At 61.7% G+C, this 42,259-nt stretch carries 37 protein-coding genes and 3 pseudogenes; 16 read left to right on the top strand and 24 right to left on the bottom strand.

The features are described 5' to 3' along the window. Positions 1-918: 918 nt before the first annotated feature. Positions 919-1,992 carry a CNNM domain-containing protein gene (locus LDH66_RS22535; RefSeq protein WP_226483322.1) on the bottom strand — a complete coding sequence of 358 codons (1,074 nt, stop codon included), beginning with the start codon at positions 1,990-1,992 and terminating at the stop codon, positions 919-921. Positions 1,993-2,261: 269 nt separating this feature from the next. On the opposite strand from LDH66_RS22535, the gene LDH66_RS22530 reads away from it, so the two are divergent. Further along, positions 2,262-3,158, top strand: coding sequence for a universal stress protein (locus LDH66_RS22530; RefSeq protein WP_226483321.1), 897 nt, complete (start codon positions 2,262-2,264; stop codon positions 3,156-3,158). Positions 3,159-3,203: 45 nt separating this feature from the next. On the opposite strand, the gene LDH66_RS22525 is transcribed toward LDH66_RS22530, so the two are convergent. Then, entirely contained in the window at positions 3,204-3,938 is a 735-nt protein-coding gene (locus tag LDH66_RS22525) for a helix-turn-helix domain-containing protein (protein ID WP_226483320.1), read from the bottom strand. 86 nt (positions 3,939-4,024) lie between these two features. On the opposite strand from LDH66_RS22525, the gene LDH66_RS22520 reads away from it, so the two are divergent. Beyond that, positions 4,025-5,146 carry an MBL fold metallo-hydrolase gene (locus tag LDH66_RS22520; protein ID WP_226483319.1) on the top strand — a complete coding sequence of 374 codons (1,122 nt, stop codon included), beginning with the start codon at positions 4,025-4,027 and terminating at the stop codon, positions 5,144-5,146. Between the two features lie 3 nt (positions 5,147-5,149). After that, the gene (locus tag LDH66_RS22515) at positions 5,150-6,439 is read left to right on the top strand and encodes an MFS transporter (RefSeq protein WP_226483318.1); all 1,290 of its coding nucleotides are present in this window, start codon (positions 5,150-5,152) and stop codon (positions 6,437-6,439) included. 374 nt (positions 6,440-6,813) lie between these two features. Here LDH66_RS22515 and LDH66_RS22510 read toward each other — a convergent pair whose 3' ends face one another. Both LDH66_RS22510 and LDH66_RS22505 read right to left on the bottom strand, forming a co-directional pair. Then, positions 6,814-7,230: a universal stress protein gene (locus LDH66_RS22510; protein WP_226483317.1), complete on the bottom strand. Its 417-nt coding sequence runs from the start codon at positions 7,228-7,230 to the stop codon at positions 6,814-6,816. 151 nt (positions 7,231-7,381) lie between these two features. Next, positions 7,382-8,299 (bottom strand): annotated as a pseudogene (locus LDH66_RS22505) (ABC1 kinase family protein); the annotation flags it as partial. Positions 8,300-9,069: 770 nt separating this feature from the next. On the opposite strand from LDH66_RS22505, the gene LDH66_RS22500 reads away from it, so the two are divergent. Both LDH66_RS22500 and LDH66_RS22495 read left to right on the top strand, forming a co-directional pair. Further along, a complete protein-coding gene (locus LDH66_RS22500) occupies positions 9,070-9,630 on the top strand; it encodes a DUF2238 domain-containing protein (RefSeq protein WP_226483316.1) in 561 nt (186 codons plus the stop codon). A gap of 47 nt (positions 9,631-9,677) precedes the next feature. Beyond that, positions 9,678-10,196 carry a pyridoxamine 5'-phosphate oxidase family protein gene (locus LDH66_RS22495; RefSeq protein ID WP_226483315.1) on the top strand — a complete coding sequence of 173 codons (519 nt, stop codon included), beginning with the start codon at positions 9,678-9,680 and terminating at the stop codon, positions 10,194-10,196. A gap of 94 nt (positions 10,197-10,290) precedes the next feature. On the opposite strand, the gene hemA is transcribed toward LDH66_RS22495, so the two are convergent. From hemA to LDH66_RS22470, 5 genes are read right to left on the bottom strand one after another with little or no spacing between them, the layout of a single operon-like run. Further along, positions 10,291-11,592 carry a glutamyl-tRNA reductase gene (gene hemA, locus LDH66_RS22490; protein ID WP_226483314.1) on the bottom strand — a complete coding sequence of 434 codons (1,302 nt, stop codon included), beginning with the start codon at positions 11,590-11,592 and terminating at the stop codon, positions 10,291-10,293. 4 nt (positions 11,593-11,596) lie between these two features. Next, positions 11,597-12,817 (bottom strand): radical SAM/SPASM domain-containing protein, encoded by a 1,221-nt coding sequence (locus LDH66_RS22485; protein WP_226483313.1) that lies wholly within the window; start codon positions 12,815-12,817, stop codon positions 11,597-11,599. Beyond that, positions 12,814-13,950 (bottom strand): YncE family protein, encoded by a 1,137-nt coding sequence (locus LDH66_RS22480; protein WP_226483312.1) that lies wholly within the window; start codon positions 13,948-13,950, stop codon positions 12,814-12,816. Before LDH66_RS22480 ends, LDH66_RS22485 begins: the two co-directional genes overlap by 4 nt. Beyond that, entirely contained in the window at positions 13,947-15,089 is a 1,143-nt protein-coding gene (locus tag LDH66_RS22475; RefSeq protein WP_226483311.1) for a beta-propeller fold lactonase family protein, read from the bottom strand. The genes LDH66_RS22480 and LDH66_RS22475 overlap by 4 nt, the downstream gene beginning before the upstream one ends. A 26-nt stretch (positions 15,090-15,115) precedes the next feature. Further along, on the bottom strand, positions 15,116-16,951 hold the full coding sequence (locus LDH66_RS22470; protein ID WP_226483310.1) for a cytochrome D1 domain-containing protein: 1,836 nt from the start codon (positions 16,949-16,951) through the stop codon (positions 15,116-15,118). A gap of 254 nt (positions 16,952-17,205) precedes the next feature. Here LDH66_RS22470 and LDH66_RS22465 point away from each other — a divergent pair, with 254 nt between their 5' ends. Continuing rightward, a complete protein-coding gene (locus LDH66_RS22465; protein WP_226483309.1) occupies positions 17,206-17,646 on the top strand; it encodes a hypothetical protein in 441 nt (146 codons plus the stop codon). A 171-nt stretch (positions 17,647-17,817) separates the two neighbouring features. Here LDH66_RS22465 and LDH66_RS22460 read toward each other — a convergent pair whose 3' ends face one another. Beyond that, the gene (locus LDH66_RS22460; RefSeq protein WP_226483308.1) at positions 17,818-18,183 is read right to left on the bottom strand and encodes a helix-turn-helix domain-containing protein; all 366 of its coding nucleotides are present in this window, start codon (positions 18,181-18,183) and stop codon (positions 17,818-17,820) included. Between the two features lie 293 nt (positions 18,184-18,476). Between LDH66_RS22460 and LDH66_RS22455 the strand changes: the two genes are divergently transcribed. Next, positions 18,477-18,908, top strand: coding sequence for a DUF3054 domain-containing protein (locus LDH66_RS22455; protein WP_226483307.1), 432 nt, complete (start codon positions 18,477-18,479; stop codon positions 18,906-18,908). Between the two features lie 81 nt (positions 18,909-18,989). Continuing rightward, a complete protein-coding gene (locus LDH66_RS22450; protein WP_226483306.1) occupies positions 18,990-21,482 on the top strand; it encodes a heavy metal translocating P-type ATPase in 2,493 nt (830 codons plus the stop codon). 319 nt (positions 21,483-21,801) lie between these two features. On the opposite strand, the gene LDH66_RS22445 is transcribed toward LDH66_RS22450, so the two are convergent. The 9 genes from LDH66_RS22445 to LDH66_RS22405 form a co-directional block, all read right to left on the bottom strand. After that, a complete protein-coding gene (locus LDH66_RS22445; RefSeq protein WP_226483305.1) occupies positions 21,802-22,545 on the bottom strand; it encodes an aldo-keto reductase family protein in 744 nt (247 codons plus the stop codon). A 28-nt stretch (positions 22,546-22,573) separates the two neighbouring features. Then, entirely contained in the window at positions 22,574-24,319 is a 1,746-nt protein-coding gene (locus LDH66_RS22440) for a cytochrome c oxidase subunit I (protein WP_226483304.1), read from the bottom strand. Between the two features lie 2 nt (positions 24,320-24,321). After that, on the bottom strand, positions 24,322-24,864 hold the full coding sequence (locus tag LDH66_RS22435) for a cupredoxin domain-containing protein (RefSeq protein ID WP_226483303.1): 543 nt from the start codon (positions 24,862-24,864) through the stop codon (positions 24,322-24,324). 4 nt (positions 24,865-24,868) lie between these two features. Further along, entirely contained in the window at positions 24,869-25,126 is a 258-nt protein-coding gene (locus LDH66_RS22430; RefSeq protein WP_226483302.1) for a hypothetical protein, read from the bottom strand. A 94-nt stretch (positions 25,127-25,220) separates the two neighbouring features. After that, positions 25,221-25,763: a cytochrome C biogenesis protein gene (locus LDH66_RS22425; RefSeq protein WP_226483301.1), complete on the bottom strand. Its 543-nt coding sequence runs from the start codon at positions 25,761-25,763 to the stop codon at positions 25,221-25,223. 111 nt (positions 25,764-25,874) lie between these two features. Continuing rightward, the gene (locus LDH66_RS22420) at positions 25,875-26,411 is read right to left on the bottom strand and encodes a TlpA family protein disulfide reductase (protein ID WP_226483300.1); all 537 of its coding nucleotides are present in this window, start codon (positions 26,409-26,411) and stop codon (positions 25,875-25,877) included. A 96-nt stretch (positions 26,412-26,507) separates the two neighbouring features. Beyond that, entirely contained in the window at positions 26,508-27,596 is a 1,089-nt protein-coding gene (nirK, locus tag LDH66_RS22415) for a copper-containing nitrite reductase (RefSeq protein ID WP_226483299.1), read from the bottom strand. 158 nt (positions 27,597-27,754) lie between these two features. Continuing rightward, a complete protein-coding gene (gene cyoE / locus LDH66_RS22410) occupies positions 27,755-29,188 on the bottom strand; it encodes a heme o synthase (RefSeq protein WP_226483298.1) in 1,434 nt (477 codons plus the stop codon). 94 nt (positions 29,189-29,282) lie between these two features. Next, positions 29,283-29,549, bottom strand: coding sequence for a DUF2249 domain-containing protein (locus tag LDH66_RS22405; RefSeq protein ID WP_226483297.1), 267 nt, complete (start codon positions 29,547-29,549; stop codon positions 29,283-29,285). Between the two features lie 175 nt (positions 29,550-29,724). On the opposite strand from LDH66_RS22405, the pseudogene LDH66_RS22400 reads away from it, so the two are divergent. Further along, a pseudogene (locus LDH66_RS22400) lies at positions 29,725-30,321 on the top strand (transposase domain-containing protein); the annotation flags it as partial. Positions 30,322-30,686: 365 nt separating this feature from the next. Here the strand turns inward: LDH66_RS22400 and LDH66_RS22395 are convergent. Next, positions 30,687-31,340 (bottom strand): ribonuclease HI family protein, encoded by a 654-nt coding sequence (locus LDH66_RS22395; RefSeq protein WP_226483296.1) that lies wholly within the window; start codon positions 31,338-31,340, stop codon positions 30,687-30,689. A 508-nt stretch (positions 31,341-31,848) separates the two neighbouring features. Between LDH66_RS22395 and LDH66_RS22390 the strand changes: the two genes are divergently transcribed. Together LDH66_RS22390 and LDH66_RS22385 are read left to right on the top strand one after the other, a co-directional pair. Next, complete coding sequence (locus LDH66_RS22390) at positions 31,849-32,322, top strand: Lrp/AsnC family transcriptional regulator (protein ID WP_226483295.1); 474 nt, start codon at positions 31,849-31,851, stop codon at positions 32,320-32,322. A gap of 310 nt (positions 32,323-32,632) precedes the next feature. Continuing rightward, positions 32,633-34,840 carry an amino acid permease gene (locus LDH66_RS22385; protein ID WP_226483294.1) on the top strand — a complete coding sequence of 736 codons (2,208 nt, stop codon included), beginning with the start codon at positions 32,633-32,635 and terminating at the stop codon, positions 34,838-34,840. Positions 34,841-34,979: 139 nt separating this feature from the next. Here LDH66_RS22385 and LDH66_RS22380 read toward each other — a convergent pair whose 3' ends face one another. Continuing rightward, positions 34,980-35,354: a winged helix-turn-helix transcriptional regulator gene (locus LDH66_RS22380; RefSeq protein ID WP_226483293.1), complete on the bottom strand. Its 375-nt coding sequence runs from the start codon at positions 35,352-35,354 to the stop codon at positions 34,980-34,982. 181 nt (positions 35,355-35,535) lie between these two features. Between LDH66_RS22380 and LDH66_RS23360 the strand changes: the two genes are divergently transcribed. Continuing rightward, entirely contained in the window at positions 35,536-35,634 is a 99-nt protein-coding gene (locus LDH66_RS23360; RefSeq protein WP_425492998.1) for a C2H2-type zinc finger protein, read from the top strand. A 202-nt stretch (positions 35,635-35,836) separates the two neighbouring features. Here the strand turns inward: LDH66_RS23360 and LDH66_RS22375 are convergent, their stop codons facing one another. Further along, positions 35,837-36,268: a DCC1-like thiol-disulfide oxidoreductase family protein gene (locus LDH66_RS22375; protein WP_226483292.1), complete on the bottom strand. Its 432-nt coding sequence runs from the start codon at positions 36,266-36,268 to the stop codon at positions 35,837-35,839. Between the two features lie 195 nt (positions 36,269-36,463). On the opposite strand from LDH66_RS22375, the gene LDH66_RS22370 reads away from it, so the two are divergent. Further along, positions 36,464-38,326 carry a glycoside hydrolase family 15 protein gene (locus LDH66_RS22370; RefSeq protein ID WP_226483291.1) on the top strand — a complete coding sequence of 621 codons (1,863 nt, stop codon included), beginning with the start codon at positions 36,464-36,466 and terminating at the stop codon, positions 38,324-38,326. A gap of 48 nt (positions 38,327-38,374) precedes the next feature. Here the strand turns inward: LDH66_RS22370 and LDH66_RS22365 are convergent. Continuing rightward, positions 38,375-38,503, bottom strand: a pseudogene (locus LDH66_RS22365) (zinc ribbon domain-containing protein); the annotation flags it as partial. A 137-nt stretch (positions 38,504-38,640) separates the two neighbouring features. Between LDH66_RS22365 and tnpA the strand changes: the two are divergent. From tnpA to LDH66_RS22350, 3 genes are all read left to right on the top strand, one after another. Next, the gene (tnpA, locus tag LDH66_RS22360; RefSeq protein ID WP_226483290.1) at positions 38,641-39,030 is read left to right on the top strand and encodes an IS200/IS605 family transposase; all 390 of its coding nucleotides are present in this window, start codon (positions 38,641-38,643) and stop codon (positions 39,028-39,030) included. Positions 39,031-39,032: 2 nt separating this feature from the next. Further along, the gene (locus LDH66_RS22355; RefSeq protein ID WP_226483289.1) at positions 39,033-40,187 is read left to right on the top strand and encodes an RNA-guided endonuclease InsQ/TnpB family protein; all 1,155 of its coding nucleotides are present in this window, start codon (positions 39,033-39,035) and stop codon (positions 40,185-40,187) included. 467 nt (positions 40,188-40,654) lie between these two features. Continuing rightward, positions 40,655-41,452 (top strand): GNAT family N-acetyltransferase, encoded by a 798-nt coding sequence (locus LDH66_RS22350; RefSeq protein WP_226483288.1) that lies wholly within the window; start codon positions 40,655-40,657, stop codon positions 41,450-41,452. A gap of 90 nt (positions 41,453-41,542) precedes the next feature. On the opposite strand, the gene LDH66_RS22345 is transcribed toward LDH66_RS22350, so the two are convergent. Beyond that, positions 41,543-42,259 (bottom strand): aldehyde dehydrogenase family protein (locus tag LDH66_RS22345; RefSeq protein ID WP_226483287.1); only part of this gene is annotated, 717 nt, incomplete at its 5' end.

The raw sequence follows: 42,259 nt of genomic DNA, 5'->3' as shown, positions 1-42,259 counted from the left end.
ATCCTAAACACCGGGTGAAGCTATCGCTCTCCGCGTCGCTTGGCGAACTATCGGCTGTCATACGTTCTCGATAAATTGTTTCTATCATACAATACATAAATATTCGTGATTATACCGACGTGGCTCCCGTTTAAGTCGATCCTATCTGGTTTAATCGAACCGATACCACACGAGTTTATGCGATTGAATATCCGTCATCACCTGGCTTAGATACCAATTTTAAATACTGTTACTTTCATATATGGGATTGGTATTAATTGGCACGATCAACCGTCCACAAGTGGGTACAGAAAGTCGACTTACAGCCGATAGACGAGAAACAGCCGGATCACCTCGTGCTCAACGAACCCGCGATCCAACTCGACGATCAGCGCTACTGGCTGTACGCTGCTGTGGTTCTGAGACGAACGAACCTCCCCATATCAAGCTCTATTTACCACGAACAACGGCACTCTCGTCGATGTTTTTCACTGCACTTCGAGAGACACTCGACGTCTCCGATGCCGTGTTTCTCGTCGATTCAGCACCGTGACTCAAAGCTGCACCCACAATCATAGGCTTCGATTTCGCGATAAAATACAGAGGAATCGGAACGCTGTCGAACGTTTCGTTTAAGATATACAATATCATATATCTCATATCGAAGACTGTTTTAGAAACGCCGAACTAGAGACTGGTAAAACATGATAGTAGAGTCACTCATACTGCTGGAGTCAGCTACTCCGGACAATAATCCAACGATACAATCATATAATTTGATAATTTGATGGGAATATGGAGTCACATTCCTGACCCTTTCATGGATACTGTGAATTCATACTACTATCTTCGTTCCGAGTACGAAGTCGGGCTGCGACAGCTCAAAAATCGGCAGCGCTGCTCTCCGAGTCGGCTCGTACCGTCCGCCGAGGCCGATACTCATCGGGTCTGATTAGGGACGAAGTCCACCGTATCGAGCGGATCGTCGAACGCGCCGACCAACTCCTCGAGGGCGTCCGTGGCCGTGAGCAACCCGACGATCTCGCCGTCGTCTTCGACGAGTGCGAGTTCCTGGTGGGCCGCCTGGAATTCGTCGATAGCGTCGCTAACCAGCATGTCTGCGGGGAGCATGTTCGGTGGCGTTGCGAGGTCCTCGAACGTCACTTCTCCGTTTCGAAGCTCGTCTATGTGATCGACGACCGTCGGGACGTAGACGATACCGACGAACTCAGCGGGCGTATCCTCAATCAACGGAAATCGCGTGTGGGGGGTCGAGCCGATACGGTCGAGGTTTTCCTCGACTGACGCGTTCGTCGAGAGAAAGACGGCATCCTCGATGCCGGTCATCGCGTCTTCGACCGGTCGTTCGCCGACGGTAAACGCGTTGATGATCTCCGCTCGCCGTTCGTCCGGGAGGTCCCCTTGCTCGAGGACGGACGTGAGCCGATTCCGGAGGTCGGCTCGCGTCTCGATGATTTCCGTTTCGGTCTCGAGCCAGGCACCGGTCATCTCGATCCCGAACCGTCGGAGGGTCCATTTCGCGACGCCGTCGCCGAGCCAGATCACGGGCGAGAGCAGTCGCGCGAACCAGTACAGCGGCGCCGCTCCGTATCTCGCGACGAACTTCGTTCGCTCGACGCCGAGGTAGGTCGGTGTTTGTTCGCCGTGCGTGAGGTGGAGGAGATTGATGATCACGAACGCGAGGACGGCGCCGGCTCCCGCAGACGCGAGTGCAGTATTTGCAAAAAGCGGGCCGACGACCGTCGCGAGTGCTGGCTCGGCAACGATCCCGACAGCGATGCTCGTTGCACTAATCCCGACCTGACAACTGGTGAGGTAGATCTCGAGATCGTCCGTCATCTCCCACGCGCGCCGAAGCCCTGGCTCGTCGAACGCCGATTCGGGATACTGGCGGACGCGCGTGAGGGCGAACTCGACCGCGACGAAGAAGGCGTTCGCGAGGATCAGGCCGATACCGGCGATCAACCGGAGTCCGATTTCGACGGAGTCCATTCGATCGGCGTTTCGCCGCCCTGTCGTATCAAGGTATCTTCGTTTCCCGGTTATAGAATTTTCTCACTCACACGGGTCGTCGACCGTCGGTGACAGGCGTCCGGAGATCCGCTCGCAAGCTAACACAGCAAACGAATCCGGAGAATCATTCGACCGCACTACGACCCCGACGGACCACCCGATCGGGCGACGGGCGTTCGTACAGATCGAGTAGATGGTCGCGAAATAGTGACTAACAATGAAGGTTTCGCACGTCGAATCCCGATACGATGTACGATCACATCTTGCTCGCCGTCGACGGGAGTGACGAAGCCAAGCAGGCGGCGAAACGCGGTCTCGAGTTCGCCCGGGACTTCGATGCAACTGTCGACGTTCTCCACGTCGTCGAGAAGAAGGCTCTCCGGCTCACGAAGACGGCTGATGAGGCGGACCGGCTTCGAGAGCGGGGCGAAACGATACTCGAGGACATCCAGTCGATCGCCTCGGACGTTGGTCACTCGGTAACGATGGAGTTGACCGAGGGGGAGCCCGCGAGACGGATCGCCGAGTACGCCGCGGATCGGGGCGCGACGCTGATCGTCGTCGGCCGACAAGGTGTGACCAGTCTCGGAAAACGCCTCCTCGGCGGTGTCACGGAGGGACTCCTTCGTCGAAGTGACGTCCCTGTACTCGTCGTCCCGGAGGAAGACCGAACGACCGGGGAAGCGTTCGATTATTCCCGGCTCCTCCTTCCGACCGACGGGAGCGAGAACGCCGACACTGCGATCGACCACGGCGTGGCCGTGGCGCGGCAGTACGGATCGATCATCCACGTGCTGAACGTCATCGATCTCCAGGCTTCGGGCGGCGTGTTTGACGTAGGCGGCCTCGAGAAAGAACTCGTCGAACGGCTTGAGGCGAACGGAGCAGCGATAGTCGACGAAGTTGCGGCCGAAATCGACGACGTGGCGTCCGACGTGACCGTGGAAACCGCCGTCGAGCGAACGACGTCGTTCGACGGGGTCGCTGCCGGTATTAGCGAGTACGTCACGGACAACGATATCGATCTCATCGCCATGGGAGCGCGTGGCCGGTCGAACCTCGGAAGACACCTGCTCGGCAGCGTGGCCTCGAACGTGTTACGGACGGTCGATGTTCCGGTACTGATCGTCACGCGGTCGCCGTGACCGAGTCCGCGAGCCACCGGAGGGAGCGTTCTGACGAGCGAGAGATCAGTCAGCGCTCTGTTCGGACGTTCCCGACCGACCCGCTTGCAGCGGGTTCGCTGCCGACCCCGACGTCACCAACCGCAGATACGTGCCGGCGTTCGTCAGGAGCTTGTTCTCCGCCTTCCGGAGGTGTTCCTCGAAGGTCGAGCGGGCCACCGACGTCTGCGAGGCCAGTCCTCGTAGCGATGTCTGTCGCGGCTGTTCGTAGTAGCCGTTCTCCAGTGCCAACTGTAACGCTGCCAGTTGGCGATCGGTGAGATCCTCGAAGAGCTGATCGACCGGCGCCAACATGCTATGCGGGATCTGTTGCTCCGTGATAGCGGTCTTGGAGAGCAGTTCGATATCTCGATCCGCCTCGAGGTCCTGAACCAGCGCCCGAACGTCGTCCTCGTCGAAGGCGATTACCGTGTAATGCTCCCAGCCCTGACGGTGAATCGTCGGCGGCTGGTAGAGGCAATTGTGCGCCTCGAACCGTTCCAGGATAGATCCCTCGAGCGAACAGAGGCAGGATTGGGTGACGACGTGGAGTCCCGAATCATCGATCGACCGGTGGAGGACCGTTCCGATCCCGTTGATCTCCTCGAGCAGGTCGTCGGTCGGTGCCTCCGCGGAGGTGATTTCGAGCACCTGACAGTCGCTCAGATACCACTCTCGAATAGTGAGGTCCGGATAGCGTTCCGAGATCTCTCGGTACGGACACTCGTGTTTCAACCGAAATGAGGCCTCGAAGAGACTCATACACCATCGTTCGGTCTCGAGATGATTAACGGTGCCGGTCATGTCCCGCACCACCTCTATTCCGGTACCGTTCGTACGAATAATCGATGACGGAAATCAGCCCGACGGAACTCAGTGATCGGTTGCGGGACGGCGAAGACGAGAGTGGGGACGTCCTCGTCCTCGATATTCGCCACCGAGACGAGTACGAGGAGTGGCACGTTCCGGACAGCGTCAACGTCGATGTCTACGACGAACTGATCGACGATCCGGAGACGGCGAAAGACGATCTCGAGGATCTCCCGGACGACCGCGAGATCGTCACCGTCTGCACCGCAGGGGTCGTCTCACGGACCGCAGCGGAGGTCCTGCGAGAGATGGGATACGACGCCAGAACGCTCGCCGACGGCATGAACGGGTGGAGTCGCGTTCACCGGAGCGCACCCGTCCCGGCCGATCTCGACGGAACGCTCGTCCAGGTCGCCCGTCCGGGGAAGGGATGCCTCTCTCACGTCCTTCTTTCGGACGGTGAAGCCGCCGTGTTCGACCCCTCCCACTACCTCGAGGAGTACGACGAAATTATCGACGCCCACGGCGCCGAACTCGTCGGTGTCTTCGATACACACGCCCACGCCGACCACGTCTCCGGCGGTGCGGAACTCGCCGAGCAACGCGACGTTCCGTACTACCTCCATCCGACGGACGCGCTCGCTATCGACGCGACTCCGATCGAAGACGGAGATTCGATCGCGATCGGATCGATCGACGTCGAGGTCATCCACACGCCCGGACACAGCGAGGGCAGCGTCTCGTTCGATCTCGAGGGCGAGGCCCTGCTCACGGGCGATACGCTCTTCCACGAGAGCGTCGGCCGCGTCGAGCTCGGCGTCGAAGCCGGTATCGAAGATTCCGACGTCGAGGGGAACGCCGCGACGCTCTACGAGAGCCTCCAGCGTCTTCTGGATCGGTCGGACGATACAGTCGTCCTCCCGGCACACGATCCCGGATCGCCCGAGCCGCCGGTGACCGCGACGTTAAGCGAGCTTCGAGAACGGAACGCGGACCTCGAACGCGACCGCGAGGAGTTCGTCGAGACGCTCGCCTCGGACATTCCGGACCATCCGCCGAACTTCGAGCGCGTCAAGCGCACGAACGTCGGGAAGGAGGATGTCCCCGACGAGGAACTGTCCGAACTCGAACTGGGCCCCAACCGCTGTGCTGCCGAATAACCGATGAGTGAGCGATCGACACTGAAACAGGGAATTCGCGAACACCTCGGACAGTTCTCGCTACACGTCTTGCTGGTGTTCGCGACCGGTCTGACGATCGGGTCCGAGCGGACCGTCGTGCCCATCTTAGGTGAGGACGTACTCGGCGTCGAGTCGTTCTTGGTCATCGGTTCGTTCGTCGTTTCGTTCGGCTTCGTCAAGGCGCTACTCAACCTCTACGCCGGGAAATGGGGCGAAGAGTACGGGCGCAAGCCGGTACTCGTTCTCGGTTGGGTGACCGCGCTGCCGATCCCGATTATCCTCATCTACGCCCCGAGCTGGAGCTGGATTACCGTCGGGAACGTTCTGCTCGGGATCAATCAAGCGCTGACCTGGAGCATGGCGATCAACGCCAAGATCGATCTCGCGGGGCCCGAGCAGCGCGGGCTCGCGGTCGGTATCGACGAGGCGTTCGGCTACACCGGTGTCGCCGTCGGCGCGTGGATCACGGGTGTCATCGCCGGCCAGACGAGCCTTCGGCCTGAACCGTTCTTCTTCCTCGCAGCGGTCGTCGTGCTCGCATTTCTCATCTCGGTCTTCCTCATCAAGGAGACCGTCCAACTCGCACAGATGGAGGGCGACGACGATCACCGAGACGCGAACCTCCCGTTTATCGACGTTCTCAAGCGGGCGACCTACGGTGATAGGACGCTCTTCGCCGCGGCCCAGGCCGGCCACATCGAGAACTTCGTGGACACGCTGTTCTGGATCGCGGTGCCGCTCTATCTCACGAGTCAGGGGCTCGCGATCGAAGCCGTCGGCGTCGTCGTCGGCGTCCACAGCGCCATGTACTTCCTCCAGATCGGAACCGGGGGCCTTGCCGACCGCATCGGCCGCCGTCCCCCCGTCGTTGCGGGAATGTTCCTCGCCGGAGCGGGCGTTCTCGGGATGGTGTTCGTCGAGAGCTATCTCCCGTGGGTGATCCTGTCCGGGCTCTCCGGGCTTGGAATGGCACTGCTCTATCCCAATCTGATGACTGTCCCCAGCGACGCTGCCCATCCGACGTGGCGGTCGGCCGGCATGGGCGTCTACCGAATGTGGCGTGACTCCGGATATGGGGTCGGTGCGATCCTGATCGGCCTTTCGATGGAGTTCGTGAACGCCGAAGCCGCGTTCTACATGACCGCGGTCTTGATGTTCCTCTCCGGTGCCGTCGTCTACGTGTGGATGGAGGAAACGCATCCCGAGTTCGGTACTCACGAGCCACCGGCACCAGCACCGGACTCCCCTCACAGTGCGGCTCTCGAGGGCTGAGACACACAGTTTCTCGACCGCCGATTCGAGACGTGCCGCCGGGTGGCACGACCGCAGTCCGATCCCGTCGGCACTCGCCGAGCGACCGCGGGTCGCTCGGCTACGTCGTTTCGAGCCTCAACATTCCTCTTTATCGGGTTCGGTCCCGTAACAGAGCGTGAAAGGATAAGTACGATCACCGCATGCTCGAGAATCGAGGGAGAACTTCCGACGAGGCGGCCGAAAGCGACACGCGGCGCGAGGCGAACCGATGGGCGAAGTCGAGGTCTCAGCTCCAGCGACCACGATCACCACTGACCGAGCCGGGAACGGAGGAGAAAAACATAGCCGCGTTCTGCGCGGCCCCGTTGCGGCCGGCGTTATCCATCGTTGGATTACCGGACGACCGTCACCGGAACCGGTGCGCGACGCACGACCTTTTCCGCGACGCTGCCCAGCAGCACGCGTGAGACGCCGGATCGACCGTGACTGCCGAGGACGATCTGATCGACATCGTTTTCGGCCGCGAACTCGACGATGCTGCGGGACGGCTGGCCGATGACCGTCTCGGTCTCGATCGACGCACCGTGCTCATCGGCGATCTCTCGTGCGGTCTCGAACAGCGACTCGGATCGGTCTTCCTCGAGATCGATGAGCCGTTCGTAGTCGTACGACATCTCGCCGTGATACATCGTGAGTGACGGATTGATCACGTGTAACACCGTTATAGTGGCGTCTGGATGCGTCGTGACGGCGTGTTCGAGTGCCGTTCGCGCCGGGTCGGAGTCGTCGATCGGGACGAGTACTCGCATACATGCCGTTCGACGGATGAGAATATATGCACTCGGTGAAATCCCACCGACTTGGAATCGCAACCGCATACAACCGACTGGCTGCCACTCGCATCGTTCTTCACGAACACCGTCCATGAGGTGTCGTGATCACATCTCGGTTGCGGGCCCCTCAGATTGTCCGCCGCCGGCGAACGTACAGCCCGAGAAACACGAGTGCGAGAAGCACACTGACCACGTCGAGGGGCAGTTCGTGAAACGTCAGTACGGCGGCTGTGACGAACAGGGACCCGGAGACGATGGCGTAACCGACCGCCGGATCCCCTCCGCTCGGCGCGTCGATCGGCTCGGTTCTGACGACGAGTTCACCGCGCTCGAGTTGACCGAAGACGGTATCGAATCGCGCTGGCGCTCGTGCGAGTACCGGTGCCGATTCCCGGATATCGTTCCGGATATCCTCGAGTATTGCGTCAATCTCGCTCTCGATAAATCCGTAATCGACGAGAAACGACCGCGTGACGGCGATGAAGTCGAACCCCGGATCGAGCGTTCGACAGACGCCTTCGCCGACCGTTCCGACCCGGACGAGCAACATCACGTTCGGCGGGACGCGAAACGGGAAGTCATGAAGCCTCGAGAACAGCTCGGTGATGATCGAGCGCCAGGTGATGTCGGCGCGTCCCTCGAGGTTCTCGATCAGTAGTTCGAGGACCTGCCGAACCGCGACCCGATCGACCGTCGGGTCGAGGACTTCGAGCGCGATGAGCGTGTTCAGCAGGCCGTCGACGTCGCGACGGACGAGGGTGCGGTAGAGACTCGTGATATCGTCCTGTTCTTGCGGACTCAGTCGTTTGCTCATTCCGTAGTCGTAAATGACCAGTCGTCCCTCATCGGTCACCGCGAGGTTTCCGGGATGGGGATCGGCGTGGAACACACCGTCGACCAGTCCCATTTTCAGATACGTGCGGGCGATCACCGTCGCCATCTCGGTGGGTTCGACGCCGACATCCGCCAGAGCCTGATCGTCCGTGATCTTGTCACCGGTGATGTACTCCATCACGATGAGTCGTTCCGAACACAACTCGGGATACACCGTGATCGAGTAGGAGTAGTGAGTAGTCGGAGTAGCGTCCGTCATTCCGTTTATACCGTTCTAAATTGCCATATACTGGCTCGGTACAACGGGTAATACGGTATTTTTGCCCTGGTTCCCGTTACACACATAGGTTTGTAATAAAAGCTATAAACGGCCGACATATAGCGGATACGTTCTCGAAACAACCAGCGAAACGGTCGTAACGGTTCGGACGGAGAGAACGTCTCTCGCGGGATGAGAAGCCGAAGACGAGAAGAGATACCGAGCCGTTATCACGACCGCTGGAGCCGTCCCCGCCGCTTGGTCTGCTACGACGTCGTTTCCGACGACCTCGCGCTTTTGACTTCCTCCCGCGGCTAAAGCCGTGGGCTTCCGCTAGCTAACTGTCATCACGTCTTCGGCTATCTGTTCGGACGATAGCAAAACAGCGCGAGAGTAATCCGATCCGTCGCTCTATTGGTTGACGGCTCGAGTCGCACATCCTCCGATGGGATCGATGAGCGTCAGAGGGGGTTCCCGTCGCGTATCTGTGGCCAGTTCGTGCCTCTCCGCGGTCGAACGGTGGTGTTGATCGGCGCTAACGGAATACGTTCGTAATCGGATCCCGCTACTGATCCGTCTCGGAGAGCGAAATCCGTTGGCCGTGTCTCGATCGAAAACGGAGTTCCGTCGTCACTTCAGCAGATACCAGTCGAACCGGTCACTGCTGTCGACGTGGGATTCGATACGCCATCTTTATCGGACCGACGCCTGTACCGGGTTACATGCGACCGTCGGTCGTTCGGAAGGGAGAACGCGGTGTTCGGTACGGAATCCTGGCGGTACTCGCAATCGGCGTTCGCCGACGCGATCCCAGTGCAGTCGCAAACGCTATCCTCGGACTCATCGGGACGTTTCTTCCGCTCGTTTCCGAACGACGGTACGATGTCGAATTCCGACCGTGGCAGCGCGTCTATCTCGAGACCGCTATGCTCACACACGCCGTCGGTATGCTCGGTCCCTACGACGACGTCTGGTGGTGGGACCACCTGACACACACCCATTCGGCAACGATTCTCGGCGGATTCACCTTCGTAGCGGTTCGTCGCCGCGGGCGCGATCCTCGTCCCCTCGTGATTGCTGTCGTCGTCTGCGCCGGGATCCTCTGGGAACTCGTCGAGTACACGATCCATGCCACGGCCGACCGGATCGGTCTCGAACCGGTACTCGTCACCTACGGAAAGACCGACACGCTCTTCGATCTCGTTTTTAATCTCGTCGGCGCTGCTATCGTCCTTCTACTCGGCGACCACGCCCTCCACAATTTCGCCAGATCGGATCGATAGTGGAAAATTAAACTACGATGAGTGCAATGTAATATAATTGACTGGTAGTGATCCTAGCTGGTCAGCACAGGCTTTTTGCCCCCATTGTGGTACTCGCCGGTATGTCACCGGATATCGGTGTGGAGTTAGACGCGGAAGAAATCGAAACATTTCTGCGAGAACAGGGGCTCGGAGTGCTTGGCTTGGCGAAGGGAAGCGAAGCATACACGATCCCGATCGCCTTCGCCTACGACGGTGGTTCGAATCGATGCTTCTTCCGGTTTATCATGGACGAAGGCGGTATGAAGCGGGCGTTCGTTTCGGAAACGGACCTCGCGAGCCTCACCGTCTACGAGTGGGCCACGAAAAACCAGTGGAAGAGCGTCGTCCTCCGAGGCCATATCCGACAGGTATCCGACTCCGACTTGGCCGAAGCGGCGACGCTATTCTCCGATGTAGGCGAAGAGGCAGCGCTCGAGGTGTTTAACGCCCCGATCTCCGAGTACGAGACGGTGTGGTACGAGTTAGAGATCACCGAAATCACCGGTCGTGGTCAGTTCGTCGGATCGAGAGATAGTGTCGTTTGATATACGGGATCGTGCAACCCTCGCGGGACTAATCGAATAACAGCGGGAAGTAAACTAACTCGGACGTCTCGGACGCCTGCGGAGAGTCGCCGACTCACGACGACTCCTCGAGGACGGCGTCGAGATCGAACAGCCGGTGTGTGGCCTCGATAATCGCATCGTCACCGTCACGTGCGGCCGTTCGAAGGCGTTCGGTCGGCGTCCCGAGGAGCGATCCGGTCAGCGCGCTGGCGAACTCCTCCAGAATGACCTCGGGGTCGTCCCCGTTCTCGAGGCGGGCCCGCGCCTGCTCGAGTTCGTTCTCACGGATCGCTGCCGCCGTTCGGTGGAGCGCGCGGAGCGTATCCTCGGCGCGGTTCTCGCGTTCTCGATCGACGAACGACGCGATCGCGTCTGCGATCGCGTCCTCGACCGTTGGGACCGCCTCACGCCGGTCCGCGACGACCACCTCGATCTGGCGTTGGATCTCGTCGAGAGTCACGACCGTTCCGGGCGATTCCCGGACCGCGTCGGCGACGTCGGGCGGGTTCGCCAGGTCAACGACGAGCGTATCCTCCGCGACGGCATCCGCCGTCTCGTCGGTCAACACCGGCTCCGACGCGCCGGTCGCCGTCACGACCGCATCGGCATCCGTCAGCGCCGACTCGAGGAACTCGAGCGGCCAGTACCGTCCGTCATCGGTGGGTAGCTTCGGTGCGCTCGATCGGTTGACGACGTCGACGCGACTGTCCCATCGATGGCTGGCCGCCCTTACGACCGAGGTCGCCATCTCACCTGCGCCGACGACGACGAGGCGGTTCGGCGTGCAGCCGCATGCCTCGAGTCGGTCGCAGGTCGCGCTCCCGTAGCTGACGTGGCCCTCATTGATGTCGGTCTCGTCGCGACAGGCCCGTCCCACTGAGACGGCCGCGTCCGCGGTTCGCGTCACCACGCCGCCGGTGAGTCCCGCCTCGAGTGCCGTTTCGAACGTTCGACGGACCTGTCCGAGGACGTGATCCTCGCCGATCACGGTACTGTCGAGACCGCAAGCGACGCGGAACAGGTGTTCGACGACGTCGATCCCCGTTTCGGTCCGGAGGCCGTCGGGATCGGCGAGCGCGTCGCACGCCACGCGAAGCGCTGCGTCGCGGTCCGCCGGTGTGCGGGTGCTGAGATACACTTCCACTCGGTTGCACGTCGACAGGACGACCGACTCGGTGACGCGGTCGTGTTGCGCGATCCGACGAGCGACTTCGAGCGGTTCGTCCGGTGTGACCGCACCGAGCTCGTCCGTCGAGTGAGTCGCGTGACTGAGGCGGCAACACGCGAGTCGGCGGACGCTCTTCGGAGCTGCCGCTCCCGCCGCCGGATCGGAATCGATTCTCGAGTCGGTAGGTGCCGGATCGAGCGCGTCCATCTGTCTATTCGAGCACTGCGGGCGCGTCGACCGGTGGTGCGTGGTCGGTCGGCAGGTCGTCGGTACTGTACTCGGCCTCGGTGAGATAGCACCGAGGGTCCTCGGCCCAGAGGTCGTCGTAGACTGCAGCGGCCCGGGCGCGGGAGTTCCCGCCACAGACCTCCTTCCACGGGCAACGGCCGCATTTCCCTTTGAGATGCTCGGTCGGTTCGGCCAGTTCGTCCCAGCGGTCGCTTTCGGCGAGGATCTCGTCGAGCCGTTGCTCTCGGACGTTCCCGAGCGTGTACTGTGAGAGGAACATGCTCGGGTGGACGTCGCCGCGGTGGTCGACGTTGACGACCTTCGGGCCGGCGTCGCCGTTCTTGACCACTCGCCCGGGACCGTCGTCGAACAGGAGTTCCCGAGCCCGCTCGGCGTGAGCCGGCATGTCTTCGCGGATGCGGTGGTAGAGGTAGACCGCGTCCGCGTAGTTACCCGCGGTCAGGATCTGCATGTCGGGGTGGGTCTCGGCGAGCGTTTTGGTTCGCTCGTAGAGGTAATCGACCACCTCACGCGTGCGCTCGAAGGGGAGGTCGGCGTCGGTGATGTCGCCGCCGCGCCCCGAGTAGATGAGGTGGAACACGTTGACACGGTCGATCCCCTCCTCGACTGCGAGGTCGATCACCGCGGGGACGTCGTCGACGGTCCCCTCGGTCATCGTGCACCGGATCCCGGTCCCCATCCCGGCGTCGCGAGCGTTGCGAAGCCCGTTGCGGGCACGCTCGAACGCCCCGTCGACGCCGCGGAACTCGTCGTTCGTCGCCCCGACGCCGTCCAGCGAGACGCCGACGTACTGCATCCCGGCGTCGGCTACTTCCCGAGCGCGCTCCTCGGTCAGGAACGTGCCGTTACTCGAGGCGATGGGACGGAGCCCCTGCTCGGTCGCGTACCGGGTGAGTTCGGTGAGATCGTCGCGGAAGAACGGCTCGCCGCCGCTGAAGACGAGTACCGGCACGTTCACCGCGGCCAGCGAGTCGATGAACGCCTTCGCCTCGGCGGTCGACAGTTCCCCGCTGTCGCGCTCGTCGCAGGCCCCGAAGTAGCAGTGTTTGCACTGCAAGTTACACGCAGGGGTCGTGTTCCACACGACCAGCGGGACGAGCGCATCGCTCGCGTGACGCTTCTCGTAACGGATCTGTTCGGGTCGATTGTCGAGTCCTCTGATGAGGCGTGTCAGGTCGATCATTGGCTTCCCTCCGGGCGGAAGATACCGCTCGGTTTGTCTCCGAGTCCCTCGATTCGGCGAGCGACGGACACGTCCGCTGGCCGATCGTCGGCCAGCGGCCGTACGTCGAGCACCGCGAGATCGGTTCGCTCCATATTTCCGACGTAGCACTCCTCCCCTTCGGGTCCGAAGACGACGTGAAGCGGTTCCCCGCCGACTTCGACTCGGCCGGCGATCGAGCGGTCACCCAGATCCAGGATCGTCACGAACGGCTCCTCGTAGGAGTCGACGATCGCGTAGCGGCCGTCCGGCGTCACGTCGGCGAAGCCGGTCGTCGTTCCGACGTCGAGCAGCGCCTCCGTCGGCGACGACTCGCCGGCCGCGACCGCCTCGAGGTCGACGACGGCTACCCGCTCGTCCTCGCGCGCCGGGAGCAGCCCGTACCGATAGTCGGGGCCGTCCGCGACGGCGAAGCCGTGCGGATTCGTCCCCGTCTCGGCAGTACAGCGGACCCGACCCGTTTCCGGATCGACGAACGACGCGGACGAGCCCCCAGCGTGGTTGACGACCAACAGCCCGTCGTCCTCGAGCACGTAGAGATCGTGTGGCTCTGCACCGACGGGGATCCGCGCCTCGACGGCCAACTGGGAATCGGCGCTGCACACGGCGATCTCGTCCGCGGTCTTCTGGCCCACGTACAGGCGGCCGTCCGGCCCGATTCGCATACCCGAACTCCGCGAGAGCGGCCGCGCGCCGCCCGCCTCGAGCCGGCCGTCGGCGTCGATCTCGAACGCGAGGACGCCCGGATCGGGCGCGTCCGGCAGAGCCACGGCGGTGCCGACGAACAGCCGGTCGCCGTCGGGGCCGAGTGCGCTCCCGACTGGCATCGTTCCGAGTCGGTCGACGCGCTGGACGGTCTCCAGACGCTCGAGGTCGAGGACCTCGAGATGCGCACTGGAGATGTACAGCAGGTACGCGACGGGCGCGTCCGGGTGAAACAGCGCCGTGTGCGGGTATCGCCCGTCGCCGACCGCTTTGAGGACCTCACCGTCCTCGATATCGACCGCGCTGAAGTGGCTGCTCGCGGCGTTCTTGACGATCGTCGGCGCGCCGGACGAGCGGTCGCTCGCGACGGTGTCGGTGTCCGGTGTCATTGGTATCTACCTCTATCGGTCCGAAAACAGCCCGCGGGGGCCGCCCCTTCGGACACGTCGATGGTCGCCGCGATCGGGTCGGGGTCGCCCGCTCGAACGTCGTCGACGTCGACGACGGTCACGGTGTCGGCGTCGACGCTGGGGACGTAACAGACCCGGCCGTCCGCGCTGAACCGCGGGTGGCGCGGCGTCGGCCCGGTCTCGACCCGCGCGACGACGCCCAGGCTCGAGGGGTCGAGGAACGCGACGCGATCGTCGTCGTAGGCATCGACGGCGAGCAGGGACCCGTCGGGGGTGACGTCGGGAAAGGCAGTGGGCGTCCCCAGCGGGACGCGATCGGCGACCGCCGACTCGAGATCCCCGCGGCGGACCGCCTCGAGGTCGACGACCGTGATTCCGTCTCCCTCCGTGTCGCCGACGATCCAGCGATCGCTGCCCGGAACGGCGGTCCCGCCCCTCGGGTTCGGGGCCGGGACCGTCCCGAGGACCGTCGCCGCGTGCGTGTCGACGACGGTCACGCTGTCCCCGTCGGCGTTGTTCACGCCCAGCAGTCCCCGGGTCGGTTCGTGGGCCAGGTCCTGCGGACCGGCACCGACCGCGAACCGGTCCAGGACGTTGAAGGGGGGCGTCCCGCCGATCCGGAGCAACTCGTCGTCGTCTCGGAGCGCGACCCACACGTCGTTGTCGGCGTCGACGGCGAGGCCGGCGGCCTTCCCGACGGGAAGTCGTGCGACGCGGTCGACCCGCTCGTCGGCCGTCCGAAAGACGGCCAGTCCCGGCTGGTCGTCGTCCGGGAGGCCGCCGTACGTGCTGACGAACAGGTACCGTCCCGTTCGGGTCAGGACCGCTCCCACGGGCGCGGTCCCGACCTCGTCGACGCGGTCCGCGACGGACAGCGTCCACAGGTCGACGATCTCGAGCGCGTTCGACCCCATGTAGGGGACGTACGCCCAGCGACCGCCGGGACGGACGGCCAGCGCGTGTGGCTGGCGGCCGTCGCCGATCCGCTCGAGCGGCTCGTGGGTCGCCGCGTCGATCGCCGTCAGTCCCTCGCCGCGGAGGTGTTTGACGAGCGCGAGCGGTCCCGCCGGTCGTCGGTCCGTCCGCGTTCGCGCGGTCGTGTTGCTGGTGTCGGACATGTGCCTGTGGGACCGGTCGACCGCGGTCAGTGTCCCTCCGCGCGGACGCCGAGGAACTTTCCGGTCGGCGCCAGCAGATCCTCGATCTGGGTCAGCATCTCGCCCGTGTTCGGATCGAACACGAGGATCGATTCGTTCTCGCCCATCCAGACGCTGATGTACACCTTCTCGCCGTCGCGGCTGAACTCGGGATGGATCGCGGCGTCGGCACCCCACTGACTGCAGTCGATCTCCTGGTCGACCTCGAGGGTCTCGGGGTCGATCGTGTAGACGTAGGCGTCGTCCTCGCTGTCGGTGAGGATGACGTCGGCCCAGACGTAGTCGCTGTTCTCGTGTTTCCGGATGAACAGCCCCGATCCCCTGACGTCGATCATCTCCTCGGCCTCCCAGGTCTCCGTGTTCCAGACGCCGACGCTCGGCGCACCCGCGTGGGTGGTAAAGGCGAGGTCCTCGTCGGGGTACAGCGCGCCGGGGCCGGGATGTGGCACACCGTCCATCGGGATCGCGGCGACGTGGCTTCGTTCTCGCGTGTCGATGATGTCCATCTGGTTATCCGTCTGGGAGGCGATCATGAAGTAGCGACCGTCCTCCGTGAAGAACCCGTCGTGGAGGGTTCGACCGCATTCGATGGTCGCCACGACCGGGAACTCGTCCTGCGTGTAGTCGATGAGCCACACCTCACCGCCTTCCTTGAGCCCCGCGAGGAAGAGCCCCTCCTGTGGGACGTCGTACAGCGAGCAGACGCGGCTCCCGAGGCTCTCGCCGTCGGGGTTGACGGTGTGGGTCGGGATCCGCTTGATCGGCTCCATCGTGTCCGCGTCACAGATGACCAGGTGGTTCGGGTTGTAGAACCCGCCGATCACGTAGTTGCCGTCCCGGGAGACGGCGATGTCCCTGGCGTCCGTCCCGGCGTCGGCGACGGCGACCCGTTCGAAGTCGAACAGATCGATCTTGTACATCTCCCCCTGTCGCGACTGCGTGTACACGTACGCACCCTCGCGCGTCTGCTCGGGGAGGTCGGGATGGAAGTCGTGAACGTGGATCGCCTTCCCCACGTTCTCGACGCGCTCCATGAACTCGTCGTTGACCGTGTCGATCATCGCCACCGAAGCGTTGTTGCGCTCGGTGACGACCATGATGTCTCGCAGGTCGAGGTCGTGCTGGGGCTCTCCTGCCAGTTCGCTTTCTTCTTTGAGAACCTCGTGACGCTCTTTCAGCGTCTCCATGTCGGTGAAGTCAACCTTGTCGACGGACTCGCCCTCGGGAACGACATACAGCTGGCCGTTCATCTGAGCGTGTCCGTCCCCGCAGTAGACGTTACACTCGAAGTCGAAGGTCCCCTCCTCGTCAGTGACGAACGTGACTGAATCGAACGCTTCGTCGTCCGTGTTCTCTGGGAGATTGACCGGCCCGATATCGTACGGCTCCTCGAGGTAGAACGTGTGGTACTTGAAGTCCGGGTTCTGTTCGAAGGTCGATTTCGTGAACTCGATCGTGAGTTCCGTGTTCGGCGGCACCCGGATCTCCTGGGGCTGGAACTCGTACTGGTGGGCCGCCAGCTGAACGGTCTCACTTCGTTCCACCTCCGCCGGCTCCTCTCCCGATGACTCCCCCTCGTCGGCAGTCTGATTACCCGTCTCGTCGGTTTCGTCGTCGGTGCAGCCCGCGAGCGCCGCCGACGCCGCCACGATGCCGCTCGTCTTCAGGAACGTCCGACGGCCCGGGATCGGCAACCCCATCTCGAAGTGCAGTTCGTCGTCGAACTCCAGGTTCTTCGCGATCTCCCTCGAAGCGCTCAAGTGGCGCTTGATTCGTTCCTCGTGGTCCGCCGTCGACTCGGCCGCTGACTCGGATTGTGACATGCTGGGCACCTCTCCAATTGAATCTCCAGACCCGACACCTATAACCGGGCAGCAACGTTTCGAGTTCGTGAGAGGTACGGGGAAGATGTTCGCGTCGGAGTTTTTCCGTCATGATAACACCACACTAGAGATCCGGAATCCGACGTCGTAACGATCCCTATGTCGGCCGTAGTATCCGACTCCGTTCGACGACGGTTCCCAGCTCGTTGGAGTCGGCGGTACAGTAATTTATAAAATACTCGATAGTATGACACATGACGACCGACAGCACGGCGTCGAAAGCTCGAGGCGATCGGATGACGACCGACTTCTTCGAGGACGTCCTGGCCGAGTATCTCGAGGAGGATCGCATAGTGGACGGCGTCGTCAGACTGACACTGGACGACGGGCGAACTCGCCGGTTCGTCATCGGCGACGACACCGAGTCGATGGGTCCGTACGAGTACGTTCGTCGCGAACTCGCGGAGGCGAAGTACCTAATCGAGGAAAACGAGGATCGGTTCGATCGACCGGTCGAGGTCTCTGTTCCAGTCCGCGACGAGGAGACCGTCCTCGCGGAGGTCGAAGACGAGGGCGCAGTTACGACCTGGTTCAAGCCAGAGGGGTTCGGACTTCTGCTCGAACACCTCTGCGCGATGGCCGACGACGAGCCCCGTGGCGAAACGACCGAGGAGACGGATACGACGACAGATTGAGACGGACCATCGGTACGCCGTTCGTTCGTATCGGCCTACCGACGTAGGCGGAAACGGAGGTCGCAACTGCCTGCGTGACGAAACGGGTACGGTCCTCATCGACTCCCTCTCGCCGTCGAACGAAGCGAACGAGTTGTGGCTGGAACAGCATACTGCTCGAGCGACGTGGAATCAGGGCTCACAGTAGAGGGTTTGCCCGCTGAACGTACACTCGATCCGCAACGGGTCGTCATAGGTCACTGAAACCCGATCCATGGCTTGGACGTAATGCGCAGGGGTTCCAGTCCGCGAGCGCTCATTGAGCCGTGAGATGAGGCCGGCTTCACGGAGGTTCTCGACCTTTCTGTACGCCGTCGACTGGGGGAGATCGAGAGCTTCGACTATGTCACGGACCGTCGCCGGCTCCTCGACGTAGAGATACACCGCTCGAGCGTCGTCGTCATTGAGCAGTTCCATGATCCGGTAGGGATCACAGTCGATCTCACTATCCTGTTCGGCGTACGGACACCGGATCGGTCGATCGATCGTGTCGCTCATGTTTAATGATTCGACTTACCTCTCCTTCGATATCCTCCATCATTCCCAAAAACTGAGGATCATCCGTCACGAGTAAGGCGGATGTCCGGCCGTATATCGGCTCAACGAACGCATACAGCATCTCGGTGGCCGTCACCTCGCTTCGGTCGTTCGAGCAATCCACTGAACACGTTCGGGAGCAAAGTCGCATACTTGGCGCGTGTCGATTCGACCGACCGTCACCGCAGGTCATCGAGACAGAGATCGTCGCTGTCTCCCGTCCGTCCCCTCGCGTCGCGTTCGAGTTCCAAGCCATGATCAAATCACACCTGAGTTGGGAGTCAATCGGGCGAGTTGCGTCTGAACCGTTCGTCATTACTCTCGCTGCCGTCGACGTGCTCATCGTCGTCGCGTTCATCGCTTTCGGATTGTTGAAGCACGCGATCGAACCGTGGGCGTTTCCAGCCTATACCCTCCGGACTGCGATCCCGTTCGTGATTGGATGGGTGGCCGTCGCCCCGCTCTTCGGAGCGTATCGGAGGCGGGTGTTCGAGTCGTTCAGACGGACGCTCGCCATCGTCGCTGTCGCATGGGTGGTCGCGTCGCTGCTCGGCGGGGCCATCCGCTCGACGGCGCTGTTTCCCGGTAGCGCACCACCGGAGTTCCTGCTCGTCACTGCTGTCCTCGGTCTCGGATTCGTCCTTCCGTGGCGGCTCGCGGTGACCGCCGGCGTTCGACGGCGATGAGCGACGATCGATCCCGACCGCGATCGATGCGAACGCGTTCGGCATCACGGCTACCCAGCGTCCGCGAGTAGCGACCGTGAGATGGATTCGTGCTCACTCTGTGGCCTTCCGACGCCAGAGTCACCGGTGACCGCGGCGGACGTCGAGGGACGGTTCTGCTGTCGCGGCTGTCTGGAGGTGAGCGCAACGCTCGAGACGGTCGACGACATCGATCGCGAGAGCGTCGTCGACCGGACAGCCGGGACCGTCGAGCGGGAAATTCCGGACGACGCTGCGGAGGCGTTCCTCGCGGTCGACGGGATGCACTGCTCGACCTGCGAGGGGTTCGTCGCGCTGCTGGGCGAGCGCGAGGCGGGGATTCTGATCGTCGAGGCGAGCTACGCGACCGACACTGCCCGGGTCGTCTACGACCCCGACCGGCTGGACGAGGACGAACTCCCCGAAACGCTCTCGGGATACGGCTACGAGGCGCGGTTTCGCGACGGCGAGGGGGACGGCACGCGAACCGACGAGGACCTCGTCCCGCGGCTGCTCGTCGGCGGGTTTCTGGCGATGCTCGTCATGCCGTGGTACCTGTTCTACCTCTATCCGAGCTACGTCGGGATCGAGACGGGAATCCTTTCGGTGGATGCAACCACATCCGTCGGGATTTACCTTCCACTCGCCGTGATCGGCCTGTTGACGGGCGGCGTGCTGTTCTACACCGGCTATCCGGTCTTACGAGGCGCGTACGTCAGCCTGCGGGTCGGGCAGCCGAACATGGATCTGCTGATCGCGATCGCCGCGGTCGCGGCGTACGCCTATAGTACGGTCGCGCTGGTGATGGGACGCACGCACCTCTACTACGACGTGACCGTCGCCGTCATCCTGGTCGTCACGCTCGGAACCTACTACGAACGCCGGATCAAGCGGCGGGCGACCGACCTGCTCGCGGACATCACCGCCGCACGGGTTCGCACTGCGACCCGTCGAATCGACGGCGGGACCGAGACGGTTCCGGTCGAGCGGCTCGCGGGAGGCGAGGAGGTGCTCGTCAGACCCGGCGAGCGGATCCCCGTCGACGGGCGAGTACTCGAGGGAACGGCAGCCGTCGACGAGTCCGTCCTTACCGGCGAATCGTTGCCGGTCACGAAGCGACCGGGTGATCGCGTCGTGGGCGGCGCGATCGCGACCGACAGTGCGCTGGTCGTCGAGGTCGGCGAGGACGCGGAGAGTACGCTCGATCACATCGCGTCGCTCATGTGGGAGATCCAGAGTTCGACGCCGGGCGTCCAGCGGCTGGCGGACAAGCTCGCGACGATCTTCGTTCCGTTTGTACTGACACTGGCGGTCGTCGCGACGGGCTGGCGCCTCGCGACGGGAACGCCGATCGCAGACGCGGTGCTCACGGGGTTGACAGTGCTCGTCGTTTCCTGTCCCTGTGCGATGGGGCTGGCGACGCCACTGGCGGTCGCATCTGGCCTCCGCGACGCCCTCGAGCACGGGATCGTCGTCGCGAACGCGACACTGTTCGAGTCGGCATCGGCCGTCGAGACGATCGTCTTCGACAAAACTGGCACGCTGACAGCCGGTGAAATGACGGTGCTCGAAGTACACGGCGACATCAATGCGATCGACCTCGCCGCGGCCGTCGAGCGCCGCTCGGAGCATCCCGTCGCCGAGGCCATCGTGGCCGCGGCGAGCGCCGGGCCGGCAGAGCGGGACCACGACGGTGGGGCCGACGAGCGTGTCGCGTTCGACGGCGGCTCCCTCGAACCCGAAGCCGCCGGAGACGACGAGCGATCGTTCGCGGTGACCGACTTCGAACGGCATCCCGGTGAGGGCGTCAGTGCGACGGTCGAGGAAACGACGGCGGACTCCGCTGCCCTCGAGACCGGCGACGAGCGACGAGCGGGCGATCGGGTCGCCGTCGGGACGCCCGCGCTCGTCGAGCGGTTGGTCGGTCCGGTTCCGGACGACCTCGAGACGGCGATCGATGACGCGCGAGCGCATGGACGGTTACCGACAGTCATCGGCTACGGCGGCCGGGCGAGGGCCGTCGCCGTCGTCGGCGACAGAACGCGGTCGGAGTGGCAATCGGTCCTCGAGTCGTTCGCCGACCGCGAGGTGATCGTTCTAACGGGCGACGACGAAGCCGCGACGGCGACGGTTCGCGACCATCCCGCAGTCGACCGGGTCTTCGCCGGTGTCCCGCCGGACGGAAAGGTCGAAACGGTCCGACAGCTCTCCCGCGAGGGGGTGACGGCGATGGTCGGCGACGGCACGAACGACGCCCCGGCGCTGGCCGCGGCGGACGTCGGGATCGCCCTCGGAAACGGGACGGCCCGCGCGACCGACGCCGCCGACGCGGTCGTCACCTCGAGCGACCTCCGGTCCGTTCGATCCGTGTTCGATCTCGCGACCGGAACCCGGCGGCGCATCCGCGAGAACGTCTGTTGGGCGCTGCTGTACAACGCCGTCGCGATCCCACTGGCCGTCGCCGGACTGATCAACCCGCTCTTCGCGGCCGTCGCGATGGCGACGAGCAGCGCCATCGTCGTCGGCAACTCCTCGCGGCCGGTGCTGGACGACTAGTCGTGGGATTCGATCGCTACCCACTGGTTTCGGACTCCGATACTGCGGTGTAGTGTGTCTGTCCTCGAGACAGAGGGATGGAGAGGGAGGCGGCGGTGGCGTTCCGAGACAACTCCCGGGGCTCGACGACGACCGTGAGCGGATCGCTGGATCGGATCTCCGAGACCGACCGTGAACTACGCGACGAATTGGGACACCCGTCTCGGACGAGAACGAGGACGGGTACGGACAGGACGAGACCTGGACTGGACGGAACGAGGACAGGACCGCACGAGAACGGGACCGGACGGAACGAACGACCCGGGCTTCCGCAGGGCGATCAGGCTCCCGACGACGGCTCGAGCGACGCGTTCGGAACCGACGAGACGGACCGACGGTATCGCCGCAGGGTCTCGTCGTCTTCGTCGCGGAGTTCGACGACGAACTCCTTCTGCCCGACCACTGACTCGAGGTCGTCTTCCCGGAACGTGACGTCGTACGGCGGGTCCTCGACGCGCGCGATCTGACTTTCGCCGCTGGTCACGACGACGCTGTCGATCCCCTCCGTCTCGGAGAGCGTACAGGAAATTTCCCCGTCCGCGCGGGTACACGAGAGGTCGGGGTTGACGTCCGAACCCGAATCGCTCTGGAGCGGCGACTGAAAGTCGAGCAGCATCGGCGAGACGGGTGCCGTTCCGAGTATCAGGACGATAGCCAGGAATATAGAGAGGTTGATCTTCGACCCGTTCCGAGCGATCGCTCGGACGAGCGGTCGGTCGGCAGTCCGGCGAAGCCGAATTACGAGCGGGACGATCACGGCGTGGGTAAGCGGCCCCCAGAGGATGAGGACGAATCCGTAGGCCCTCGTATACTCAAGGATGGTCCACTCGATGCCGTAGGAGAGTACGAGGCTCGAGGCCGTCCAGCAGAAGAAGCCGAAAAAGAGCAGTCCGACGCTCTTGAACAGTCGCCAGATGGGCGTATTCGCGTAGTAGACACTCAACAGGTCACGCCAGGCCCGGGCGATGGCCCGCGTGACGGACTCGAGCGGCGATGCGGTCGCGTCGTCGGAGTGTGGCGTCATGGGTGGGTACAGCGAAACGCGTGGTCGATCAGGCGCCGATCGACCAGAGCTGGGTGAGCAGATACCAGTTCAGCAGGTAGGTGATCACGAACGCGGCGAGGAAGACCAGACAGAGGACGAACGTGCCGCGCATCTCGTAGGCGTGGACGGGGTCGTCCGGATCCTGGGCCATCCCCAGCCCCCCGTCGGCGACGAGATCCGCGTTGTCCGCGCCGTTTTCGACCCGGTCGCCGAAGACGAGCGAACCGACCGCGACGAGAACGAACAGGACCCCGCCCGCGATGGCGAGTAGGGCGAAGATCCCGAAGATCGCGAACAGCGGCGACGCGGCGGAGAGACTGAACTCGGTGCCGGGGATGTTCTCGACGACCTCGGCGGTCCGTCGCGGGATGCCGTAGAGAATACCGACGTACATCATCATCAGGACGGCCACGCCCATCGCGGCCGAGTAGAAGAACGGCTGGATCGACGCGAGCCGCTCGGAGATGTACTGTCGCATGAACATGGTCCGAATCACGAAGAAGACCAGGCCCATGAACGCGACAGTCGTTCCGAGGACGACCGTCCCGTGGAAGTGACCCACCGTCGCGAACGTGTTGTGCCAAGTCATGTTGAGCTGAAGTTGTCCCATCATGACCCCAGTGATTCCGCCGAGGAACCCGAACAGAATGATCGAGAAGATCGTCGAGGAGAACACCGGGTTCGACCAGGGAGCGGACGTGAGCCAGCCGAACAACCCGCCGCCCTTCCCGCGCTTTCGGCGGCCGGCCTCGATCCCCGCCGGGATGGCGAACGCGTGGATCAGACTCGCGAACGTCGCGCCGTAGAACGCGTAGGACGTGTTCCAGATGCGCCAGCCGGTCGACACCGCGGGGTCGGACAGCAAGTGGTGTGCCGCCCCGAGGTTGATGAAGAACAGGTAGAGGATAAACGCCGTCCGCGAGACCTTCTCGCTGACGACCTCCGCGCCGGCGACGACGTGGGTGAGGAAGTACCAGACGGCGATCATCGCCACGAGGTTGATCTGCTGTGTTCCGTGCCCGATGATCCAGTACATCTGGCGGTACCAGGCCGCGTCCCACCACTGGATCATCTCGAGTCGCCACAGCAGGGTGGGAACGAACGCCACCAGCCCGCCGACCAGCGCCTCGACGGCGATGATCGACGTGACGAACGCGGCGAAGCTGACGAGCGGCAGCGTCTTGTCCGGGTGCTCGCGCTTCTCGTACCACATCGTCGCGAAAAAGGGCAGTGCCGCGACGACGGTGCCCAGAATGAAGACGATCGCGCCGGCGTAGAACAGCGGCGAAATCGGCATCGGGACGTAGGCCGTCAACAGCGGCGCCTCGTTCGGCGCTTCGGTGGTCCAGATGGCGTAGTTGACGAGCACCGCCCCGGCGGCCATGACGAGCCATCCCGCCTTCGCGACCTTCGTGAACGGTAGCCGTCTGCCCAGTACCATCGGCCCGCCCACGTAGAGGATGGCGATCTCCATGAACACCATCCAGAAGATCAGCAGGTTCCACGCGTGCAGGCTGAGATGCGTATAGAAGTCCGCGGCATCGAGTAACCCGATCACTTCCCAGCGGGTCATCGCGACGGTAAACGCGAAGATGCCTCCGTAGAGGAGGGCAACGACCGCCGTGAGACCGAACAGCTTGACGTGGTTGTCGACGGAGCGGTGAACCTCGAGCCCCGTCACGGAGCAGGTCCGGAAGCCGTCGTCGCGATACTCGTTGTCGAACAGGCCGAGAACGTCCAGTTTGTGTGCCATCGTTATCCCTCCTCCACGACGATCGTCCCGTGCATGGTCCGGTGGCCCTGGCCACAGAACTCGTTACAGATGATGTGGTAGGTGCCGGGTTCGTCGAAGGTCATCGGCACCACCCACTCGTAGCCGGGCAGCACCTGCAGGTTGATCTGTTTGCTCAGCGCGTCCTCGGGCCGCAGCGAGAAGCCGTGCTGGACGTCCATCGAGTTGAGATGGAAGTCGTACTCCGTCCCCGTCTCGAGGACAACTGGCGCGCCATCCCACTGGAATCGCATCGCCTGCAGGTAGACGTCCTGCTCCGGCGGGACGAGACCCGCGTCTGTCTCCTCGGCACGCTCCTTGTAGTCCTGCAGCTTCTCGCGGAACTCCTCGGCCTCTACGCTGAACGTCTCGCCGATGGGGTTCTGATCGCCGACGCGCGTCCAGACGCTCATCCAGCCGAAGAGAATGAGCGACCAGCCGACACCCAGTCCCAGCCAGATGGATTCGCGTCTGTTGACCGGTTGATCCCACCAGTTACCGTCCGGGGGTTTGATCGGTGACGTCATGGAATCACCCCAGTGGAACTGAGAACACGTCGACCCATCCCCACGCGACGTACGAAACGGCGAAAAACACGAGTGCCGCCGCTGCGAGCAACCATATACGGTCGTACAACCGTTGCATCACCGGCTCCGACTCGTCCGCGTTGTCTATAGTCATCCCTTCAACCTGAAATGGATACGTTATTGCCATAGTGATTCTCCCGTACACGTTCGTCGAAGTGACGCCCAGTGCGGCGACGAACGGGTATCTCAGGCCGTGTTGCATGAGAACTGTCCGCTCGAGCGACGCGCCACTTGCGTCGCTGGACGACGAGCGGCCCGAGAACCGGCTCCGACCTCGGACGGAATTCCCTCGAAAATCAGGCGACGTATAGCTGGTCGATGTCGGCGAGGACGAGCGACACGCCGGCGAGGCGAACGAATCGGTCGGCGTAGGCGGTGAACCGGCCGGCTGTGAGGTCGTGCCCCACTGCAGTCGCACCGGTCACACTGAGAAGCAGGACGGCGAACCTGGCCGCGTGGCTGTCCATGATCGCCGCGGTCTCTGCGACTGACATCGTGATCGACCGAAACGCGAGCGACAGAAACAGCGGTACCACACAGGCAACGGCCGCGAGAGCGTACATCGCACCGAAAGCCGCGGATCCGGTCACGGTCGCTCGTCGTTCCGGCAGGAGGACGTGGACGGCGCCCGTCCCGCCCCAAATCACCCACACCTCGAGGGCAATCAACGCGATACCGACGGCGTACTCGAGAAACGGCAGCAGAGACTCGAGAGCGATGCCGGCGACGAGGGCGACGGCCGAGAGAGCGATGAGAACGGCTATCGAACCGACCGCAGCCGCGAGTCCGCGGCTCACGGCGCCGGAGAGCGGGGCGCCCTCCTCGTCCGTCGCCGCCACGTAGTAGCCGACGTAGACGGGTAGCAGGGCATACGAACAAGGAGCGAAAAACGTAGCAGTGCCCGCGCCGAGGGCGAACAGTACGGTTCCGACCGGTTCACACCGGCCATCTCACTCGTCCGTGAGCGCGGCTTCGATCGGTCGTTGAAACGCATCGGCGGACTTGTACCCGCGTTCGGACCAGGTAACGGTGTTCGATTCGTCGAGCACGAACGCGTATGGGACGCCTCCGGCGTCGAGCTGTTCGGTCAGCTCGAGGTCGGTGTCCAGCGCCACAGTCCAGTCGCCGCCGTTGGCCGTCCACCACGCTGCCACGTCGTCGCGGGTAACGGTGTTTCCGACCGGTTCGCTCGTCACGGACACGAACTGGACGTCCTCCCCGACATCGTGGTGGACGACCGAGAGCGGCTCCATCGTGTGCTGGCAGACGGTGCACCAAGTGGCGAACAGTTCGACGAACGTGACGCGACCACGTTGGGGGACCGTCGTCGTCCCCGCCTCGCTTCCCGGCGCATCGATCGTCTCGAGTACGACCGGGTTGATCCCCGCGTCGTCGCCATCGATATCGAGGTCACCGACTGCGACGGCTGCGCCGCCCCCGGCGACGGTAAGGCCGACCGCGCCAGTGAGGAGATCACGACGCTTCACGGCTTACCACCCCTCGACGACAGCTCTCGCGTCGTCGACGGTGCTCCCATTCGGCGGGCCACCGGTGTAGGCCCGTTCGACGAGTCCCATGTCAGTTCACGGGTCTTCGTCGTAGATGTCTCGGGTGGGCTCGCCGCTGACGTCGATGACGCCGAGGGCGCCGCGGCGGGCCGCGCGGGTCAGCGCGTGGTCGACGATTTTGACCGGCCCTGGCACCGGGAACTCCATTTCGGCCGCGGCCGTCGTCCCGGGTGCGACGGGTGCGGTTTCGATGTTCTGTTCGGGCTCGGTCAGGAGGTCGCCGTCGCGGTAGAAGCGGCTCCAGACGTTGCCGATGGGGTGCCACGAGCTCAGGAGGTTCGGGCCGCCGTTGGCGAAGTAGACCCGTGCGGTCTCGCCCGTATTGGCCTGCATGGGGCCGACACCGTCTCCGGTGAAGCCGTAGGCCTGGCCGTTGAACACGACGTAGGTCGGCTGTTCGGCGAGCATGGCGTCGAAGTCGAAGCCGTGGTGGCCTTTCTCGCCGACGTCGCCGTCGGTGTAGATCTCGTGCTGGCCGAGGTAGTACTCGTTATCGACCTCGGGGAGGCCGTCCTCGGGTTCGACGAGGATCGAGCCGAACATGCCGCTGCTGATGTGCTGGTCCATGTTCGGGATCGCACAGTGGTAGATGAACACGCCCGCGTAGTCAGCGGTGAAGCTGATCTGGGTGGGGTCGTCGCCGGGCGCGATCGTGGTCGCGTCGGCCCCGCCGCCGGGGCCGTAGACCGCGTGGAAGTCCATGTTGTGGGCGGCCACGTTCAGATCCTCCGGGACGTCGAAGGTAAGGTTCACCCGGTCGCCGCGCCGGACTCGGACCATCGGTCCCGGCACCTGCCCCTCGAAGGTCATGTAGTCGAAGGTGACCCCCAGCTCGATCTCGGCGGTCACCCGCTCGGTCCGGACCGTGATGTCGTGTTCGCGCGGTTCGTTCCAGTCGACTGGATCCGGGATATCCGTCGGATCCCGGGCGATCCGATCCACGTCAACCGCTTTCGCCGCCGGCAGCCCTTCCCCGTCTGCCGATTCGTCGTCGTCGGTCGGTTCCGACGATTCGTTTCCTTCCAGACAACCGGCGACTGCGATCGCGCCGGTTGCACCCACTGCCTGTAGAAACCGTCGTCGGTCGGGATCGAATTGGGTCATTGTCCTCACCTGTGAGTAGAGGGAGACCCATATTCAAGCGGAGAGACGATTCTCGGTAGATGGTAAACTTTCCGACAACTCCCTGCATACCGGGGGCATTAAATATACACGCTACCGGCCGTCGCCGGAAGACAACGGGAATGAGGATCCGAAACCCGTTACGTGGCGACTATGACCGTCTCGAAGATGATTGCGAAAAGAACGAAACCGAGATAATAGTTCGAGGCATAGAACGACTGCAGCGCGGCCTCATCGGTCTGAATACGGTACTGCCGAATCACTGACCGGAGGAAGACCGCGCCGAGGGCGACGGATGTGGCCGCGTAGACTATACCGAGGCCGGCCAGCCAGCCGAGGACACTCGCGGCCAGCAGCGTCGCGCCCAGGTAGAACGCGACGTGTCGGCGCGCGGCGAGCACTCCGTTGACGACGGGGAACATCGGGAAGCCGCCACGGGAGTAGTCGTCTCGGTAGGCGATCGCGAGGTTATAGAAGTGTGCGGGCGTCCACAGGAAGATCACTGCAGCGAGGGCGATGGCGGGCGCTCCGATGTCGCCGGTGACGGCCGCCCAGCCGATGACGGCTGGGAGTGCTCCCGCCCCACCGCCGAGAACCGTGTTCCAGGCAGTGTTCGGTTTGAGAACCACTGTATAGAGGATGGCGTAGTAGACGATTGCAGCGCCGGTCAGCGCCGCTGCCAGCACGTTTACCCATGTCAGGAGGATCGCCATCGACGCGAATACGAGCACGATCCCGAACGATAGGGCGCTCCGTACCGGAACGAGATCGTGGACCAGCGGCCGGTCTGCCGTGCGATTCATCCGCCGGTCACGGTCGCGTTCGTAGACGTGATTGAACGTGGCGCTCGCACCGATCGCGAGGACACCCCCGACGAGTGTCGCGACCACGGTCGTCAACTCGAGCGTCTCACCTGTCAGCGTCGCCAGCCCCATTCCCGCGACTGCGACGAGACAGAGCAACCACATCAGCCGCGGTTTGGTGAGCGTCAGGTACGCCCCGACCGTCTGCCGGAGGCGGACGAGCGGATTGCTCGGTCGCTCGCGGGCGCTCGTCGTGCCTCCGGAGTCGATAGCTTCGTTCGTTCCCGGACCGAAACCGGTTTCGCGGGCGGTATCCGTTCTCTCGCGCGCGCTGTCCTCGAGGACGCAGACGAGTGCGACGAGCAGGCAGGCGAAGATGATCATCGCGAGCGCGAGGTGTAGTCCGTTCGCAGCGGCGGGGCCGCCGACGACGAGCACAGCACCGAGGGCGACCTGGACGGGAAAGAGGATGACCGCACACCCGACCAAGCCCCTCACCCGGCGACCGACCCCGATCTGCCGGGTGGCGAGCCCGGACGCGACGACGAGGAGGCCGGCCACGAGGGCTGCGACCCGGTGACCCCAGAAGAGGAGCGATTCGACGGAGAGCGGACCGAGTGCTAGGTCGGTCGAACAGCTCGGCCAGGTCGCACAGGTCGCTGCGCCGTCGGTCGTCGAAACGGCGGTTCCGAGTGCGACGAGAACGTACGCCGCAATCGTCGTCGTCGCGAGTAGGTTCGCGAACCGTTGTCGGGTGAGTGAATAGTTCATCTTTCGTCAATGGGCGGAGTCTCTCCGACGTTTCCCGCTGCACGCTCCCGGTCCCCACCGACACCGCGTCGGTCGTCTTCGTCCGTTCGGTCCGTCACTGTTCGTACCAGATGACGGTCACGACGTCCTCGTTGCGCTCGACCGTCTCGTAGACGTAGCCGCGGTCGTCGAGTTTCGGGAACAGAAACTGGGGGACGCGGTCGTTGCGCTGAGCGAGAACCGTTTCGGGCGGGAGTTCGGCGAGCGTCTCGAGAGTGTCCTTGAGCGGTTCCGGCGGGCCGAGCGACCGGACATCCATCGTCTCCTGTGGTCGATCAGTCGGTGCGTCGATGCGATCGACGACGGAGATGAGCGATTGCATATGTGCCAGTCCACACTTCTGCAACCTCTTTTTGATCCCGTACCTGTTCGGTCACAGCGGAGACACGGTGACTCGGAGCGGGTCTTCTCGAGTGTCGAATCAATGTTGGGTCTGTTCCCGTAGGCGTTGTTCAGATAAGGTCTGAAAAGCGAGGCGGTCAGAATTCTAGGTGTCCATGCCGGAATTCAGCCGCCTCAACGGCGCTGGTAGCGGCTTTCGATTAGATTTTGTGGAGCGTGGGGCGACACCGCGCGAGCTCATCGATTGAGTATCCAGCTCCACCTGGCCGAGATATCAATTTCAGATACTGTTTCTGTCTTAGAGAGATTCGATGTCGAACGGGCGAGATCGGCGATCCATAATTAGGTGTAGAAAGCCGATTCACATCCGACAACTGGAAAACAGCCGGATCACGTTCTACTCGACGAACCCGTGATCCGATTCACTGATCCGTGCTACTGGCTGTACGCTGCTATCGATCCCGAAACGAACGAATTTCTCCACGTCAAGCTCTATTCAACGCGTACAACCGCACTTACTGATATTTTTCTCCACGAATCAGAGAGAAATATGACGTCGAAGACGCCGTGTTTCTCGTCGATTCAGCACCGTGACTCGAGATTGTACTCCACCATCTCGAGCACTGATTTCCATACGAAAAATATGGAAATCGGAACGCCACCGAATGTATATTCTAAAATATAAAAAGACGTACATACCAGTTTAATATCTATTTCAGAACGCCGATCCAGCAACCGCCGAAACATGGCTCGGCGACGTAGAGGCGACGAGTGTACATTCCATCGACACAAAGGTTCGTCGTGGGATCTTCCTGATCAGTCGCCGTCGCTTCGACAATCCCTCACAGCGATGTCGCGGGGACGGTCTCTGCTGTCGGCTCCGAAGATGTGTGATTCAGTGTTAGTGACCGCGTATTCGGTCTCGCAGGCGGCGTCACCGACCGTCCTGGAGCCCTCGCTGGATATACGGCAACTGACGGGGCGCTACTTGCACTTCTCCAACACTTGATGGGGACCGCGTGCTGAGTACAGAGAGGTGTAGTCAGTACGTGGTTTCTAGTAGCTTCTGAGAATTTCAACGGTGCCGGGATTTTGAACTGTAAGCGGTGTAACTCTCCTATCCAGGTCCAAAGGCCGCGATATCGGCACCCACTGTCGCCAGTGCGTCGGCGGGGTTCGGGTCGCTGTCAGCCAGATGCGTGTACTGGTGGTCCGGGATGCTCGACAGTGCCGCCGTGATGGCCTCGCTGTATGTCTCGACGCCCGATTCAGTCGGGTCATCGCCACCCCAGACGTCTCGGATAACTGTCATCGAATCGATGCGCACTTCCAGTCTGCGTGGCTCGTAGCGAGCCAACAGTTCGGAGAGCCCGAGCTGGAGGGCGACGTACTCGGCGGTGTTGTTCCCCGTCCGGGAGCCGACGGGTCGGCCGAGACGGGCGAGTTGGTCCTCCGCAGCGTCCATGATGACAGCGCCCGCACCTGCGGGCCCGGGGTTACCGCGTGAACTGCCGTCGACGTAGAGGACGAACGTGTCGCTCGTCGGTTCGGGGACGGATGGCCGGGTGAGTCCTGACGCCAGCAGACTCTCGAGCACGCGACGCAACTCGGCCGGGGTGGTCTGGGGATCGAAGAGACCGCCGTAACCGGGGACAGCGTCGTCGATGGCGTCGGTGGCGGCCGCCACCTCGTAGCCGACGCCCGCGAGTACCTCGTCGACGAGCGCGGCGACCGGCGAGAGGTGTTCGACCGGGAGGGGATCGTCGGTCACGCCACTTCCCCCTGCGGGCTTCGGTTCTGGGCCCTCACACCTTCGATCCCGGATGGTCTCGTTGGCTGGTCACACCACTGCATATGGGTCCTCAGTGGTCGAGCGGGATAATCTCTTCAGGTGGTACCAGTGTTCGCCGCTTCTGTTCATACTTACTCCCACATAGTGGCCGCTATATGACACTCATTGTCGTGCGGAGAACATGGCCAAAGTCACCGGGACAGTGGCATTGTGGCCTGCGGGCTTGTCCTCAGCTATTCGGCCTCATCGGGCGGATACTATTCGTGTCCACACATCATAGATAGCGCCTATTCTCAACAGTTTCCATTTGTGGAGAATTAGTACACTTCTCCCTTCACAATAAACTCATTCCATTTTGGGTAAGTATACTATATGATTTTATCTAGGAAATAATTGATAGGTATGGCTATCCCCTCGTTAGATGTCTGAAGATCGATTACCGAGTTCGCAGGAAAAGCTACTTTTCACGGCGCAATTACTCATGCGTATGAGCGAGGAGTCACTCGATGATCTCGACAGACGCATTGTACATAGCCTTCAGCAAGATGCTCGCAAGACATCGGCGAGCGAGATCGCAGAACAGGCGGGTGTCTCGGCTAGTACAGTCCGTAATCGAATACGGAATTTGGAAGACGCAGACATCCTTACTGGATACCATCCTGAGGTGAATTACGAGGCTGCTAGTTACCAGTTGCAGACGCTTATTGTCTGTACTGCACCGATCCCCGATCGAGAGGCCCTCGCGCGGAAAGCTCTCGAGGTACCAGGTGTCGTTGCAGTCAGAGAGATTATGACCGGCACAGAGAACGTCCATGTCGAAGCAATCGGTTCGGATAGTGACGACCTCAGCCGGATCGGCCGAGACCTCGACGAACTCGGCCTCGAAGTCGTTGATGAGGACCTGATACGGAACGAGTACGAGCGTGCCTTTCACGGATTTGACGTTGAAAGCGTGGAGTGAATTTCGTAGAGCTGTCCTCTCCTGCTTTGTTGAGAGAGCCGTCTTATCGACGTGTGCCGAGAATGCTCGCTCTCATCTCCATTGTACTTTGTAGGACAGTACCACAGGATATAGGGGTATATTTTGTTGATTCGAGAATGGAAACACCGTATTTATGCTGATCCGGGCCAACATTCCGGTAGAGAACACTCATGAGTGATACCTTACCGGCCTGTGAAACGTGACTCCGTTTGACGATATCGACGTTGATCCTGTCTATAGGGCTTCGCTGCGAGGCGAAGAGATGACTGAAAATTGATAATATAAGTTAATGCCAAAAGAACTTGAACGAGATCTCGGACTGTTCGCGGTAGTCGCTATTAGTATCGGCGCGATGATCGGAAGCGGGATCTTCATACTCCCCGGTTTAGCACTGAAGACAGCAGGGCCGGCTGTTATTCTCGCGTACCTGCTCGCAGGGGTACTTGTCCTGCCAGCTGCCTTAAGTAAGGCAGAGATGGCAACAGCGATGCCAGAGGCCGGTGGCACATACATCTACATCGAGCGTGGCATGGGCCCGCTACTCGGAACGATCGCCGGCGTCGGTACGTGGTTTTCTCTGTCGTTCAAGGGCGCACTAGCGCTGGTCGGAGGCGTCCCCTATCTCCTATACCTATTCGACTTGCCAGTGAAGCCGGTCGCACTCGTGTTGGCTGCCGTTCTCGTACTCGTCAACCTCATCGGCGCAAAACAGACTGGGCGCCTCCAGATCGTCATCGTCACAGTGATGCTCGCGGCGATGGTCTGGTTCGTCGTCGGTGGGCTTCCGTCGACGAGCAGCGCCTACTATGACGGTTTCTTCAGTAAGGGTTCCGGCGGTCTCCTCGCCGCTACTGGTCTCGTATTCGTCTCGTACGCGGGCGTGACCAAGATCGCGAGTGTCGCTGAGGAAGTGGAGAATCCGGACCGGAACATCCCACTCGGAATCCTCGGTTCACTTTCCTTTACGACGCTCCTGTACGTACTCATCGTCGTGGTGATGGTCGGGGTGACGCCGCCCGACCTCTTGAGTGACTCCGGGGTACCGATGATTCACGCGGCCGAAGCAACGCTCGCCTGGCCGGGCGTGGTTGCCGTTATTATTGCAGCCGTACTCGCATTGATTAGTACGGCCAACGCGGGTATTCTGTCGTCGTCTCGGTATCCATTTGCGATGGCTCGAGACAAGCTTGCACCGCCGTCTCTGACGGAGATTCACGATGAGTGGGGGACGCCCGTGCAGGCGATTACGCTCACTGGCGCTGTGATGTTGCTCCTCATCGCATTCGTCCCGATCCTCCAGATTGCGAAGCTGGCGAGTGCCTTCCAGATCATCGTCTTTGCCTTAGTCAATGGTGCAGTTATCGCGTTTCGTGAGGGGAACGTCGGAGAGTACGATCCCAGCTTCGAGTCGCCGCTCTATCCGTGGACTCAGATCTTCGGAATCGCCGGTGGATTCCTTCTTATCGGGTACATGGGGACAATACCGCTCGTCGGTGCTGTCATCATCATAGTCGGATCGATGCTCTGGTATGCGTATTACGCACGAGGTCGTGTCCAGCGCGAAGGCGCTGCCACGGATGTCGTGCGGCGGACTGTCGGCCGCAAAGCCGTTGAACGGACGAAGTCAACCTTCGATGTGGTTGACGGGTATGAAGTTCTCGTCGCTATCACCGAGAAAACGAGTGAGCAGCGAGAACGCACGCTAATTCGGATCGCTGCTGACATCGCCCGCGAGAATGACGGGAGCGTCACTGTCGTTCAGTTCGACGAAGTGGCCGATCAGGTACCGCTCCAACAGGCATCAGAGACGCAGTCGCCAGCGGATATCCAGTTTGAGGAACAAACGGAACCGCTCACCGAGGAGTTCGATGTCCCCGTTCACTATGGCGAGATCGTGAGTCACGACACGAAGCGAGCGATCGCTAACTTCGCCGAACACGAGGATGTAGACTTCCTCCTGCTCGAACGAAGTGACGACCCATTGTACGCCTCGATATTCGGTACTACTGTCGAATGGATCTCTCGTAATGCTCCGTGTGACGTCTTGCTTATCGAGGACCGTGATCTGGACCGGATTGATTCCGTTACAGTCATCACCGATCGCGGCCCCTTCGATCCGCAGAAGATCACTGTCGCGAACGCGTTAGCGAGCGAGGCAGGAGGAAGTATTGACCTGCTGTACCCACTCGAGAGTACAGCGACTGAGACGCAACATGAGACGATAGACGAATACCTCGAAGAATTAGAGTCGCTATGTACGGTCCCCGTGAACCGATCGATTATCGAGACTGATGAACCCGAACGGGATTTCGTCTCGGTGACTAACACTTCCGATATACTCGTTATCGGAACGGATGGAGGACGGATACGAGGGAACCTATTCGGGCGGCCGGCAGATCGGATCATCGATAGCGTCGATTGTACGGCCATCCAAGTCGAGTCGGAATGGGGAGGCCCCGGTCCTCTCCGTCGGGCCGTCGAACGAATCGTATTCTGACTTCAGATTTCTCACGGTAGACTTTCGTTGCAAAGAGTTCTGTTCCCCGTCGCGAAGACGACTCTGGCCGATGAAGGATCAGTGGTATATACAGAATCGATGCTTATCGCGGCGGGCAGCTGCGAACGACATGATTCGGTTACGCGACCGAACTCTCTTCGTCCGGTGCAGCCGTCAGGTGTGCTTCTCCCCAGTGAGCCATCTCTTGAATAACAGGTTCGAGTGACTCACCGATGTCGGTCAGCGAGTACTCGACCCGGACTGGCTTTTCGTTGACGATCTCTCTGTCGATCAGTTGCTTCTGTTCGAGGTCCTCGAGAACATCGGAGAGGACCTTACTGGATATGCCTCCGACTTCTTCTTTGAGGGCATTGAACCCGAGCGGACCGTTAGCGAGTAGCCGATGAATGACTACAGTATGCCACTTCCTGCCGATCAGCGTTGCAGTGGAGGTGATCGGACACCAGTCTTCGCCCGTACACCACACTTTCAGTTGCTGCGTCGATTCGCCCATAAGTACCGATTAGACCCGAATCGGTATATAGTTACGTATCGTAACCTTGTTACTAGTAGTATTCGTTCTGTTTTCGCGCCACTTCTTTGCCCCTCGTCTCGAAACGGGTTACCGACCGGTGACCGAATGACCGCCAGGTTAGCGAGCGTTTATTTACTATTAGATGGTGAGAGCCGTACCCATGGCAGATGAACACGAGTGTGACCTCTGTAGTCAGTCGTTCGACACGGAAGAAGAACTCCACGAACACGCACAGGAGGAGCACGAAGACGAGATGTGAGCGAGACCGGACTGCGGATCGGTCCCGCAATCGAGCGTCCTCGTACCGTGATTTTTCGGGCCTCGTCCCCGTGGCGACGAGTACCGCATTCATATCGCATCCTTCTTCGAGCACTGCCGACCGATGATTTCGCATCTCGTACTCGGGTTCGGTGAACCGCCTCGAACCGCCTGTAGATTCGTTCATCGAGGGCTACTCGGCGTCATCTGGACGACTGTTCGGGACGGACCTCGTCCTCGGAGACGTGATCGCTAACTGGGGGATCCCTGCCGAGTACGTTCGAGACGATGTCTCGGTTGCTCGAAACAGTGTGATACGTTTTCTCTCGTAGCCGCCCGTACGTCTCGAACCGCCGCAAGAACTCGACCAGTCGTCTCGGCAGCACGCCGGCGATGACGAGCGACTCTTCGGTCGCGGCGCCACAGGAGTACACCGCGTTCTCGGTGATCAGTTGCGCGCACTCCTCGTAGCCGTCGGGGAGGTGCTCCCGTTCGAAGTCGCTGAGTCGTGATCGTCCCTCTCGGACTTCCGAGAGCTTGATCGACTGAATGTCGCTTCGGCGAACGGCAAACGTCGCGGACCACGTACAGAAGTGACAGTCGTCGTCGTAGACGAGTTTCGGAACGCAGCCCATCGTACAGACCCTCGAGAGTGAGCCGCGTAAGTATTCACCCTACGACAATTTTCGAGAACACGCACTGCTATTCTTTGCGGGTCGTTGCGTGCTCCGCTTTTTTCTTGCTGGTCCTCGAACGGGACAGTATGTGCATCGTCTCGCCCCGCGGATACTCTGCGCTCGGCGCCTCCCTTCGCGCTGTCGGTGGTGTCGATGACTGAGTCCGGCGCGTACCCTCCGATCGAAGTCTACGGCGTCGTCGGCAACCTCGAGACGTGCGCGCTCGTCGCGCCGAACGGTTCGGTCGACTGGTTCCCCTTCCCGCACCTCGAGTCGCCGAGCATCCTCGCCGCGATTCTCGACGCCGAGCGCGGCGGTCGATTTCGGATCACGCCGGTCGATTCCTTCGAGACGGATCGTCACTACGTCGACGACACGAACGTCCTCGAGACGACCTTTCGAACCGACGGCGCCACGGTGACGGTGACGGACTTCCTGCCCCCAGCCGGCCAGGTCGCCCATCCGAAGAAGGTTCTCTACCGCAAAGTTACCTGTACGGACGGAACCATCGACCTCGAAGTCGAACTCGATCCGCAGTTCGATTACGGGCGTGCGGAGACGTCGATCGAATCGGTCGGGAAGGGTATCCTCGCCGACGGTGAGGATGAACGGACGCTACTCGAGAGCCCGATCGACCTGGAAATCGACGGCGGGCGAATCACCGGCGAACTGTCGCTCGATGCCGGCGAGACGGAGTGGTTCCTGCTCCGGTGTACGGGCGCCGAGGACGCGAATACGAACCCGGACGCCGCACTGGAGGAGACGCTCGCGTACTGGACCGACTGGGCGCATAGCTGCGGCCCGGAAGACGACTGCGCCTTCGAGGGGCCCTGGCATGATCAGGTCGTCCGCTCGGAACTCGTTCTCAAACTCCTCACGCACGCCGAATCGGGAGCGATCGCGGCCGCGCCGACGACGTCGTTGCCCGAAGATATCGGCGGCGTCCGGAACTGGGATTACCGGTTCAACTGGCTGCGAGACGCCGGATTCACCGTTCAGGCGCTGATGAACCTCGGTACCGCCGAGGAGGCGACCGATTACTTCGACTGGTTCATGGATCTCTGTCAGGCGGACGATCCGGCAGCGATCCAGCCGCTGTATAGCCTTCACGGCGAGTCCGATCTCGAGGAGCGCGAACTCGATCACTTCGAGGGCTATCGCGGTTCGCGTCCGGTTCGGATCGGAAACGAAGCGGCCGAGCAGCGACAGCTCGATATCTACGGCGAACTCCTGTTGGCCGTCGACGAGATGCACCACCACGGGCGGAAGCTGGACGATGAGGAGTGGAACCGAATCCGTGACGTCGTCGACTACGTTCGCGAAATCTGGGACGAACCGGACGCGGGCATCTGGGAAGTCCGCGGCGGGAACGAACACTTCGTCTATTCGAAAGTGATGTGTTGGGTCGCCCTCGATCGGGGTATCGCGATCGCGACCGACGGAGACCACGACGCCCCGCTCGAGGCGTGGCGAGAGACCCGCGAGACGATCCGGACGGACGTCCTCGAGAACGGCTACGACGAGGATGTCGGCGCGTTCGTGCAGTCCTACGGGACCGATGCGTTGGACGCGACGGGGCTGTTGCTCCCGATCGTCGGCTTCCTGCCGTTCGACGACGATCGCATTCGGGGAACGATCGATGCGATCGAGGAGACGTTAGTCGAGGACGACGTTTTCGTGTCGCGGTACGATGGCGACGACGGCCTCCCGGGCGACGAGGGGGCGTTCGTCCTCTGCTCGTGCTGGTTGATCGACGCGCTGGCACTCTCCGGGCACGTCGAAGAAGCGCAGTCCCGATTCGAGTCGCTCTTGGAGTACCTGAATCCACTCGGACTCGTCGCGGAGGAAATAGACCCGGAGACCGGGGCGCACCTCGGAAACTACCCGCAAGCGTTCAGCCACATCGGCATCGTCAACAGCGCCCTCTACCTCGGCTATATGCGGGGGAACGAGACGCCCGGACCGGCACCGATGGGAATTCGGCTCGGCGATCCGATCACGTCTTCCGAACATTGACATCCTCCCGCGCCTGAAGACGCGGGAATCCCGACCGCGTTTGGGATATTAGGGTTTACGAGCCACGTGTTCTTGCGGTACGAACGCACCGCACTCGGAATCGAACACGAAAGTCGATGGCTGTGCCAACCAGCTGTTACTCCTATCTCCCCCATCACAGGCGAGACTCGGAGTTACAGCGGTAGCGAGGCGAAAGCCCACCCCTTCAGGGGTGGGATGAAGCCGACAACTGGGAATCTATCCACGCTCGTAGCCACGGCTGGGGTTAGATGCTTGCATAGCATCTTTAGGTGGGCAATTTCTATATACTGACGATGCCTCGTGGGTTCGACCGGGAACGTACCACCGTCCACAAACTCCAGTACCACTTCATCTGGTGCCCGAAATACCGAAAATCGGTGCTTGAGGGCGAAGTACGCATCCGTCTCGAAGAACTCATCGAGGAGAAGGCCGACGAACTCGACCTCGAAATCTTGGAGTTGGCGATTCGCCCCGACCACGTACACTTGTTCATCACGGGCGACCCCACGCTCGCCCCGAACAAAATCATGCAACAGGTCAAGGGCTACTCCTCTCGCCACCTCCGCGACGAGTTCGACTTCGGCTTGCCGTCGCTGTGGACGCGCTCGTACTTCGTCTCAAGCGCGGGCGACGTATCCAGCGAGGTCATCGAGGAGTACATCGACGCCCAAGCAGGTGAATAGCCATGCAACGGAACATCTCAACCACGGTGCGGGTCAAACTCCACTCGCTGACCAACAGGAAGGCTGACCTGCTCGCCCATGAGTACAAAGCGTTCCAGACCGAGGTTCACGGCGGAGACGCCGACCTCTACTCCGCGACCCAGCAACAGGTGTCGAAAGTCCAGCGTCAGAAAGACCCGAACCCCGACACCGAACAACCCGTCGTCCTTCGCAACGACGTGTTCGACGTATCCTACGACGAGGATACTGTTCTCTCGTCGTGGTGGGTCAAAGTCCCCATCTACGACCCCGAGCATGGGCGGGGAAACTCTATCTGGTGTCCCGCACACGTCCCGCACAAGGACGAACAACTCGTCCGAGAAGGCGACATTCGGGACAGCGAACTTGTGCGCCGAGATGGTGATTGGTACGTCCATATCGTCGTCAAACGGTCTGTGACCGTTCAAGACGAGTACGACGACGTACTGGCTATCGACATGGGCGCACGCTGGGTCGCTACCTGCGCGTTCCTCTCCGACCGCAATACCACCTTCTACGGTGAGGAGGTGCGTCGAATCCGCGAACACTACAAGCAACTGCGGAAGTCCATCGGGAAGGCGAAACCTCGACAGGGCCAGCAGGTCGTGGAGCGTATCGGTGACGCTGAGGCACGGAAGGTGGACGACCGCCTCCACAAGATTGCTCGCCAAATAGTGGAGGATGCCGAGGAACGGAACGCAGTTATCGTCGTGGGCGACCTCGGCGGGATTCGCAAGGACAACGACAAGGGACGGTACGTCAACGACAAGACCCACAAGATGCCGTTCGCCCGCCTCCTGAACTACATCGAATACAAGGCTCACGACGTGGGCATTGACGTGCAGTTGGTCGACGAATACGACACGTCAAAGACGTGCAACCATTGTGCCTGCGAGGGCGTCCGTGAGACGCAGGGGCGGTTTGAGTGTCCCGAGTGTGGGTTGGACGATAACGCGGACAAGAACGGTGCGCTGAATATCGGCAAACGAGCCTTGGGCAAGTTCTCGAAACCGCTGTCCGAGGCGGGGGCTGTACTGGCACAGCCCGAAACGCAGGTCATCGTCCCACGCGACGACGAACCTGCGAACCTCCCGCTAACCGTGGATTCAACCCCCAGTGGGGGAACCCCACGGCTTTAGCCGTGGGAGGATGTCAGGTCGATGCAAAATATGCAGTAGCGGTGGTTTCAGTCGCGTCGATGGCCGAGTCTACCTCAGAGGTCTGGCGACGCGACTCGACAACCGCACGGCGCTGCGATATGTTCCATCGGACCGCGTGTGTATACCAGAATCACCGCTTTCCAACAGTACGGATACGACGGTAGCGACCAGTCTTCCTCCTCTCCCGACTGTGTCTGCTCGCTCATATCTACCTCGAGCGGCATCTCATCACTGTAACTTCTGGGAGATCTCACAACGTGTAGCCGTGTTGGATTTGATCTGGAATAATGTTAGACGCCCGCGGAGGTTCTAAACGGGGCCTACTCTCATATGGATCTGAAGTTATTAGAACTTTTCATGGTTCTCTTGGCCCCTCTCGTGAGAATTGGAAAGCGATCAAAGATCCTTCACAAAAAATTATTATGGAGGATAAATTGCTATCACCCATGACATCTCTACGACAGTTTGACCACGATCGTCGGCGTCAAATCTACGAGTACATAGAGCGCAACGGTGCTGTGAGACCCGAAACAGTGCGCCAAAATGTCCTAGTACGGCCGGAAACCAGCTCTAAGCCGGCACGGTCAGGATCCGATCTCGAACCGTCGGTGATGATGTCGTCTGAGGAGTTCAATCACCACGTCTCTATTCTTAAGCGCGATGGCTATTTGAAGGAACGAGATGGGAAACTTCGAGTAGCGTTCCCGATGGATACGGGCGAAAAAACCGTCAAACTCGATGATCTCGAAGCGATCATTCGCCCCGCTCGCCAGGAGGACATCACCGGTATCGTCGGTGTGATCAAGGCGATTGCCACCGGAGACACCCACATCGTAGCCGCCAGGCTGGCTGACGAGATCAGCCGTGATGAAGTGCTCCTGCGTCACAATGAGAGTGAAGACCGAGTATTCTTCGTCGCTACTGTTGACGATGATACCGTCGGCTGGCTTCACGTCGGAGGGGTACAGTTTCCTAATATGAGTCACACGGCCGAGCTGACAGTAGGCGTCCTCGAGCGGTATCGCGGTAACGGGCTCGGTTCGACGCTTATGGAAAGCGGACTTGACTGGGCTCGAAATCGAGGCTATCGAAAAATTCACCAGAATCTCCCGAAGACCAATGAGCGTGCTGTCTCGTTCCTTAAGGATAACGGCTGGTCGATCGAGTCAAACCGAGACGGTCACTATCTTATTGACGACGAACTGGTTGACGAGGTCCAGCTTGCCATCTGGCTAGACGAGTGAATAATTCAGAGAACACTATCGATCTTCAACAACTTCTGTTCGGCACAAGGGGATATACTTGGCCTTCGGGGTTGGAAAAGCGACTGAGCATCACAGGACGATGCTCTTCTCGCGCATCATCGTGTGGATCGAGGCGTCGAGGCCCTCGCGGCCGATACCCGAGTCCTTGTTGCCGCCGAACGGGACGTCGCCCAGCCCGTGGCTCGGCGCGCCGTTGATCCGGACCGCGCCGGCGTCGATGCGGTTGGCCATCCGCATCGCGCGCTTGTAGTCGCTCGTGAAGACCGCCGCGTCGAGCGCGAGATCGGAGCCGTTCGCGATCTCGAGGGCGTCGTCCTCGTCCTCGAAGGTCGTGATCGCGGCGATGGGACCGAACTGCTCCTCGTCGACGATGCGGGCGTCACGCGGGACGTTCGCGAGCAGCGTCGGCTCGAAGAACTGATCGGCGAGTTCGTCCGGCACGCCCTCAGGGGCGCGACGGCTCCCGCCGCGGACGATCTCCGCGCCCTTGTCGACGGCGTCCTCGACGAGTGTCTCGACCCAGTCGGCCTGGTCCTCGCTGATGAGGGGACCGAAGGCGGTGTCCTCGTCGAAGAGGTCGCCGGCGGTCCAGGCGTCCATCTGGTCGTCGATCAGGTCGACGAGCTCGTCGTGGACCGACTCGTGAGCGAGCACGCGCGAGATCGCCGAGCAGCGCTGGCCGGCGTACTTGAACGATCCTTTGGCGCAGTTGCCGGCGACGTCAGTGAGGTCGGCGTCGTCGAAGACGACCGCGGGGGCGTTCCCGCCGAGTTCCATATGCAGATT

Source organism: Natrinema amylolyticum (assembly GCF_020515625.1).
GTDB lineage: Archaea > Halobacteriota > Halobacteria > Halobacteriales > Natrialbaceae > Natrinema > Natrinema amylolyticum.
This window is presented reverse-complemented; position numbering and strand designations above follow the sequence as displayed.

What these genes read in the sequence shown, in the direction of transcription:
- LDH66_RS22535 (WP_226483322.1), bottom strand. Translation starts at nt 1,992, where the DNA reads ATGGACTCCGTCGAAATCGGACTCCGGTTGATCGCCGGTATCGGCCTG.
- LDH66_RS22530 (WP_226483321.1), top strand. Translation starts at nt 2,262, where the DNA reads ATGTACGATCACATCTTGCTCGCCGTCGACGGGAGTGACGAAGCCAAG.
- LDH66_RS22525 (WP_226483320.1), bottom strand. Translation starts at nt 3,938, where the DNA reads ATGAGTCTCTTCGAGGCCTCATTTCGGTTGAAACACGAGTGTCCGTAC.
- LDH66_RS22520 (WP_226483319.1), top strand. Translation starts at nt 4,025, where the DNA reads ATGACGGAAATCAGCCCGACGGAACTCAGTGATCGGTTGCGGGACGGC.
- LDH66_RS22515 (WP_226483318.1), top strand. Translation starts at nt 5,150, where the DNA reads ATGAGTGAGCGATCGACACTGAAACAGGGAATTCGCGAACACCTCGGA.
- LDH66_RS22510 (WP_226483317.1), bottom strand. Translation starts at nt 7,230, where the DNA reads ATGCGAGTACTCGTCCCGATCGACGACTCCGACCCGGCGCGAACGGCA.
- LDH66_RS22500 (WP_226483316.1), top strand. Translation starts at nt 9,070, where the DNA reads ATGCGACCGTCGGTCGTTCGGAAGGGAGAACGCGGTGTTCGGTACGGA.
- hemA (WP_226483314.1), bottom strand. Translation starts at nt 11,592, where the DNA reads ATGGACGCGCTCGATCCGGCACCTACCGACTCGAGAATCGATTCCGAT.
- LDH66_RS22485 (WP_226483313.1), bottom strand. Translation starts at nt 12,817, where the DNA reads ATGATCGACCTGACACGCCTCATCAGAGGACTCGACAATCGACCCGAA.
- LDH66_RS22480 (WP_226483312.1), bottom strand. Translation starts at nt 13,950, where the DNA reads ATGACACCGGACACCGACACCGTCGCGAGCGACCGCTCGTCCGGCGCG.
- LDH66_RS22475 (WP_226483311.1), bottom strand. Translation starts at nt 15,089, where the DNA reads ATGTCCGACACCAGCAACACGACCGCGCGAACGCGGACGGACCGACGA.
- LDH66_RS22470 (WP_226483310.1), bottom strand. Translation starts at nt 16,951, where the DNA reads ATGTCACAATCCGAGTCAGCGGCCGAGTCGACGGCGGACCACGAGGAA.
- LDH66_RS22465 (WP_226483309.1), top strand. Translation starts at nt 17,206, where the DNA reads ATGACGACCGACAGCACGGCGTCGAAAGCTCGAGGCGATCGGATGACG.
- LDH66_RS22460 (WP_226483308.1), bottom strand. Translation starts at nt 18,183, where the DNA reads ATGAGCGACACGATCGATCGACCGATCCGGTGTCCGTACGCCGAACAG.
- LDH66_RS22455 (WP_226483307.1), top strand. Translation starts at nt 18,477, where the DNA reads ATGATCAAATCACACCTGAGTTGGGAGTCAATCGGGCGAGTTGCGTCT.
- LDH66_RS22450 (WP_226483306.1), top strand. Translation starts at nt 18,990, where the DNA reads ATGGATTCGTGCTCACTCTGTGGCCTTCCGACGCCAGAGTCACCGGTG.
- LDH66_RS22445 (WP_226483305.1), bottom strand. Translation starts at nt 22,545, where the DNA reads ATGACGCCACACTCCGACGACGCGACCGCATCGCCGCTCGAGTCCGTC.
- LDH66_RS22440 (WP_226483304.1), bottom strand. Translation starts at nt 24,319, where the DNA reads ATGGCACACAAACTGGACGTTCTCGGCCTGTTCGACAACGAGTATCGC.
- LDH66_RS22435 (WP_226483303.1), bottom strand. Translation starts at nt 24,864, where the DNA reads ATGACGTCACCGATCAAACCCCCGGACGGTAACTGGTGGGATCAACCG.
- LDH66_RS22430 (WP_226483302.1), bottom strand. Translation starts at nt 25,126, where the DNA reads ATGCAACACGGCCTGAGATACCCGTTCGTCGCCGCACTGGGCGTCACT.
- nirK (WP_226483299.1), bottom strand. Translation starts at nt 27,596, where the DNA reads ATGACCCAATTCGATCCCGACCGACGACGGTTTCTACAGGCAGTGGGT.
- cyoE (WP_226483298.1), bottom strand. Translation starts at nt 29,188, where the DNA reads ATGAACTATTCACTCACCCGACAACGGTTCGCGAACCTACTCGCGACG.
- LDH66_RS22405 (WP_226483297.1), bottom strand. Translation starts at nt 29,549, where the DNA reads ATGCAATCGCTCATCTCCGTCGTCGATCGCATCGACGCACCGACTGAT.
- LDH66_RS22390 (WP_226483295.1), top strand. Translation starts at nt 31,849, where the DNA reads ATGAGCGAGGAGTCACTCGATGATCTCGACAGACGCATTGTACATAGC.
- LDH66_RS22385 (WP_226483294.1), top strand. Translation starts at nt 32,633, where the DNA reads ATGCCAAAAGAACTTGAACGAGATCTCGGACTGTTCGCGGTAGTCGCT.
- LDH66_RS22380 (WP_226483293.1), bottom strand. Translation starts at nt 35,354, where the DNA reads ATGGGCGAATCGACGCAGCAACTGAAAGTGTGGTGTACGGGCGAAGAC.
- LDH66_RS23360 (WP_425492998.1), top strand. Translation starts at nt 35,536, where the DNA reads ATGGCAGATGAACACGAGTGTGACCTCTGTAGTCAGTCGTTCGACACG.
- LDH66_RS22375 (WP_226483292.1), bottom strand. Translation starts at nt 36,268, where the DNA reads ATGGGCTGCGTTCCGAAACTCGTCTACGACGACGACTGTCACTTCTGT.
- LDH66_RS22370 (WP_226483291.1), top strand. Translation starts at nt 36,464, where the DNA reads ATGACTGAGTCCGGCGCGTACCCTCCGATCGAAGTCTACGGCGTCGTC.
- tnpA (WP_226483290.1), top strand. Translation starts at nt 38,641, where the DNA reads ATGCCTCGTGGGTTCGACCGGGAACGTACCACCGTCCACAAACTCCAG.
- LDH66_RS22355 (WP_226483289.1), top strand. Translation starts at nt 39,033, where the DNA reads ATGCAACGGAACATCTCAACCACGGTGCGGGTCAAACTCCACTCGCTG.
- LDH66_RS22350 (WP_226483288.1), top strand. Translation starts at nt 40,655, where the DNA reads ATGACATCTCTACGACAGTTTGACCACGATCGTCGGCGTCAAATCTAC.